General features: G+C 63.1%; 46 protein-coding genes, 1 tRNA gene and 1 pseudogene. 28 read left to right on the forward strand and 20 right to left on the reverse strand.

Annotated elements, in window-relative coordinates; all coding sequences use genetic code 11:
- Positions 1-32: 32 nt before the first annotated feature.
- The gene (locus ACFMPD_RS14545; RefSeq protein ID WP_380995828.1) at positions 33-3,143 is read right to left on the reverse strand and encodes an autotransporter family protein; all 3,111 of its coding nucleotides are present in this window, start codon (positions 3,141-3,143) and stop codon (positions 33-35) included.
- Between the two features lie 583 nt (positions 3,144-3,726).
- Here ACFMPD_RS14545 and ACFMPD_RS14550 point away from each other — a divergent pair.
- The 5 genes and pseudogenes from ACFMPD_RS14550 to ACFMPD_RS14570 all read left to right on the forward strand — a co-directional run bounded on the left by ACFMPD_RS14550 (position 3,727) and on the right by ACFMPD_RS14570 (position 9,729).
- Positions 3,727-4,281, forward strand: a complete 555-nt coding sequence (locus ACFMPD_RS14550) for an ImuA family protein (protein WP_380995831.1) — start codon at positions 3,727-3,729, stop codon at positions 4,279-4,281.
- Positions 4,223-5,701 carry a Y-family DNA polymerase gene (locus tag ACFMPD_RS14555; RefSeq protein WP_380995833.1) on the forward strand — a complete coding sequence of 493 codons (1,479 nt, stop codon included), beginning with the start codon at positions 4,223-4,225 and terminating at the stop codon, positions 5,699-5,701. The genes ACFMPD_RS14550 and ACFMPD_RS14555 overlap by 59 nt, the downstream gene beginning before the upstream one ends.
- The gene (locus tag ACFMPD_RS14560; protein ID WP_380995836.1) at positions 5,698-9,081 is read left to right on the forward strand and encodes an error-prone DNA polymerase; all 3,384 of its coding nucleotides are present in this window, start codon (positions 5,698-5,700) and stop codon (positions 9,079-9,081) included. The genes ACFMPD_RS14555 and ACFMPD_RS14560 overlap by 4 nt, the downstream gene beginning before the upstream one ends.
- A gap of 43 nt (positions 9,082-9,124) precedes the next feature.
- A pseudogene (locus tag ACFMPD_RS14565) lies at positions 9,125-9,486 on the forward strand (transposase); the annotation flags it as partial.
- Positions 9,487-9,582: 96 nt separating this feature from the next.
- On the forward strand, positions 9,583-9,729 hold the full coding sequence (locus ACFMPD_RS14570; protein WP_380995839.1) for a helix-turn-helix domain-containing protein: 147 nt from the start codon (positions 9,583-9,585) through the stop codon (positions 9,727-9,729).
- A gap of 494 nt (positions 9,730-10,223) precedes the next feature.
- Here the strand turns inward: ACFMPD_RS14570 and ACFMPD_RS14575 are convergent.
- Both ACFMPD_RS14575 and hemE read right to left on the reverse strand, forming a co-directional pair.
- Positions 10,224-10,300: transfer RNA gene (locus ACFMPD_RS14575), tRNA-Met, on the reverse strand.
- 142 nt (positions 10,301-10,442) lie between these two features.
- Entirely contained in the window at positions 10,443-11,477 is a 1,035-nt protein-coding gene (gene hemE, locus ACFMPD_RS14580; RefSeq protein ID WP_380995842.1) for a uroporphyrinogen decarboxylase, read from the reverse strand.
- A gap of 100 nt (positions 11,478-11,577) precedes the next feature.
- Between hemE and hemC the strand changes: the two genes are divergently transcribed.
- The 12 genes from hemC (at position 11,578) to ACFMPD_RS14640 (ending at position 23,870) form a co-directional block, all read left to right on the forward strand.
- On the forward strand, positions 11,578-12,522 hold the full coding sequence (hemC, locus tag ACFMPD_RS14585; protein WP_380995845.1) for a hydroxymethylbilane synthase: 945 nt from the start codon (positions 11,578-11,580) through the stop codon (positions 12,520-12,522).
- Positions 12,523-12,669: 147 nt separating this feature from the next.
- Positions 12,670-13,902, forward strand: coding sequence for a PQQ-dependent sugar dehydrogenase (locus ACFMPD_RS14590; protein WP_380995848.1), 1,233 nt, complete (start codon positions 12,670-12,672; stop codon positions 13,900-13,902).
- Positions 13,903-14,015: 113 nt separating this feature from the next.
- Entirely contained in the window at positions 14,016-14,366 is a 351-nt protein-coding gene (locus ACFMPD_RS14595) for a Lin0512 family protein (protein WP_380995851.1), read from the forward strand.
- Positions 14,359-14,721, forward strand: coding sequence for a Lin0512 family protein (locus ACFMPD_RS14600; RefSeq protein WP_380995853.1), 363 nt, complete (start codon positions 14,359-14,361; stop codon positions 14,719-14,721). The genes ACFMPD_RS14595 and ACFMPD_RS14600 overlap by 8 nt, the downstream gene beginning before the upstream one ends.
- A gap of 183 nt (positions 14,722-14,904) precedes the next feature.
- Complete coding sequence (locus tag ACFMPD_RS14605; RefSeq protein ID WP_380995856.1) at positions 14,905-17,088, forward strand: 4Fe-4S binding protein; 2,184 nt, start codon at positions 14,905-14,907, stop codon at positions 17,086-17,088.
- Positions 17,089-17,110: 22 nt separating this feature from the next.
- The gene (gene nosZ / locus ACFMPD_RS14610; protein WP_380995859.1) at positions 17,111-19,021 is read left to right on the forward strand and encodes a TAT-dependent nitrous-oxide reductase; all 1,911 of its coding nucleotides are present in this window, start codon (positions 17,111-17,113) and stop codon (positions 19,019-19,021) included.
- 3 nt (positions 19,022-19,024) lie between these two features.
- Positions 19,025-20,287: a nitrous oxide reductase family maturation protein NosD gene (locus ACFMPD_RS14615; RefSeq protein WP_380995862.1), complete on the forward strand. Its 1,263-nt coding sequence runs from the start codon at positions 19,025-19,027 to the stop codon at positions 20,285-20,287.
- The gene (locus tag ACFMPD_RS14620) at positions 20,280-21,185 is read left to right on the forward strand and encodes an ABC transporter ATP-binding protein (RefSeq protein WP_380995864.1); all 906 of its coding nucleotides are present in this window, start codon (positions 20,280-20,282) and stop codon (positions 21,183-21,185) included. Before ACFMPD_RS14615 ends, ACFMPD_RS14620 begins: the two co-directional genes overlap by 8 nt.
- Entirely contained in the window at positions 21,185-22,006 is an 822-nt protein-coding gene (locus tag ACFMPD_RS14625; protein ID WP_380995955.1) for an ABC transporter permease, read from the forward strand. The genes ACFMPD_RS14620 and ACFMPD_RS14625 overlap by 1 nt, the downstream gene beginning before the upstream one ends.
- On the forward strand, positions 22,003-22,524 hold the full coding sequence (locus ACFMPD_RS14630; protein WP_380995866.1) for a nitrous oxide reductase accessory protein NosL: 522 nt from the start codon (positions 22,003-22,005) through the stop codon (positions 22,522-22,524). The genes ACFMPD_RS14625 and ACFMPD_RS14630 overlap by 4 nt, the downstream gene beginning before the upstream one ends.
- Complete coding sequence (locus tag ACFMPD_RS14635; protein WP_380995869.1) at positions 22,521-23,465, forward strand: FAD:protein FMN transferase; 945 nt, start codon at positions 22,521-22,523, stop codon at positions 23,463-23,465. Before ACFMPD_RS14630 ends, ACFMPD_RS14635 begins: the two co-directional genes overlap by 4 nt.
- Positions 23,466-23,483: 18 nt before the next feature.
- A complete protein-coding gene (locus tag ACFMPD_RS14640; RefSeq protein WP_380995872.1) occupies positions 23,484-23,870 on the forward strand; it encodes a c-type cytochrome in 387 nt (128 codons plus the stop codon).
- A gap of 57 nt (positions 23,871-23,927) precedes the next feature.
- Here ACFMPD_RS14640 and ACFMPD_RS14645 read toward each other — a convergent pair whose 3' ends face one another.
- The 11 genes from ACFMPD_RS14645 to ACFMPD_RS14695 all read right to left on the reverse strand — a co-directional run bounded on the left by ACFMPD_RS14645 (position 23,928) and on the right by ACFMPD_RS14695 (position 33,569).
- Positions 23,928-24,167, reverse strand: coding sequence for a hypothetical protein (locus ACFMPD_RS14645; protein ID WP_380995874.1), 240 nt, complete (start codon positions 24,165-24,167; stop codon positions 23,928-23,930).
- On the reverse strand, positions 24,164-24,913 hold the full coding sequence (locus ACFMPD_RS14650; RefSeq protein WP_380995876.1) for a CbiX/SirB N-terminal domain-containing protein: 750 nt from the start codon (positions 24,911-24,913) through the stop codon (positions 24,164-24,166). Before ACFMPD_RS14650 ends, ACFMPD_RS14645 begins: the two co-directional genes overlap by 4 nt.
- Positions 24,870-26,417, reverse strand: coding sequence for a cytochrome D1 domain-containing protein (locus tag ACFMPD_RS14655; RefSeq protein ID WP_380995879.1), 1,548 nt, complete (start codon positions 26,415-26,417; stop codon positions 24,870-24,872). Before ACFMPD_RS14655 ends, ACFMPD_RS14650 begins: the two co-directional genes overlap by 44 nt.
- The gene (nirJ, locus tag ACFMPD_RS14660; protein WP_380995882.1) at positions 26,389-27,606 is read right to left on the reverse strand and encodes a heme d1 biosynthesis radical SAM protein NirJ; all 1,218 of its coding nucleotides are present in this window, start codon (positions 27,604-27,606) and stop codon (positions 26,389-26,391) included. The genes ACFMPD_RS14655 and nirJ overlap by 29 nt, the downstream gene beginning before the upstream one ends.
- 4 nt (positions 27,607-27,610) lie before the next feature.
- Positions 27,611-28,099, reverse strand: a complete 489-nt coding sequence (gene ahbB / locus ACFMPD_RS14665; RefSeq protein ID WP_380995885.1) for a siroheme decarboxylase subunit beta — start codon at positions 28,097-28,099, stop codon at positions 27,611-27,613.
- Positions 28,096-28,545, reverse strand: a complete 450-nt coding sequence (locus ACFMPD_RS14670) for an Lrp/AsnC family transcriptional regulator (RefSeq protein ID WP_380995888.1) — start codon at positions 28,543-28,545, stop codon at positions 28,096-28,098. The genes ahbB (ACFMPD_RS14665) and ACFMPD_RS14670 overlap by 4 nt, the downstream gene beginning before the upstream one ends.
- Complete coding sequence (gene ahbB / locus ACFMPD_RS14675; protein WP_380995891.1) at positions 28,542-29,534, reverse strand: siroheme decarboxylase subunit beta; 993 nt, start codon at positions 29,532-29,534, stop codon at positions 28,542-28,544. Before ahbB (ACFMPD_RS14675) ends, ACFMPD_RS14670 begins: the two co-directional genes overlap by 4 nt.
- 3 nt (positions 29,535-29,537) lie before the next feature.
- Complete coding sequence (locus tag ACFMPD_RS14680; RefSeq protein ID WP_380995894.1) at positions 29,538-30,680, reverse strand: cytochrome D1 domain-containing protein; 1,143 nt, start codon at positions 30,678-30,680, stop codon at positions 29,538-29,540.
- Entirely contained in the window at positions 30,677-30,988 is a 312-nt protein-coding gene (locus tag ACFMPD_RS14685; protein WP_380995897.1) for a c-type cytochrome, read from the reverse strand. Before ACFMPD_RS14685 ends, ACFMPD_RS14680 begins: the two co-directional genes overlap by 4 nt.
- Positions 30,981-31,766: a uroporphyrinogen-III C-methyltransferase gene (gene cobA, locus ACFMPD_RS14690; protein ID WP_380995900.1), complete on the reverse strand. Its 786-nt coding sequence runs from the start codon at positions 31,764-31,766 to the stop codon at positions 30,981-30,983. The genes ACFMPD_RS14685 and cobA overlap by 8 nt, the downstream gene beginning before the upstream one ends.
- 84 nt (positions 31,767-31,850) lie before the next feature.
- The gene (locus ACFMPD_RS14695) at positions 31,851-33,569 is read right to left on the reverse strand and encodes a cytochrome D1 domain-containing protein (protein ID WP_380995903.1); all 1,719 of its coding nucleotides are present in this window, start codon (positions 33,567-33,569) and stop codon (positions 31,851-31,853) included.
- A 145-nt stretch (positions 33,570-33,714) separates the two neighbouring features.
- On the opposite strand from ACFMPD_RS14695, the gene ACFMPD_RS14700 reads away from it, so the two are divergent.
- The 8 genes from ACFMPD_RS14700 to ACFMPD_RS14735 all read left to right on the forward strand — a co-directional run bounded on the left by ACFMPD_RS14700 (position 33,715) and on the right by ACFMPD_RS14735 (position 42,552).
- Positions 33,715-35,781 carry a 4Fe-4S binding protein gene (locus tag ACFMPD_RS14700; RefSeq protein ID WP_380995906.1) on the forward strand — a complete coding sequence of 689 codons (2,067 nt, stop codon included), beginning with the start codon at positions 33,715-33,717 and terminating at the stop codon, positions 35,779-35,781.
- Positions 35,778-36,980 (forward strand): NnrS family protein, encoded by a 1,203-nt coding sequence (locus ACFMPD_RS14705; RefSeq protein WP_380995909.1) that lies wholly within the window; start codon positions 35,778-35,780, stop codon positions 36,978-36,980. Before ACFMPD_RS14700 ends, ACFMPD_RS14705 begins: the two co-directional genes overlap by 4 nt.
- Before the next feature lie 163 nt (positions 36,981-37,143).
- Positions 37,144-37,596, forward strand: a complete 453-nt coding sequence (locus tag ACFMPD_RS14710) for a c-type cytochrome (protein ID WP_380995912.1) — start codon at positions 37,144-37,146, stop codon at positions 37,594-37,596.
- A gap of 15 nt (positions 37,597-37,611) precedes the next feature.
- Positions 37,612-38,976: a cbb3-type cytochrome c oxidase subunit I gene (locus ACFMPD_RS14715; RefSeq protein WP_380995915.1), complete on the forward strand. Its 1,365-nt coding sequence runs from the start codon at positions 37,612-37,614 to the stop codon at positions 38,974-38,976.
- A gap of 5 nt (positions 38,977-38,981) precedes the next feature.
- Entirely contained in the window at positions 38,982-39,791 is an 810-nt protein-coding gene (locus ACFMPD_RS14720) for a CbbQ/NirQ/NorQ/GpvN family protein (protein WP_380995918.1), read from the forward strand.
- 3 nt (positions 39,792-39,794) lie between these two features.
- On the forward strand, positions 39,795-41,726 hold the full coding sequence (locus ACFMPD_RS14725; protein WP_380995921.1) for a nitric oxide reductase activation protein NorD: 1,932 nt from the start codon (positions 39,795-39,797) through the stop codon (positions 41,724-41,726).
- On the forward strand, positions 41,723-42,286 hold the full coding sequence (locus ACFMPD_RS14730; RefSeq protein ID WP_380995924.1) for a cytochrome c oxidase subunit 3: 564 nt from the start codon (positions 41,723-41,725) through the stop codon (positions 42,284-42,286). Before ACFMPD_RS14725 ends, ACFMPD_RS14730 begins: the two co-directional genes overlap by 4 nt.
- Positions 42,283-42,552 (forward strand): nitric oxide reductase F protein, encoded by a 270-nt coding sequence (locus ACFMPD_RS14735; RefSeq protein WP_380995927.1) that lies wholly within the window; start codon positions 42,283-42,285, stop codon positions 42,550-42,552. The genes ACFMPD_RS14730 and ACFMPD_RS14735 overlap by 4 nt, the downstream gene beginning before the upstream one ends.
- On the opposite strand, the gene ACFMPD_RS14740 is transcribed toward ACFMPD_RS14735, so the two are convergent.
- Positions 42,542-43,102, reverse strand: coding sequence for a DUF4202 domain-containing protein (locus tag ACFMPD_RS14740; protein WP_380995929.1), 561 nt, complete (start codon positions 43,100-43,102; stop codon positions 42,542-42,544). The genes ACFMPD_RS14735 and ACFMPD_RS14740 overlap by 11 nt on opposite strands.
- A complete protein-coding gene (locus tag ACFMPD_RS14745) occupies positions 43,099-43,803 on the reverse strand; it encodes a Crp/Fnr family transcriptional regulator (protein ID WP_380995931.1) in 705 nt (234 codons plus the stop codon). Before ACFMPD_RS14745 ends, ACFMPD_RS14740 begins: the two co-directional genes overlap by 4 nt.
- Before the next feature lie 209 nt (positions 43,804-44,012).
- Here ACFMPD_RS14745 and hemA point away from each other — a divergent pair, with 209 nt between their 5' ends.
- Both hemA and ACFMPD_RS14755 read left to right on the forward strand, forming a co-directional pair.
- The gene (hemA, locus tag ACFMPD_RS14750; RefSeq protein ID WP_380995934.1) at positions 44,013-45,407 is read left to right on the forward strand and encodes a 5-aminolevulinate synthase; all 1,395 of its coding nucleotides are present in this window, start codon (positions 44,013-44,015) and stop codon (positions 45,405-45,407) included.
- A gap of 269 nt (positions 45,408-45,676) precedes the next feature.
- Positions 45,677-46,672, forward strand: a complete 996-nt coding sequence (locus tag ACFMPD_RS14755; RefSeq protein WP_380995937.1) for an AI-2E family transporter — start codon at positions 45,677-45,679, stop codon at positions 46,670-46,672.
- Between the two features lie 16 nt (positions 46,673-46,688).
- Here ACFMPD_RS14755 and ACFMPD_RS14760 read toward each other — a convergent pair whose 3' ends face one another.
- The 4 genes from ACFMPD_RS14760 to ACFMPD_RS14775 all read right to left on the reverse strand — a co-directional run bounded on the left by ACFMPD_RS14760 (position 46,689) and on the right by ACFMPD_RS14775 (position 50,381).
- The gene (locus ACFMPD_RS14760) at positions 46,689-48,242 is read right to left on the reverse strand and encodes a phospholipase D-like domain-containing protein (RefSeq protein ID WP_380995940.1); all 1,554 of its coding nucleotides are present in this window, start codon (positions 48,240-48,242) and stop codon (positions 46,689-46,691) included.
- A gap of 120 nt (positions 48,243-48,362) precedes the next feature.
- A complete protein-coding gene (locus tag ACFMPD_RS14765) occupies positions 48,363-49,388 on the reverse strand; it encodes a hypothetical protein (RefSeq protein WP_380995943.1) in 1,026 nt (341 codons plus the stop codon).
- Between the two features lie 11 nt (positions 49,389-49,399).
- Positions 49,400-49,870 carry a transcription elongation factor GreA gene (greA, locus tag ACFMPD_RS14770; protein WP_380995946.1) on the reverse strand — a complete coding sequence of 157 codons (471 nt, stop codon included), beginning with the start codon at positions 49,868-49,870 and terminating at the stop codon, positions 49,400-49,402.
- 130 nt (positions 49,871-50,000) lie between these two features.
- The gene (locus tag ACFMPD_RS14775; protein ID WP_380995949.1) at positions 50,001-50,381 is read right to left on the reverse strand and encodes a VOC family protein; all 381 of its coding nucleotides are present in this window, start codon (positions 50,379-50,381) and stop codon (positions 50,001-50,003) included.
- A gap of 79 nt (positions 50,382-50,460) precedes the next feature.
- On the opposite strand from ACFMPD_RS14775, the gene soxR reads away from it, so the two are divergent.
- Positions 50,461-50,913: a redox-sensitive transcriptional activator SoxR gene (gene soxR / locus ACFMPD_RS14780; RefSeq protein WP_380995952.1), complete on the forward strand. Its 453-nt coding sequence runs from the start codon at positions 50,461-50,463 to the stop codon at positions 50,911-50,913.
- Positions 50,914-51,085: the final 172 nt, after the last annotated feature.

Genomic DNA, 51,085 nt, shown 5'->3' on the forward strand with positions numbered 1-51,085 from the left:
CGCAGGTCAATGGTAAGGGGCGCGAAGCGGTTTCAGAAACGCCACGTGACCCGGACGCCGCCACCGATCTCGTCACCGTTGCTGTTTTTTTGGTAAACAACACCGGCAGATGCATCCACCGATGCGCCTATGACCGTGCCGAGACCCAATCCAACCGAAATCGCGCTTTCGCCGCGATGCGTTCCGACGAAAGACTGGGAAATTCCGGGCGAGGCGGCTAAAGCCGCGTCAATGTCATGTTTGCCGTCAGACGCGGCCAGAAAATCGTGCTCGTACCGCAGGAACCCGATTGGAACCAGACCGCCGGCAAAAGCAGGTCCGCTGACATGGACGCCTAGGCTGCCGATCAGGCTTTCGGCTGTTGCATCATCAAGCGCGAGGGCCGTTGAGCGGTCGCCACTTTCCGTAAATCCATCCTGTTCGTAATGCGCGTATCCCAGCCCGACCTCTGGCGCGACGTGCCATCCTCCGACAGAAGGCAACGCGGTGTATTCGGCACGGACGGCCATTTCAAAGGTACGGTGGTCAAAACTGGCTTCATGACGGTTGGCCACCGACCCGACGGCGGCATCCCGCGTTGCATCGGTTTTGCCCAATGCAAGGCCCACCATACCTGATAGAGCCCACTCGTTCGTTTCGCGCACGCCGTAGGCACCGATGCTGAACGCATCAGAAGACAAGTCCAGTGTATCGGTCGAGGTGGTGTGGTCTGTCATGGCATAGCTGCCGTATCCGGCATAAACGCCCACGCGGCTTCGCCCGTCGGCCCAGATGTCAGCCCCCAGAATGAACTGGTTCAGATCGTAGTTAAATCCGGCCAACCCTCCGTCTGCATCAACCTCGCCGCGTGTCAGCCCGGCATCGAACCACACATTGCGCCCCTCGGCAGTCACTCCGTTGATGCGCCCGTTGCCCGTGGCGCGGCCATTTGCATTCGACAGGACCATGTTGCGCCGCAGGTCACTCTGTTCCAGCGCGACCGTCAGGAAGGATGCATAGGCTTCTGGGTGAAGCGTTTCGACGCGCTGTAATCCATTATGTGTCAGCGGCATCCCGGAATTCACTGAAAGCTGGCTTAAGGCAGCGGTGTTCGTGGTGCCTTGCGCAGGGTCCAGCGTCGCCACATCGGTCGTCGTGACGACATGGTCGCCATTGGGTTCTGTCACAACAGTCGTGATGACTTGTGCGGCTCCGTTGCTATCAACCGGCACCGTCACACTGTCGGTGGAAACCACCTCCCCCCCGGGTTCGGTGACGATCGTGCCGATGATCTGCTCCTTCTGTTGCGTCACCGGATCGACCTGCACCGTTTGCGTTATCGTGGTGACATAGGCCGTCGTGGGTTCCACCACTGTCCAGGTGACTGGTTGGGTCGTGTCAGGGTCGGAAAGAACAGAAATATTGATTGCTTGGGTGTTGCCCATCACAGGCTCGACCACGACCGTGTTTGTGAATTGCGGCGTGTAATTAGGAGCAATCTTCGGATTGTTCGTCAAACCCACATCAACGAAGGAAATATCAACCTGTTCATCGGTTACTGGCTGATTGGCGATCACATAGGTCAGGTTGGCAGGCAGGTTCGAACCGGCTGCGCTTAGATCGGCAGCGGTTGGCGTCGATGGTGCAACATCGAATCCTTGCGGAGAAAACAGAATTCCATCGGACGTATTTGAACGCGCAACCGTGTAAATCCCGTTTCGACCACCGTTGATATAGTCGTTCGCGGTGGCGGTCGGATCGTTCGCCAGCGGAACGAAAAGCACGTTGCCGAACCCGGTGAATTCAGAATCAGCGGCGTTCCCGACATTGAAAATGAGACCGCCCTCGAAATTCTCGGTCCCGGGAATGCATGCGCCATCCGCGAGAACGCATTCGCCCTGCGGATCAATACCCACGCGCACATGCGTGTCACCCTCGAAAATCAGGCGTTGCGCGTTGATCTCGAGATCGCTGAGCGCGGCCGGTTGTGCAGTGCCGCTAATTCCTGTCCGGGTGGCTCCGGCGATGTCGATGGTGGCGTCCACAAAACGGGCGCGCTGGATCCCGTTGTGGGGTGAACTGAAAGCGCCGAGTCCCGAGACCGTGCGCAAGCTACTGTTTTCGACGGTGAGGACGCTCATACCGCGATAGGCGCTCTCGAAACTGTCCTGAAACGTAGCGCCGTTCCTCAAGACCAGGCCTCCCAGACCCGATGTTGTCCGTTCATTGACCCGCAGGTCGCGCAGGTCTAGCGTGCCGCTGTCAACAGTCATGAAACTTGCGCGAAGTCCCCCATTCGTTCCTGGAATACTGTCGCCGACAAAGCGCGTGGTGCCAGATCCAAACACCATATTCATGTCGGAAACCACGGGACCCGACCCACGGATGACGGATTGCCCGTCTTCGAACGTGATCAGGTTATCCCCCTCGAACGTGAGGGTGCTACCCAGAAATCCCGACGGCGCACCGCGTGTCACGACGCTCAAGGTCGCTCCATTGTCCAGCGTGATCGTGCTGTCGCGGAAAAGCGGGTTGGTCAGAGCAAGATCGGCTTTCGTCCCCCGCAGGACGACCGCGGCGTTGTCGATCACAGGTCTTGCAAGCCCGGACGATTGCGGTTGGCTCAGGTTGACGAATGACTCGTCGAGCAAAAGCTGCGCGCCTGTTCCAACGGATAACGTCCCGCCGACGCGCGCTTCTGCGACGGTGCCCTGAAAGTGAAGTGTGGCTCCAGGCTCCACTGCCATGCGCAGTTCGTCTGCGATGCCGCCCTGATCGCCCTGGGCCAAGACGTTCGACCCCATTTCGGCCACGATTTCCGGTGCTTCGGCCGGGCTTGTCAAAGAGAAATCCGTTGCGTCAACGATGGATAGGGATGCATTGCGCAGAACCAGCGCACCGCTACGTCCGGCCGTCGTGTTGCCAAGGGTCAGGCTTGTGATTTCGCCAATTTCCGTGGGATTGACAATGCCGCGGCGCACGGTCAGCTCCGTGTTTTCAAGGGTTAGCCGTCCGAAATCGAGACGCACCTTGAGCACGTCCGGCTGGCCCGGTCTTCCATCCGGTGCAGAGGTCATGGTCAGCGGCGTTCGGCTGCCATCTCCGCGCGTGGACCCAATATAGACGTTCTCGAAATTGGAATAGAGCGGGTTCGTGAAATCCACGTCATTTATGAAGCGGAGTTGTCCCTCAACGCCGGATATGACCCAGTCCGTATCGAAAACCAGCCCGCATTCGAGCCGATGAGCGGTGTCACGTAGTTGCTGGTCGGAGAGGGTTCGCCATTCAGCAAGGCCGCCGACGACAATGTTTCAGCACATCCAAATGACAGGCCCGGTTCGCTCACGGCGTCGCAATAGCCCTGTGCATAAGCCCAGCCCGGTGCCATTACGGTTGTCAGGACTAGAGCCGCGCTGATACGGAGCCTTGTATTTGCCTGCATGTTTTCCACTTGTACTTAACTATCGTTATGGTTGCATGAAGAATCCTGCTTGTCCACGGCGGAAGGTTGCGTTGCGGATCGACATGCACACGACACTGTTGAATGGCGCACCCGCATTGGTGGCATTGCCGGTCATAAATCCGACCGGGATTGACCCTATCCACATGAAGGTCTTTTCTAAGGTGGGACATCCTGTCAGCAATCGCGCTTGCAGCCCTCGTTATCTACTGGCTTTGAAACTAAATGAGTCCAGAGCTTAAGGTCCGGTATTGTCTGGCTCCGGTGTTTCTCACTACATTCTATCCATGCAACATGTTGAGGTTCCATTTTTCCCTCCTGCCACATCCCGCACTCATGAGGTGTGTGGGGCGGGCGCATATATGTTCGCCTTTGCGCTTGCTGCGCACTTGGCTGGCCCCGTGATGTGGGTCCGTGAGAACTGGGATACCCAACATATCAACCCAACTGGTTTTTCGGAATTCGTCTCTCCGTCCAGACTAATAATTTGCAACACCGAAAAGCAGGTCGAAACGCTTGCAGTGGCCGAAGATGCCTTGCGGTCGGGTGCGGTTTTTTTGGTTGTAATGCAATTGAATAAGCCCATCGGACTGACCGAGGGGCGGCGCTTGCAGCTTGCGGCGCGGGATGGGAAGTCGACTGGGCTTGCGATTCTCCCCGAAGGGCTGGGCAGCAATGCAGCCGAAACCCGCTGGCGTTGCGTTCCTGTGTTTGATCGCAATGACTCGACTCTGCAGAAGTGGGAGCTTATTAAGAACAAATCAGGAACATTGGGTGTCTGGCATGTTCGATGGGATCGGGCGTCGCGTCGTATCATTATGGTTTCCCCGGCTGGCAAGTGACCGGGTTTTGCGTCAGCGCCCGATAGAGGGGCCATTTGCCCTGACACTAAAGCAGCAAAATGCCAACCGGATTTATTGCCTGAATGCCGCGGCCACCCAACAAGGCCTGCGGCGGGGTATGCCTTATGCAGATGCGCGCGCCTTTTGTCCGGACCTACAAAGCCATGTGGCCGCGCCCGAACAGGACCAGCAGTTTCTTCATACCCTACGTCGTTGGGCCACGCGCTATTGTCCTTGGGTTGGGCTGGAGGACAAGGATGGGCTGGTTCTGGACATCACCGGATCGGCACATCTGTTTGGCGGCGAAGACGCCATGCTGGATGATATGCGAACTCGCCTTCTACGTGCTGGACTGGCTGTGCAAATTGGCTGCGCGGATACACGTGGGGCGGCCTGGGCCCTGGCACATTATGGTGAGGGGGTTGCCCCCAGCAGCGAAGCACTGGCAACCTTGGCTGCTCTGCCGGTCGCGGCCTTGCGGATCGAGGAGAGTGTATCAATCACGCTACAACGTCTGGGGTTGCGCAGCATTGGTGACGTGGCGGGGGCCGCGCGTGCGCCGCTGACCCGCCGGTTTGGCCCCGGTCTTTTGCTGCGTTTAGATCAGGCTTTGGGCACGCAGCCCGAAGAGATTTCCCCGTATGCTGATCCGCCGCATTTCGCGGTCCGAATGACCCTGCCAGAGCCGATCGGCCTGCTTTCGGATGTGCTGGCCGGGACCGAGCGGCTTCTTGTTCAGCTCTGTACAAAACTGAAAACACAGGGGGTGGGTGCGCGGAGCTTGTGCATGACACTGCGCCGGGTGGATCAGGGCCAGCAACAGGTCGAACTGCGTTTGGCACGCCCTCTGCGCGATCCCTTGCGCATCCTGCCACTCTTTGAACGAGGACTGAGCGAGGTTGATGCAGGGTTCGGCATTGATCAGCTACGGCTGGCGGCCATACAGGTAGAAGCCCTGCCGGTGCAGCAGATCAGTCATGTTTCAGGTGCTGAAAAGGGCAAGCTGGATGATCTGATCTCGCGTCTTGGCACGCGGATCGGGTTGGAGAACATCCAGCGGTTCCTACCCGCTGACAGCCATATCCCAGAACGCAGCTTCGTCGTTGCTTCTGCGGCTTATTCGGACCCGGCAGGTAGCTGGGTCAGCACACAGCTGCGTCCGATCACCCTGTTCCCCCCAGAGCCGATTGCCGGAACAGGCATGCGTCCCGCGACGCGGTTTCACTGGCGGCGTATGCCCCTTACCACGGGTCGCGCCACGGGCCCGGAACGGATTACGCCGGAATGGTGGCTGGATGACGAAAATTGGCGCTCGGGCCTCCGGGATTACTGGCGGGTGGAAACCACGCAGGGACGGCGTCTGTGGATGTTTTACACACCACAAAATCCGGGTTGGTTTGTACAGGGGGAATTCGCATGATCGAAGTGAACCGCCCCCATCTCCCTGCCGAGGCTTTCAGACGGGACATGTTGGACCGCCACATGCGGGCGCAGGATTACGCCGAGCTGTGCGTCACCACAAACTTCACCTTTTTGACCGGGGCATCGCACCCCGAAGAACTGGTGGTTCGTGCGGCCGAACTGGGCCTGTCTGCTATTGCCATCACGGATCTGAACTCTTTGGCGGGTGTGGTGCGTGCGTGGTCTGCGCTGAAAGAGCTAGGACGCGAGACACAGGGGGCGCTGCATATTCGCTCGCATCACAGGATGGATGCGTCATCTCGGCAAGACATGTGCCAAAGCGACCCGATTGAACGGCCAGACGTTGTGTCGCTTCCCAAGCTGATCGTCGGCTGCCGACTGGCGCTGCAAGACAGCCCGGTCGAATGGATTGCCCTGCCACGTGACAAAGCCGCTTATCAACGGCTGACGCGTCTGCTGACTTTGGGAAAACGCCGTACGGAAAAAGGCCAATGTGTTCTCTACACCAAGGACATGATTGCAGCCTGCAAGGGCATGATCCTGATAGCTTTGCCGCAAGGGGCTTTGTCTAAAAACATCGCAGACATTCGCACCATCGGGCGACATTTCCCGGGTCACGTTTTTCTGGGCGCAGCGCCCCAGTATGACGGCAGTGATCAGGCCTATCTGGCGGCCTGCGCGCAAGCGGCGGCGCGGGCGTCGACCCCGATGGTGGCTGTGGGTGACGTACTGATGCACCGCGCGGGCCGTCGTCAACTGGCCGATGTGCTGACCTGTATGCGCGAACATATCACCATTGATCAGATCGGCACCCGCGCGCTGCCCAATGGCGAACGTCGTCTGAAGGCGGGGGCAGATATGGCGCGGGTGTTTCGTGATCACCCTGCGGCCCTGCGCCGAACCTTGGAGATCGCCGATAAATGCAGTTTTGATCTGGGCGAGCTGTCCTATGAATATCCGCATGAAGAGACGGAGGGCGAAACCCCGCAGCAACGCTTGGAGCGGCTGGCAAAAGAAGGCTTGAAGCGTCGTTATCCCGACGGGCCTCCGGACCGGGCGCTTGAGCTGATGCACAAGGAACTGGCCGTGGTCCGCGAGCTGAACTTTCCCGCTTATTTCCTGACCGTGCATGACATTGTGCAATTCGCCAGATCACAGGGAATCCTCTGTCAGGGGCGCGGGTCTGCCGCCAATTCGATCCTGTGCTATCTGCTGGGTATCACCGATGTCAGCCCGGATATGATCGCAATGGTGTTCGAGCGATTTGTCTCAAAACACCGGGGCGAGCCGCCAGATATTGATGTCGATTTCGAGCATGAACGACGCGAAGAGGTGATCCAGTGGATTTATGAGAAATACGGCCGTCACCGCGCCGGACTCTGCGCAACGGTCATTCACTTTCGCACCCGCGCAGCCATCCGCGAGGTGGGCAAGGTCATGGGGCTTAGTCAGGACGTCACTGCCGGACTGTCCAGCCAGATATGGGGCATGAGCAATGGCGGCGTTGATCTGGACCGCATCCGCGAACTTGGCCTTGACGCAAATGACCGCCGCTTAATGCAGACCATCCGCCTGATCGGAGAAATCATCGGCTTCCCCCGCCACCTGTCCCAGCATGTGGGCGGGTTTGTCATCACACGTGGACGGCTGGATGAACTTGCCCCCATTGAAAACGCCGCGATGGAAGATCGCACCGTGATTTGCTGGGACAAAGACGACATCGACGCTCTGGGCATCCTTAAGGTGGATATATTGGGGCTGGGCATGCTTAGCTGTATTCGTAAGGCCTTTGCGCTGATGCAGGAACACGACAATATCAGTCACAGCATAGCCTCGATCCCTCAGGGCGATACGCCCACCTATGACATGCTTTGCCGGGCTGATGCGATTGGCGTCTTTCAGGTGGAAAGCCGGGCGCAGATGAATTTCCTGCCCCGGATGCGGCCCCGTAAATTTTATGATCTGGTGATCGAGGTCGCGATTGTCCGTCCCGGTCCCATTCAGGGCGACATGGTGCAGCCCTATATTCGGCGTCGGAACGGCCAGGAAAAGGCAGAACCCTTCGGCTCCGCGCTGGAACATGTCACGGCGCGCACGCTGGGTGTGCCATTGTTTCAGGAGCAAGCCCTGCAAATCGCAGTGGTTGGCGCGGGGTTCACCGCCGAAGAGGCCGATCATCTGCGCCGCTCACTGGCGTCGTTCCGGCGTATGGGAACGATTGGCACCTATCGCGACAAATTCATCGCGGGCATGCTGAAGAATGGCTATTCGCAGGAAGTGGCGGAACGTTGTTTCGGACAAATCGAAGGATTCGCCGATTACGGTTTCCCCGAAAGCCACGCCGCCGCTTTTGCCATGCTGTCCTATGTGTCTGCCTGGCTGAAATGTCATCATCCGGCAGTTTTTGCCTGTGCCTTGCTGAATTCCCAACCCATGGGATTTTATGCCCCTGCACAGATTGTGCGCGATGTCCGTGAACATGGAGTTGAAACCCGCCCGATCTGTGTAAATCACTCCGTTTGGGACAACACGCTGGAACGCCGCCCTGACGGCATCTTGGCACTGCGATTGGGCTTTCGCCAAATCAAAGGGCTGAAAGAGGAAGATGCAGGCTGGATCGTAGCAGCCCGAGGCAATGGCTATCCTGACCCAGAATCATTGTGGCTCCGGGCGGGCCTACGCCCGGATGTGTTGACACGACTGGCCGAGGCCGATGCGTTCTCGGATATGGGGCTCACGCGTCGAGACGCATTGTGGCAGGTCAAAGCCATCCAAAACCCCAAGCCTTTACCCCTGTTCAATGATCCGATTGACGGGGAAAACATCCATGAACCACAGTTCGCCCTGCCGGTCATGCAATTGGGCGAAGAGGTGGTGGAAGACTATGTCTCGACCCGCCTGTCCCTGCGTGCCCATCCGCTGGAATTGCTACGTCCATCACTTCCGGGGCTTACGACACATTCGTCTTTGTCTGAAATTCCGTTGGGCCGTTACAGCGTCTGCGGCCTTGTCATCACTCGGCAACGCCCCGGCACCGCATCCGGCGTGATCTTTCTAACTCTTGAGGATGAAACTGGCGTCAGTAACGTGGTGGTCTGGCCCAAAGTCTATGAACGTTTTCGGCGGAGTGTCATGGGTGGGCGACTCTTGCGCGTCACAGGCTATCTGCAACGCGAAGGCATCGTGGTACACCTGATCGCGCAGGATATTCAGGACATGTCGCATAAGCTTTTCGAACTGGGCCACCCAGAGCCAGAAGCTCTGACCACCGAAGGCCCCCGCGCCGATGATACTCCCAAGCAAGCGCGCTATCCCTCCCGTGCCATGCACCCCCGCGACCAAGCAAAGCGCCTCTTTCCAAGTCGCGATTTTCACTGAAGCTGTCATTCAAAAAAGAATGCAGCATTTTCCGCAATGGGCGCCGGATCACTCGACCTTTTCCATGAACCGGCATGGCCATTTCCGCGAAAGCGAACTGCTGCGTCATCTGTTCGAGGAGACGGTGGCGCGGTGCATCGAAGAAGGTCTGGCCAGCGCATGGCGATCGACGCCAGCTTGATCGAAGCCGATGCGAACAAGCAGCACGCGACGCCAAAGAAGGAGTGGGACGCATCGACCATTGATCCAGCCGACGCGCCGCGTGCCGTACGCGAGTATCTCGACACGTCGGATAAGGCGGTATTCGGTGCCGCGAGCGAGGTGCAGCCCAAGTTCACCTCCCATTCCGATCCTGCCAGCCAAGGGACAGCGGCCCGTATGTCCCCCGGCCTTTTCCTGCATTCCTGAATGTCGCCAGTGATTTCGGGTCTTCCGTCAGCCTCGTCGAATATGACGTATAGTCTTTGGTTGAAAGCGTGACCGCCATGCGCCATGCCGCGTATGTCAATTCAATCGCGCGTTTCCAGAAACATCCAAAGGATCAGGAGGGAAAAGGACCTTTCACAAGAAGAGGTCGCCCATCGCGCGGACATTCACCGGACCTATCTAAGCGGTGTTGAGACCGGGAAACGCAACCCGTCCATCTAGGTGGTCGAGCGCATCGCCAAGGCGCTCGGCGGGGACGTCTCGGAAATTTTCAAGCCGAACTAGGGCTATCCCTGACACGCTCCGGCCTTGCGTCTTATCGATCTTCATCAGCAACATAGGAGATCGACATGACCGACATCGTGACGCTCAGGCGTCACTGACCATAAGGACGAAAACGTTTGACGCGCCGAGCGTGCTACCCGGTGTCCGTATCTCGGTTCATGGTACAGAATACGGCCCACGACCAATGCCGTGTCACCGGCCAAAGGCTCTGACAGGATAACAACTCATATATTCAACTGGTTAATTTACATCTGGGGTTGGAGTTGAACCACCGGCACGAGGTCTTTCAAGCCTCGATGCCCTGCATGGTCGAAACAGGGCGCCGCACGCGCCCAACGTCGAATTGATGCCCGCGCGATACCCAACGGCCGGCAGCGCGACGAATCTCTTTGCACTCTACAGCGCAACGATATGACTTTATTTGGAAAATTTGGTAGCGGAGGAGGGACTTGAACCCCCGACACGCGGATTATGATTCCGCTGCTCTAACCAGCTGAGCTACTCCGCCACAGGCGAGACGTGAGTTAGGCCAGCGGGCAGGGGGCGTCAAGGGCACAATTGCAATTTTGCGGTTGGTATTGCGGGGCTGGCGCATGGTTCAGTGACAATCCGGCGCCGACAGCCGGTCCTTGTCCGCTCGCCGTGGCGCGTTATCCCTTTCGTACGGTGTCGATCATGCGTTGCACATTGTCCGGATCCGCGTCCGGCGTGATACCGTGCCCCAGGTTGAAGATATGCGGACCACCCGCAAAGGCGCGCAGGATGGCGCGGGTGTCGTCCACCAAGGCCTGTCCGCCGGTGACCATGTGCGACGAGGCCAGGTTGCCCTGCACGCAGCCATCGACCTGAACATTGGCCGCCGCCCAGACCGGATCGACGGAATTGTCCAGCGCCACGCAATCCACGCCGGTGGCCCGGGCAAAGCCGACATAGGCTTCGCCGGCCTCGCGGGGAAACCCGATGACCGGGATCGACGGGTGCCGCGCCTTGAGGGCGGCGGTGATCTGACGACAGGGGGCCACCGCGTATTTCTCGAAATCGTCGCCTTTGAGCGAACCGGCCCAGCTGTCGAAAATCTTGACCACTTCGGCCCCGGCCTCGATCTGCATCGACAGATAGTCGATGGTCGCCTCGGTGATCCGCGCCATCAGAGCGTCGAACACCGTGCGGTTCTGGTCTTTGAGGGCATGCGCGGGGCCCTGGTCGGGTGTGCCGCGCCCGGCAATCATGTAGGTGGCAACCGTCCAGGGGGCTCCGGCAAAGCCGATCAGGGTGGTGTCGGCCGGCAATGCGCCGGTCAGGATACGCAGGGTTTCATAGATCGGCGACAGGGTCTCGTGGATGTCCGCCGCCGGTTTCAGCGCGTCGAATTCTGCCTGCGTGGTGATGGTGGACAGGCGCGGACCTTCGCCGGTGACGAACCACAGATCCGCCCCCAGCGCCTGGGGCACCAGCAGAATGTCGGCAAACAGGATTGCCGCGTCGAACCCGTAGCGGCGGATCGGCTGCAGCGTGACCTCGGCGGCCAGATCGCTGTTGTAGCACAGCGACAGGAAATCGCCGGCCTGTTCGCGGGTTGCGCGATATTCCGGCAGGTAACGTCCCGCCTGCCGCATCATCCAGATCGGCGGGACGTCCAGCACCTCGCCCGCCAATGCGCGCAGCATCTTCTTGTTTTCCGCCATAACCGCCCCCGTTTCATGTCGCGCCCTGCGTCTTGCCTGCGTCGAAAATTGTCAACCCCGAGCGGTTGTAAGGGCAATATGACGCGACTAAAGAGGGGCCATGATGCATCGCCCCCCCACTCCCTCGAATCCCTTGAAGATCGGCACTCGTGGCTCGCCCCTGGCGCTGGCCCAGGCCAATGAAACCCTGAACCGGCTGGCCCGCGCCTTTGATCTGCCGTGCGAGGCGTTTCAGATCGTCGTGATCAAGACCACCGGGGATGTGGTGCAGGACCGGCCGCTGAAAGAGATCGGCGGCAAGGGGCTGTTCACGAAAGAGATCGAGGAAGACCTGCTGGCGGGCCGAATCGACATCGCCGTGCATTCGATGAAGGACATGCCGGTGGACCAGCCCGCGGGGTTGCTGCTGGATACCTATCTGCCGCGCGAGGATGTCCGGGACGCCTTTGTCTCGACGGACAAGTCGGCGCTGACTGAACTGGCCGAGGGGGCCGTCGTCGGCACGTCCAGTCTGCGCCGCAAGGCACAATTGCTGAACCGCCGCCCTGATTTGAACGTCGTCGAATTTCGCGGCAATGTTCAGACTCGGCTGAAAAAACTGTCCCAGGGGGTCGCGGAATGCACCTTTCTGGCGATGGCCGGCTTGAACCGGCTGGGCCGGTCCGACGTGCCGGCGACGCCGATCGCTGTGACCGACATGTTGCCGGCGGTGGCGCAGGGAGCCATCGGTATCGAGCGGCGCAGTTTCGACATCCGTACCGCCGAAATGCTGGAGGCGATTCATGATGGGGAAACCGGTCAGCGACTGGCGGCAGAGCGCGCTTTCCTGGCGGCCCTGGATGGGTCCTGCGAAACGCCGATTGCCGGTCTGGCGGTGCTGCAGGGCGGCAATTTGCACCTGCGTGGCGAAGTGCTGCGCCCGGACGGGTCCGAGGCCATAAACGATGCGCGCAGTTGCGTCATCGCCGACGGCCCGGATTTGGGCCGGGCCATGGCCGAGGATCTGCTGGCCCGCGCCGGCGCCGGCTTTTTCGACTGGCGCTGAACCGCTGGCACCTGCACGCCTGTTTCCGCGAGACATGCGGAAAATCTGCTGACCGAAAAAGGGTTTCGGACTATCCTGCCAACGTCTGGACAAGCGGGCGGCGGCGGGCGACGGCGCCCCGGGGCGCCCAGGGGACGCGGAACCGCCATGAAACCTGTTACCGTGCTGATGATTCTTTTGCTATTGGGCGCGCTCCGCCCGGCATGGGCGCAGAACGCGGCGGCGCCGATCCGGGTGCAGGCTGACGCATCCGCCAAGGTGGTGGCGCAGGACGGGCGCGCTGCCCGTGCGCTGCGCACCCTGTTGCGGCGCATCGTTTTGCCGCCGGGTTTCCGCATCGAGCTGTACGCGATGGTGCCGAATGCGCGGCAGATGGCGATTTCACCGGACGGCAAAGTGGTTTTTGTAGGCACCCGCCGGGGGCAGGTCTGGGCGGTTGCGGATCGTGACCGGGACGGTACGGCGGATGCGGTCACGCAATTTGCGCCGGCGATCCGATTCGACAAGCCCAATGGTGTGGCTGTGGCCGGGGACGGGACGCTGTTCGTGGCCGAGCGCAACCGGGTTCTGATGTTTCCTGATGCCGCCGCGTTCCGGCGGGGCACTGATTTTCTGGCGATACCGATCGTGCCGCAGGGCACCCTGATTCCACCGGTCGAGGAAAGCCGCAACCACAGCGCCCGGGTGATTGAAATCGGTCCCGGTGGGCGGCTCTATATCTCGCTGGGCCAGCCCTATAACGTGTCGCCGCCCGAAAAGCTGGCGCTGTATGAGCGCACCGGAATCGGCGGCATCATCCGCATGAACAGGGACGGCAGCGGGCGCGAGGTTCATACCCGCGGAGTCCGTAACTCGGTGGGCATGGATTTCCACCCCGAAACCGGCGAATTGTGGTTCACCGACAATCAGGTCGACCTGATGGGCGATGACATCCCGCCCGGCGAGATCAACCGGCAGACCGCGCCCGGCCAGCATTTCGGCTTTCCCTGGTATGGCGGCGGGTCGGTGCGCACCCATGAATATGCCGACCAGCCTTTGCCCAAGGGGATGGTGCTGCCGGCTTCGGAAACCGTGGCCCATGCCGCCGACCTGGGCATGAGTTTCTACACCGGTGACATGTTCCCGGCGCGCTATCGCAACGCCATCTTTTCCGCCCAGCACGGGTCGTGGAATCGCACGCAACCGATCGGGGCGCGGGTGATGGTCAGCTTTGTCGATATGTCGGGCCGGGCGACGACACGACCTTTCGCCGAAGGCTGGCTGAACGCAGATGGCGGTTATGACGGCCGTCCCGTCGATGTGCTGCAGATGCCCGATGGCGCGCTGCTGGTGTCCGACGATTTCGCCGGTGCGCTCTACCGGATCAGCTATGCGCCGTGACCGGTGACCCCGCGCCGCAGAACCACCGGCAGCGGCGATTGCCGCTTGCGCGTCGGGCGCGGGCTTGTCACAGATTTCGCCGGGGGCGTCCGGTCCCGGCAAGGAGAGACAGAATGCAACGTGTATTGACCGAGTTCGGAATGGGCACGTCGCTCAGGCGGGGCGACTATACCGAGGCGGCGCGCCGGGCCGTGATGGACGCGCTGTGGCACAATTCGATCAACATGGCCGAGCTGTTCGGCTTTCCCAAGCAGGCGATGCAGATCACCGTCGAGATCGGCGTGCAGCAGCCCGACCGCGTCGATACGGACGCGCTGTTGGCGGTGTTTCCCTATGGCCAGCCCCATGTGACGGTCCGCCCCGGCGGGCTGGACATTCCGCGACCCGAAGGCGACGGCAACCCGACGGTCATTGCCAATGCCGCGATATCGGTGGCCTTTGACATGGAGCGCGCCGATGGCTGAGCAACGCATGATCATCGAGATGGGCATGGGCAACGACCAATACGGCATGGATTATACCAAGGCCGCCGCCCGGGCGATCGAGGACGCGATCCGCCACTCTGCGCTGCCGATCTTTGCCACCCTGGATCTGGACACCGACGCGATGCGGGTTCAGGTGACTGTCGGCGTGCAGGAGCCTGACAAGGTGGATGTCGCGGCGCTGGTGGAAAAGCTGCCGCGCGGCCGTGCCGAGGTGCGCGCGGTTTCAGGCGGGCTGAACATCGACAATCCGGCCGGCAACACCATCGTCGTCGCCAGCGCCGCGGTCGAGGCCTTTCTGCCGCCGCAGACCGGTTGGGTGCTGGCGGAAAAATAGGGCGGTGCTGCCCGCCGGTTTCCGCACAGAGACCGGATGGTCGCGGGGATCATACAATCCTTGCGGAGCGCGAAGGAGTCGTTGCAACCTCTGGATTAAGGCGTTCCGCATTACTTTGGTCTCGTGGTCATGGCCTTGACTAAGATCAATTCCGTCACTCGCGGCTGAGCATAAGAAAGCAACATGACAGATTCGCTTTTTCCCCTTGTGTTGCGCCTGCTGCGCTATTGTCTGGTTCTCTTGCTGCTGATTTTGCCGCCCGGGATAGCCCGGGCCGACAGTCTGGCCAGTTTCCTGCCCGATCTCGACCCGGCCAGGATGGTCGAAGGCGCTGACGGGTTTGGCGCGATCCGCGAAGATGTGCCGGTGGCGCCGGTGCTCAAGGGCGGCGAAACCGTCGCCTGGGCCTTCCTGACTTCGGATTTCGTGGGCACCACGGGCTATTCGGGCAAACCGATCCACGTGGTCGCGGCGATCGATGCCGATGCGGTGCTGACCGGGGTTGAACTGGTCAAGCATTCCGAGCCGATCGTTCTGATCGGCATTCCCAATTCCAAGATCCTCAAGCTGACCGAAAGCTACAAGGGAATGGATCTCAAGGCCGAGGCGGCATCTGGCGGCGAATCCCACGACCTGGACATCATTTCCGGGGCCACGGTGACAATCATGGTGATCGACGACAGTCTGGTGCGCGCCGGCATCAAGGTGGCGCGCGCGCTCAATCTGGGCGGGCTGGCACCGGCCACCAACGATGCGCCCAAGCGCGAGATCGATTTCAAGTCCACCCAGATCCGCGACTGGTCAACCCTGTCAGGCGATGGATCGGTGCGCCGCCTGGCGCTGGACATAGGCCAGATCAACGCCGCGTTCGAAGCCACCGGCGACGCCCGCGCGATCAAGCGTCCGGAAAAGGGCGACCCGGACGATACCTTTATCGATATGCATGCGGCATTGGTCAGTGTGCCGTCGATCGGCCTCAGCCTGCTGGGGCCCGAGGAATACCGCAACATGATGGACTGGCTGGGCGAAGGCGAACATGCGCTGCTGCTGCTGGGGCGCGGCAAATATTCGTTCAAGGGTTCGGGCTATGTGCGGGGCGGACTGTTCGACCGGATCCAGCTGATTCAGGGCGACGACGCGGTGCGCTGGAACGACAAGCAGCACCGGCGCCTGCGGACGCTGGCGACACCGGATTCACCCAGTTTCACCGAACTGGACATTTACCGGATCCCCGCTGACAGCGGCTTTGAGCCGACCGAACCTTTTCGCGTCCAGCTGTTGACCCAGCGGGCCGTGGGCGCGGTGGAAAAGACCTTTCTGACCTTTGATCTGGCCTATGCGCTGCCGAATTCCTACATGCTGCCTGTGGCCGCTGCTGCGCCGACGGTGATCGAGGACGCCACCGCCGAGGCGGCCGCCAAAACGGCGCTGTGGCAGCGCATCTGGCGCGACCGGGTCGCCGAGATCGTCGGGCTGTCGGCGATGCTGCTGGTCTTGACCGGTGTCTTCTTCTTTCAGTTCCAGGCCACCGCCAATGCGCGGGTCTTTTACTGGTTCCGCATCGGCTTTCTGTCGCTGACGCTGGTTTTCATCGGCTGGTACGCCAATGCCCAGCTGAGCGTGGTCAACCTGATGGCGCTGGCCGGCAGCCTGCGCAGCGGTTTCACCTGGGACGCCTTTCTGATGGACCCGCTGGTGTTTATCCAGTGGTTTGCCATTGCCGCCGCGCTGCTGTTCTGGGGGCGGGGTGCCTATTGCGGCTGGCTGTGCCCGTTCGGGGCTCTGCAGGAACTGACCAACCAGGCCGCGCGGGCGTTGAAGATCCCGCAATGGGAACTGCCCTGGGGCCTGCATGAGCGGTTGTGGCCGATCAAGTACATGATCTTTCTCGGGTTGTTCGGCGTTTCGCTGGTGTCGATCCCCCAGGCCGAGCATCTTGCCGAGGTCGAACCGTTCAAGACCGCGATCATCCTGAAATTCGTGCGCGACTGGCCCTTTGTGGTGTTTGCGCTGCTGCTGCTGCTGGCCGGCCTTTTCGTCGAACGGTTCTATTGCCGCTACATGTGCCCGCTGGGCGCGGCGCTGGCGATCCCGGCGCGGGTGCGCATGTTCGACTGGCTGCGCCGTTACAAGGAATGCGGCAGCCCCTGTCAGACCTGTGCCAACGAATGCCCGGTTCAGGCGATCCACCCGACCGGCGAGATCAATCCGAACGAATGCGTGAACTGCCTGCACTGCCAGGTCCTGTACCAATCCCAGGCCAAATGCCCGGTTGTCATCCGCCAGATCAAACGGCGGGCCAAGGTGGGCAAGGTCACGGACGACATCCTGAAAAAGGGCCAGCCCGCAAAGCTGGTCAAAACCTGAATTCTGATAGGAGGAACACAACATGTCTAAGGAATTCAAGAAACTGGCGATGACCCGCCGGGGCATGCTGGGCGCTACAGCGACCGGTGCCGTGCTGGCCGGGTCCGGTGTCGGTGGCACCCTGATGAACAGCAAGGCCACGGCCGCGCAGGCCTCTGGCAAGATCAACCTCGAGCCCGGGGAACTGGACGAATACTATGGTTTCTGGTCTTCGGGTCAGACCGGCGAGCTGCGCATTCTGGGCTTTCCCTCCATGCGCGAGCTGATGCGCATACCGGTGTTCAACCGCTGTTCGGCCACCGGCTGGGGCCAGACCAATGAATCGCTCAAGGTCCTGACCGAAGGGTTGACCGAAGAAACAAAGGCGTTCCTGGCCACCCAGGGCAAGGTCACCTATGACAACGGCGACCTGCACCACCCGCACATGTCCTTTACCGACGGCACCTATGACGGGCGCTATCTGTTCATGAACGACAAGGCCAATACGCGCGTGGCGCGGGTGCGCTGCGACGTGATGAAATGCGACAAGATCATCGAGATCCCCAACGCCCACGACATCCACGGCATGCGGCCGCAGAAATATCCGCGCACCGGCTATGTCTTTGCCAATGGCGAACACGAGGCGCCTCTGGTCAATGACGGCAGCATCCTGGACGACCCCAGCCAGTACGTGAATATCTTTACCGCCATTGACGGCGACGAGATGAAGGTCGCCTGGCAGGTGATCGTCTCGGGCAACCTGGACAACCTGGATTGCGACTATCAGGGCAAATACGCCTTCTCGACCAGCTACAACTCGGAAATGGGCATGAACCTGGCCGAGATGACGGCAGGCGAGATGGACCACGTCGTGGTGTTCAACATCAAGGCCATCGAAGAGGCCGTGGCGGCGGGCAACTATCAGGAACTGAACGGCGTGCCGGTCGTGGACGGGCGCAAGACCGCGAACAGCCAGTTCACCCGTTATATCCCGATCCCGAACAGCCCGCACGGCTGTAACGCGGCGCCGGACATGAAGCACATCATGATCAACGGCAAACTGTCGCCGACCGTGTCGGTGATTGACGTCGAAAAGGTCGATGCGCTGTTTGACGGGGCCGACCCGCGTTCGTGCATCGTGGCAGAGCCGCAGCTGGGTCTGGGCCCGCTCCATACCGCGTTCGACGGCAAGGGCAACGCCTTTACCACGCTGTTCCTGGACAGCCAGGTCGTGAAATGGAACATCGACAAGGCGATCCGCGCCTATGCCGGCGAAGATGTCGACCCGATCGAGCAGAAGGTCGATGTGCATTATCAGCCGGGCCACAACTCGACCTCGATGGGTGAAACCAAAGAGGCAGACGGCAAGTGGCTGATCACGATGAACAAGTTCTCCAAGGACCGGTTCCTGAACACCGGCCCCCTGAAACCGGAGAACGAGCAGATCATCGACCTGTCCATGGAAGAACTGCGTGTCGTGCATGACGGGCCGACCTTTGCCGAACCGCATGACAGCATCATCGTGCGTGCCGACATCGTGAACCCGGTCAATGTCTGGGATCGCAATGACCCGATGTGGGAAGACGCCCGCAAACAGGCCGAGGCCGATGGCGTCGATCTGGACTGGGGCCACGACGAAATCATCCGCGATGGCGACAAGGTGCGGGTCTATCTGTCGTCTGTGGCGCCGGAATTCTCGATGGAGAAATTCACCGTCAAGCAGGGCGACGAGGTTACCATCTATGTCACCAACATGGATGATATCGACGACGTGACGCACGGGTTCTGCCTGGCCAATTACGGCGTCGCCATGGAAGTCGCACCGCAGGCCACCGCCTCGGTGACCTTCAAGGCGGAACGACCGGGCGTGCACTGGTTCTATTGCCAGTGGTTCTGCCATGCGCTGCACATGGAAATGCGCGGCCGGATGTTCGTCGAACCCCGGGCGGCCTGATCTATGCGGTGGCCCCTGATCCTTGCCTGCGCGCTGGTTGCGCTGCCCGTCTGGGCGGCGGACTGGGACGTGCCGCTGCGGGACGGGGCCATTGCCGAAACACTGAACCGGGCCGCGCCGGGCGACATCCTGCGCCTGCGGCCCGGCACCTATGCCGAGACCGTCGTTCTGGACAAAGCCGTGACGCTGGATGGCGGCGGTGCCGCGACGCTGGACGGCGGCGGGCAGGGCAGCGTGGTGACCGTGATCGCGCCGGACGTCGTGGTGCAGGGTCTGACTATCGTCGGTTCCGGCTCGAACCACCAGAACATCGATTCCGGCGTGCAGCTGCGCAAGGGGGCGACCGGCGCGGTGGTGCGCGATAATGTCCTGCTGGGCAATCTATATGGCGTCGATATCCACGGAGCTCGTGATGCGCTGGTGATCGGCAACCGGATCGAAGGCCGGCTGGATCGCCGGATGAACGACCGCGGCAACGGCATCTATGTCTGGAACGCGCCCGGCGCCGAGGTGCGCCGCAACGATCTGCGCTGGGGCCGCGACGGCATCTTTGTCAACTCATCCAAGCGCAACGTCTTTTCCGGCAACCGGTTCCGCGACTTGCGGTTCGCGGTGCATTACATGTATGCCAACCAATCCGAGGTCAGCGATAACGTTTCGATCGGCAACGATCTGGGCTTTGCAGTGATGTTCTCCAAAAAGGTCAAGGTCGTGGGCAACCTGTCGCAGAATGACCGCGAGCACGGCATCATGCTGAACTACACCAATCACAGCGAGATCACCGGCAATATCGTGATCGACGGGAAAAACCGCTGTGCCTTTCTGTACAATGCCAATTACAACCTGTTCAGCGACAACCATTTTCAGGGTTGCGAGATCGGCATTCATTTCACCGCCGGTTCGCAGGACAACCAGATCACCGGCAACGCCTTTGTCGGCAATCGTACGCAGGTCAAATATATCAGCACCAAATGGGCCGAATGGTCGCGTCAGGGGCGCGGCAATTACTGGAGCGATTTCGCCGCCTATGATGTCGGCGGCGACGGCATCGCCGACACGCCCTATCGGCCCAATGACGTGATGGACCATGTGCTCTGGACCCAGCCCGCGGCCAAGCTGCTGCTGGGGTCACCCGCGGTGCAGTTGGTGCGCTGGTCGCAGGCGGCGTTTCCGTCTCTGTTGCCGGGCGGTGTGTTGGACAGTTTCCCGCTGATGCAGCCGATGGCGCTCAAGCGGCCGGAATTTGGGGGCGTTGCCGATGGATAGCCCGGTTCTGAACATTGAAAAGGCCGGCAAATCCCGCGGTGCCCTTCGGGTACTCGACCAGGTCGATCTGCAAGTGGCGGCAGGTCAGCGCATCGCGCTGCTGGGCCATAACGGGGCCGGCAAATCGACGCTGATGAAGGCGGTTCTGGGACTGACGCCACTGAACCAGGGCGCGATCCGGGTGGACGGAGCCAAGCCCGGCAGCGGACATGCCCGCGCCGTGACCGCCTATCTGCCCGAGGCCGTGGCCTTTCACAAATCGCTGACCGGTCGCGAACAGCTGACCCTGTTCGCCCGACTGGCCGATTGCCCGACGTCACAGGTGGCGGGTTATCTTGACCGGGTCGGTCTGGCCGAGGCCGCAGACCGGCGCATCGGCACCTATTCCAAGGGCATGCGTCAGCGGCTGGGTCTGGCGCAGGTGCTGCTGGGGCGCCCCAAGCTGGCATTGCTGGACGAGCCGACCTCGGGGCTGGACCCGATCTCGCGGCACGAGCTTTACGCGATCATCGACGAGATGGCTGCACATGGCACCGCCGTGGTGATCGCCAGCCACACTCTGACCGAGGTCGAGGCCCGCACCGACCGCATCGCAATTCTGCGCGAGGGCCGGCTGGTGGCGGATGACACGCTGGACAACCTGACCCTGCGCGCCGGCCTGCCGACACGGCTGCGGGTGCGTGCACGCAGCGATGCCGCCGGGCGGATCGCGCAAGAGACCGGCGGCACGCGCGTCAACGGCATGTCGGTCGATCTGCTGTGCCCGCCAGAGCGCAAGATGGCCGAGCTGCGCCGTCTGTCGGCGATGGGCGAGGCGGTGACCGATATCGAGATGCATCCGCCCCGGCTGGAAGACCTTTATCGGCACTACTCCAAGGCCGAAGGAGAAGAGCAATGATCCGCCGTGTCCTGGCCATTGCCCGCATCGAGGCGACGATCACCCGGCGCAATCGCTGGCTGCTGATGGCCACCGTCATCATGGTGCTGTTCGCGGTCGCCCTGACCCTGGCCGGCAGCGCGCCGACCGGCACGCTGGGAGTGAACATGCTGACGGTTTCGGTCGCCTCGATGACCACCCTGTCGGTCTATCTGGCGCCGCTGCTGGCGCTGATGATGGCGTTTGACTCGATCGCCGGCGAGGCCGAACGCGGCGGGTTGGGCCTGTTGTTGTCCTATCCGGTCAGCCGGGCCGAAATTCTGCTGGGGAAGTTCCTGGCGCATCTGGCGGCCCTGGGCTTTGCCATGGTGGTCGGCTTTGGCACCGCCGGTGCGCTGGCGGCGGCCTATGGCGGCATCGACACAGCCAGTCTGGTGGCGCTGGCCCGGCTGATCGCGACCTCGATCCTGCTGGGGGCTGCGTTCCTGTCGCTGGGCTATATGCTGTCGGCACTGGCCGGCAGCGCCACCGGCGCCGCCGGACTCAGCGCCGGTCTGTGGCTGGTCTTTGTGGTGCTCTATGATCTGGGGTTGCTGGGGGCCGTGGTCTTTGATGCCGGCGGCTGGTTCACCCAGAACGCCTTTCCCTGGGTGATGGCGGCCAACCCGGCCGACGCGTTCCGTCTGTGGAATGTCGCCGCCAGCGACGGGGTGGCGATGGCAACCGGGCTGTCCGGTGCCGCCGCGGCCCTGCCGGGGTGGGTGGCGCCGGTCTCGCTGTTGACCTGGCCTCTGTTGGGCCTGCTGCTGGCGCGGCGGTTTTTCGAAAGGCTGGAGCCATGAGGTGGATTTATTCTGTGCCGGTGCTGCTGCTTGCGCTGGCGGCTTGCCGCGAAGAGCAGGTAGAGGCGCCGGAACCGGCCGCCATGACCGAAGAGGCGCTGAGCCATTTCTGCCAGATGAACGTCGCCGAACATGCCGGCCCAAAGGGGCAGATTCACCTCAAGGGTCTGCCGGCGCCGATCTTTTTCGCCCAGGTTCGCGATCTGGTCGCCTATCTGAAAAGCCCCGAACGCGACGCCGACATCACGGCGATCTATGTCAGCGACATGGGGGCGGCGCTGAACTGGCACGAGGTCGGCTCCGACAACTGGATCGCTGCCGAGTCCGCGCAATTCGTCATCGAGGCGGGCGTTGCCGGCGGCATGGGCGCCCCTGAAATCGTGCCCTTTGGCACCACCGAGGCCGCGCAGGACTTTGTCCGGCGTTACGGCGGCAGAATCGTCGCGCTTGATGCGATTCCCGACGCCGCGGCGCTGGCGCCGGTCGATCTTGATACCCCATTGGAGGACCCGGCATGACCGAGACCGTGACCCGCCGCCGCTTTCTGACGATTTCCGCGGCGGCCGGACTTTGCTCTGCAACCGCAACCGCCGCCGCCGCCGCCGCGCCTACGGCCCATTGGACAGGTCGGGCGCTGGGTGCACAGACCTCGATGCAACTGGCCGGCCTGACAGAGACCGAGGCCCGTTCGATCTTTCGCGCGGTCGAGCGCGAACTGGCGCGTCTGGAGCGGGTATTCAGCCTGTATCGGACCGACTCGCAACTGGTACAGCTGAACCGAACCGGCGTGCTGCGGGCACCTGCGCCCGAGATGCTGGAACTGCTCAGCCTGTGCGACCGGCTGTACCGGGCCACCGGCGGCGCGTTCGATCCCAGCCTGCAGCCCTTGTGGATGCTCTATGCTCGGGCCGCGACGCGCGGCAGCGCGCCGACACCGCAAGAGCGGCAGGAGGCCCGCGATCTGGTGGGCTGGCGCGACCTTCGGGTCGCGACGGACGAGGTGCGGTTTGCGCGCCCCGGCATGGCGTTGACCCTGAACGGGGTCGCGCAGGGCTATGTCACCGACCGGGTTGCCGCCTTGCTGACGCAACGGGGCTTGCGCGACGTTCTGATCGACATGGGCGAGATCGCCGCCCTGGGGCGGCGGGCGGACGGCGACGCCTGGACCGCCGGTGTTGCCTTGCCGGACGGGCAATTGGTCCAGCGGGTGGTTCTAAAGGACAGGGCCCTGGCAACCTCGGCGCCAGAGGGAACCCTGCTGGATGAGCAGCGCGGTGTCGGGCATATCCTGGACCCGCGCGGCCAGGGCCGGACGCCACGGCATCGGCTGGTTTCGGTGTCCTCCTCCAGCGCCGCCGTGGCCGATGGGCTGTCTACCGCCGGTTGCCTGCTGGATCTGCCGGATCTGGCACATGCCATTGGCACCTTTCCCGATACTACGCTAGAAACTGTGATATGAATCAAAGGAGATCCTAACATGATCAAACCCATTCTCAGCGCCGCCGCGCTTCTCGTGGCCCTGTCCGCCCCGGCTTTCGCCGAAGGTGACGCAGACAAAGGTGAAAAGGTCTTCAAGAAGTGCAAGGCCTGCCATGCTGTCGGTGAGGGTGCCAAGAACAAGGTCGGCCCGACCCTGAACGGGATCATTGGTGCGCCCGCCGGCGCGAATGCCGATTTCAAATATTCCGATGCGCTGATGGCCAAGGCGTCCGAAGGTCTGGTCTGGGACGATGAATCCATGGCGGCGTTTCTGACCAAGCCCAAGGAATTCATCGACGGCACCAAAATGTCCTTTGCCGGTCTGCGCAAGGAAGACGATATTGCGAACGTGATTGCCTATCTGGAAACGTTCCCGGCGGAATAATACCGCCGTGCGACCCGGTCGCTGGTCAGGCCCTGCCACATGTGTGGCGGGGCCTTATCATTTCCGGCCGTCGGCCTCGTCCATCAGCCCGCGCACCCAGCGCGTGACCAGCCAGTTGGCCGGAAATCCCAGCGGGATGCTCAGCAGCAGCGCCGTCACCGGCGACAACGCCGGCAGGCCGATCGCCTGTGCCATCAGACCCAGCATGAACAGATTGATCGCCACAGCACCTGTGGTGAACACGTAGAGCATCGCGTAGAGCCTGCCAAAGGACGGACCGTGATCACTGTCGGTCATGCCGCTACTCCTGATTGTGCCGCGGCCTGCAGCGCCGCGGCAATCAACGCCGGCACGCCGGCATGGGTGCCGATCGGTGGCAGCCGAAGACCGGGAAACTCGGCCAGATCCAGTGCTTCGGGAATATCCTCGACCACATGGCCGCCGCCGGCCGCGAAAAACGGCAGGCAGATCGCCAGGTCGCCGGTGTCAAACACCACATCGCCCAGGAACGGCGGTTCTTCGATATAACCGGTGCGGATCTCGGCAAAACCCGTGCGTTCGGCCAGGGCGGCCACGAAACGTTCGGTGTCACGTGCAGAGTTGCGGCTTTTGCCGGACCCGTGCGACGCCACGATCAGGCAGGTTTCCGCCATGGTCCAGCCGCGCTGCCGCAATTCCACGGCCAACCAGTCGCGGGCCAGATCGGGCAGGGCCGGGTCGGTGCCCAGCGGCGCCAGGATCGGGCCGCCCGTGTCGCCCAGCCGGTCCGGCAGGGTGGTGCGGGTGAACCAGCCATCGGTCATGAACAGCGGATAGATCAGCGGCTTTGGCCCGGCCCGTTCCACCGCCGCGGCCAGCGCACCGGGCGCGGCCAGCGTGGCACTGTCCAGCGTCCAGCCGGGCATCAGCGCTGCGACCTGCTCGGTCAGATCCGCCAGTGCCGCCTCGGGCGGGCCCGGCTCGGACGGCTGGCCGTGGCTGACGATGACGGCGCGGCGGTTAATGGCTTGTGCCCTCCGAAAAGGTGATCTTGTTCCAGACATTGTATTTTCCGGATGGTTTTCGCATCGGCAGGCGACGGACTTCTTTCAGCGTGGCGGCATCATAAACGATCACCGCGCCGTCATCCTCCCACACCGAGACCAGGGCGTGCCGCCCGTCGCGGGTGAATTCCACATGGGCGACGGTTGCGCCGGGTTCGGGGCGCATCGTCTTGACGATTTCCAGGCTCTGTTTGTCGATCACATGCATCACGTCCTTATTTGGTCCGAAAAACACATCCGACCAGAAATACGGTGAATTTTCGTGGCTGCGCAGAAAGAAACCGGGGCCTTCGGTGTCGATGGTCTGCAGAATCGACCAATCCTCGGTGTCGATGACGCTCAGCTTGCCTTCTTTCAGGTGCGGTGTGGCCATCACCCGGCGGCCATCCTTTTCCCAGCTGATCCCCGAGCCCAGATGCGGCATGCCGGGCAGCGGCAGTTCGGCGATTTCGCGGCCGACATTCAGGTTCACCACGACGCCGCGCGCGCCGTCCCGCGCGGCACCGATCAGGTTGCGGTAATCGTCGGTGAAAAAGAAATCGTCCAGCGGTTCGGCAATCTCGATGCGGCGGCGGGCGAACAGGCCCTGTGACGACGGGATCGCCTCGATCATGTCCTTTTCCTGGCTGTGCACGAACCCCTCATAGACCGGCTCGGCATTGGGGTCGGTGGCGACCTCCCAGATCTCGGGCTGGTCCTTGAGCGCCAGGATGAAACTGTCGCGTTGCGGCGCCTGATAGACCGCCGAAACGCGGCTGGGGATGCCGGATTTCGAGATCACCGGCATGACCCTTTCGACGCTCAGATCGGCCGTGGACAACAGGGTCAGGGTCATCGGCAGGTAGTTGGCGACCGCCAGGTGCTTGCCGTCCATGCTGATGGCGATGTTGCGGCTGTTCAGCCCGGCGCGGATGCGCCCGACCTGGTGCAGGGACCAGATGTCGTATTTCTGCACCCAGCCATCGCGCGACATGATAAAGACATAGCGCCCGTCGGGGCTGAACTTTGGCCCGCCATGTACCGCGAACGGGGTTTCAAACCGGTCCAGAACCTCAAACGTATCGCCATCCAGCACGCTGACATGGTGATCGCCGGTTTCGACCACCAGCGTGATGTTCATCGGATCGGCGTCAAAGACCGGGGCATCGGCGGCAACATAGTCCGGGTCGGGCGTCAGGGTCGCCGCGATCTGTTCCGGGCCCCAGTCAGGCACCGCGTCCAGCGGTGTTTTCAGATAGTCCGCCAGCGCCGCGATGCGGTCACCATCCAGCGTGTCGGCAAAGGCCGGCATCTGGGTGGCGGCGCGTCCGCCCGCGATCACCTTTTCCAGGTTCGGCCCGCGCATGCGTTTCAGCGTCTGCGGGATCAGCGCCGGGCCGGTGCCGCCCAGCCGGTCGGCGCCGTGACAGGTGGCGCAGTTCTCGACATAATCCCTTGCCGGGTCGGCGGTGGCCAGACTGGCCAGAAACAGCAGGCTAGAGGCTGAAATCATGCGCCGGATCATGGCGTTTCCCCCGGAATGGCGTGACGGTCAGGCGGTCGGCTTCGGCAACGCCGATTTCCTGGTTGCTGAGGTAGCAGGCCGGATCCTCGGCCCAGGGATCGCCGGTCAGCTGCAAGGCGCGGATGCGGGTATTGCCGCCGCAGACCGACTGGAACGTACAGGCGCCGCAGCGCCCTTTCAGCGGGCGCGGCCGCCGGCGCAACTGGGCCAGCATGGCGTCGCTGCCAGTCCAGAGTTCCGAGAACGGCGTCTGCTTGACGCTGCCGATCGTGTAGTCGGACCAGTAGGTGTCGGGATGCACCTTGCCCTGCGGGTCGATATTGGCCACGCCCAGCCCCGAGGAATTGCCGCCCCAGGCTTCGAGATGATCGCGTAGATGGTCGATCTTGTCCTGCTCGAACCGCTCGGCAGCCCAGTTCATCAGATAGACCGCGTCGGCATCGTTGTTGCCGGTGACGATATCCAGCGGCCGTCCGGCGCTGGCATCGCCCCAGGCCTTGTCGATCAACAGATCCATGGCGCGGCGGGTATGGTCATGCACCGCGTCCTCGCCCCGGTTCTTGTCGCCGCGCCCGGCATAGACCAGATGCGACAGATAGAACTTGTCCACGCCCTCGTCGTCGCACAGTTTCAGGAGGTCGGGCAGCTGGCTTTCATTGTCCCGGGTCAGGGTGAACCGCAGCCCCACCTTTATGCCCCGCGCCTTGCATTCGCGCACCCCGCGCAAGGCGTCGTTGAACGCGCCATCGACGCCGCGGAACCAGTCATTGGTCGCGCCGATCCCGTCGATCGAAATGCCGACATAGTGAAATCCGATCTCGGCCACGCGGTCGGCGGTCTCGCCATGGATCTTGGTGCCGTTGGTGGACAGCGCCAGCATCGGCACCAGCGGGCGGGCCCGCGCCGCCAGGTCGAAGAAATCGAACCGGTCCAGCGGCTCGCCGCCGGACAGGATCAGCGCCGGGATGCGGAACCGTCCCAGATCGTCCAGCGTTGCCACCGCCTGATCGTGGCTGAGTTCGCCGGGGAAATGCACATCGGCCGAGACCGTATAGCAATGGCGGCATTTCAGGTTGCAGCGCCGGGTCAGGTTCCAGATCACCACCGGTTTGACCCCGCCGCTGCCGCGGCGCATGCGCACGGGGGTCGGGCGCACCAGCTGGTGCATGTATTCGGACAGTCGGAACATCGGACTAACCTTTCTGGCTGCGCAACCGCAGCCCGGTCTTTTTCAGAATGCGGGTGGAATAGAGAATGTCATGGCCGCGGCAGGCATCGCCCAGCATCGCGGCGATATCGGTGCGCTGCGCCTCGACCTGTTCGCGGCTGCTGCCATGCAGCATCGCGAACAGGTTATAGGGCCAGTCGGGCAGGGCGCGCGGGCGTTCATAGCAATGGGTGACGCCATCGAGATTGCCGATCATTTGGCCCAGTTCGGCGATGCGGGCATCATCCACGTCCCAGACCGACATGCCGTTGGCGGTCATTCCCAGTTTGTAATGGTTGGGGGCGACGGCGATGCGGCGGATCACGCCGCTGTCCTGCATGGCCCGCAGGCGGGCGCACAGATCGTCTTCGGTCAGGTCCAGCTCGTCGGCGATCTGGGCATAGGGTTGCGGCACCAGCGGCAGCCCGGCCTGGGTCGCGGCGATGATGCGCCGGTCGGTTGCGTCGATGCTCATGCCGCCACCCGAAAGCCGACAAAGAATTCCTGCAGTTTCGGAAAGCACAGCACCCGCAGGCCGGTGTCACGTTCCAGCGCCTCGGCGACCTGGGCGATCTCGTCCTGGGTTTCGGTGGCCAGCACGAACCACATGTTCAGCCGGTGGGTACGTTCGTAATTATGCGCCACTTCGGGGCGCGCGTTGACCACCGCCAGCACGTCGTCGAACCGATCCGGGGGCACGGCCATGGCACACAGGCAGAACGCGCCCCCCATGGCCGCCGCGTCAAAGAACGGGCCGAACCGGGTGATGACGCGCGTCTCTTTCATTGCCGCCAGTCGTGCCAGCAGATCGGCCTCGGTCAGGCCCAGTTCCTCGGCGGCCTGCTGGTACGGGCGCGGCGCGATGGGAAACCCGTCCTGCAGATGGTTCAGGATACGTCGGTCGATTTCGTCCAGGCTCATGCGACTTCCTTTTGGGCAGGGGCGACCATGGCACCAGTCTGTTTGAAACAGTGCAGGGAAAACAAGGGGCGATGCGGCACATCCGCCAGTTCCGGCAGGGCGCAGGCGCGGGTCAGCACCGCCATTGCGTCGCTGCGGCTGCGGGCGTGAATCATCGAATACAACCGATAAGGCCAGGCACCGGGCACCGGCGTGCGCTCGTAGCACAGGGTGATCCCGGGTAAGGCGGCCAGGACCGGGCCGGCCCGGGTGATCTGCTCGGACGGCATGTCCCAGACCACCATCGCGTTGGACCGCCAGCCCAGAGCGCGGTGACGAACGATGATCCCCAGGCGGGCAACGATACCGGCCTGCGTCAGGGCGCGGACCCGGTCCAGAACCGTGGCTTCGCTCAGCCCCAGATCCTGGGCGATGGCCAGATAGGGGCGCGGCACGAGCTGCAGGCCCCGCATCAGATTGTTCAGGATATCGCGATCACCGGGCTGAAAGGCCGTCGGATCCGCCGCTTTTGCCGGTTTCCAGGCTGCGGTCTTGCCGCGCAGGGCAAAGCCCAGATCGACGTTGAAGGCGCGCACCAGCCGCAGGTCCAGGACCCGCAGCCCGGTCTGCGCCTCGATCCGGTCCAGGGTCGCATCCACATGGGCGCGGTCGGGGCCGGTGGCGACAAACCAAAGGTTCCAGTCATGCTCGCGCAGGTAATTGTGATTGACGCCGGGCTGGGCGCCGATGATTGCGGCGACCTCTTCGATGCGGTTTTCTGGGGCGGCCACCGCGGCCAGGGTGCTGGCCGAGATGGTATTGGGCGCGCAGGTGGCACCCACCCGGGTAATGCGGGCGTTGTCCATCTGCCGCCGCAGCCGGTCGATCACCTGATTCTGTGTCAGGCCCAGCGCATCGCCGAGTACGCGAAAAGGTTCGGACTGGATCGGAAAGTCGCGCTGCCAGTCATCCAGCAGGGCCTGATCCAGCGGGTCCAGTACACCTTCCATGTCTTACAACCCCATCTTGTGCGCGCGGGCGGTGAAAAAGATGCCAGACGGGCTGTCGGCCTCGATTTCCCGCAGTTTCTCGAAGGTCTGCGTGTCATAGACCATCACCTTGCCGGCGTCGCGCACCGACAGCCAGACCTCGTGACCCCGCGGGGTGAATTCCATGTGCAGCACCCCGGGACCCGGCGTGAACTGGTGGATGACATCTTTGCTCACCGTGTCGATCACCTGGATCGTATCGTTCAGCGGATGCGCGAAATTGACCCAGACGTGGCGCCCGTCGGGGCGCGCCATGGCAAAGACCGGCTGACCATGGGTGGCGGTGCGCCCGGTCTCGCTGAGGCTCTTGGCGTCGACCCACAAAACTTCGTGCTGACCGACGGCGGGCAGCACGAATTCGTCGCCGGCCTGCGCCCAGCCTTCGAGATGCGGCATCTTGTAGACCGGCAGCCCGGTGCGCCCGGCGGCATAGCCGGGCAGGATCGGCTGCGGCGTCGGATTGTCCTGCCACAGATCCAGCGCGGTCAGGTGATCGGCGCCGAAAAGCCCGGCGATATAGGTGCGCCCGTCGCCGGTAACCAGCGCGTCATAGGGGTTGTCGCCCATGCCAGCAATGCGGATGATCTCTGGCGCATCGCCGGACAGATCGGCGATCCAGGTCTCGCCGGAGTCCCACAGCGAAAACACGAAACGGGTGCCGGGAATGTCGACCAGACCGATGGTCTTGGCGCCGGTCGGGATGTCGGCCACCATCTCCAGCGTGTCGGCGTCAAAGACGCGCACGCCGCCCGGTTCATAGTTGGAAACCGCCACGTATCGGCCATCGTCCGAGATCGCACCACCGATCGAATTGCCGGCCTGCATCACCCGGTTGACCACCGACTGTTCCAGAATGTCGACCTTGGTCAGTCCGCCATCGCGGCCAAAGACATAGGCGAACCGCTGATCGGGGGCATAGACCAGCGAGGCATGGCTGAGATCGCCCAGACCGGTGATCCGGCCAATGGCGGCGCGGTCTGACTGATCCACCACCAGCAGCGAGCCGCTGGCGCGTTCCACGACCAGACCCAGATCGCCCGTCGATTGCGACCAGGCCGGGGCAGCCAGCGCCAGCCCGGCCAGAACCGCGAATACAGCCCGTTTCATTGTGTTCCTCCGCTCAGAAGATAGGTCACCATCCAGTCCACTTCGGCCTGGGTCAGCAGCGGTCGCCACGGGGGCATGGGCGTGCCGGGAATGCCGTCCAGGATCACCGCCGCCAGACCCGCCCGGTCGTAATGCGCCAGCGCCTCGGGGCGGATATCCGGCCCCAGCCCGCCTTTCAGGGTCAGGCCGTGACACGAACCGCAATCCTGCAGCACCAGCCGTTCCAGCGCGGTCCCGTCGATGGTGGCCGTCTCGCCGGCCAGCGCGGTGCCGCCGATGGCCAGAAACAGCGCGACCAGCCTATTCACCGGCGGCCACCGCCGGGCGTCGCGCTGCCGTGCCGGTTGCGCCGGTTCCGGCCTGATACAGCGATACGACGCGGCCGATGACGAACAGGACCGGGGCCGGCATCGGCTGCGCCCGGATGTCCACGCCGATCTGGTCCAGACGCGAGATCAGCCGGCTTTCCTGTGATGTCGTGGCGGCGCAGATGGCCATCACCGGCAAGCTGGCCGGCATGCCCTCGCGCATCAGGTTCAGGGCGATTTCCGAGATGTTGGCGGCGCCCATATAGACAACCAGTGTGGTGTCGGTATCGGCCAGGCTGGCCCAGTCCAGGTCCAGACGCTGGTCGGCGGCGCGGTGTCCGGTGACATAGCGCACACCGGTGGCCAGGCCGCGATGGGTCAGCGGAATGCCGGTGGCGGCGGCCATGCCCTGGGCCGCGGTGATGCCCGGGGCATACTCGACGGCAAGGCCGCGGTCGGCCAGATAGGCGGCCTCTTCGCTGCCGCGGCCAAAGATCAGCGGATCACCGCCCTTGAGCCGGGCCACGGTCAGCCCCTGTTCGGCCAGTTCGGCCAGAATTTCGTTGATCCGGTCCTGCGGGACCGTATGGCATTTTGGGGCCTTGCCGACCGGGATCATCCGGACACCGGCCGGAGCCAGATCCAGGATGTCCTGCGAGACCAGCCGGTCATGGACCACGGCGTCGGCGGATTGCAGCATGCGCAGGGCGCGCAGGGTCAGCAGCTCGGCATCGCCGGGACCGGCACCAATCAGATAAACCTTGCCTGTCGGGGTCATGTACCGGCTCCTGGGTGTGGCTGCATGGCGGACACGCAAAAAAAACGGGCCGGGGGCCAGCCAGTGGCCCCCGGCAGTCGCACCTTAATAGACGTCGGCGCGGGTGTTGTAGACGTTGAATTTGCCGGTCGGTGTGACCAGACGTTCGTCCTTGATCACATGTTTCAGCTCCAGCGTCTTGTCGTCAACCACGACGATGGCCGATTCCAGGTCAGCGGCATTCCAGACCGAGAACCAGATCTCGTTGCCTGCCTGGTTGAATTCGCCTTGCACGACGCGCGGCTGGCCTTCGGCAATACCGGCCCATTCGACGATCGGCAGCACGGTGAATTCCGGCTCTTCCTGTGCCAGATCACCGACCTTGAAGACCGCGACCGAGCCGGACACTTCGGCGTCGGGGTTCAGCGGCGCGTCGACATAGAGATGCTCGGATTCCGGGTGTGTCTTGACGAATAGCGACCCGCCACCCATGGCATAGAGCTGCTGCACCATCTTCCAGGCGTTGTCCGGGTTGCCCTCGGGATCGGTGCCGATCAGCGCGACCGTGTCGTCACCCAGGTGCGATGTCGCCCAGACCGGACCATAGGTCGGGTGGTTGATGTTGGCACCACGGCCCGGGTGCGGCGTTGCGCCCTCGGTATCGACCATCGCGGTCAGCGTGCCTTCCTTGGTGTCGATCACCGCCACCTTGTTCCGGGCGTTGGCCGCCGTCAGGAAATAACGCTTGGTACTGTCCAGACCACCGTCATGCAGGAACCGTTCGGCTTCGATCTCGGTGACCTTCAGGTTCTTGATGTCGGAATAGTCGACCAACAGGATCTTGCCGGTTTCCTTGACGTTCACGATGAACTCGGGGTTGAAGTGCGACGAGATGATAGCCGCGACCCGGGGTTCGGGGTGATAGGTCTGTTCGTCATAGATCATGCCACGGGTCGACTTGATCTTGAGCGGCTCCAGCGTGTCGCCATCCATGATCACGTATTGCGGCGGCCAATAGCTGCCGGCGATGGCATATTTGTCCTCATAGCCGTGCATCTTGCTGGTCTCGACCGAGCGCGCCTCGGCTCCGACCTTGATCTCGGCCACGGTGTCCGGTGATTCCATCCACAGGTCGATCATGTTCACCTTGGCGTCGCGGCCGATGACGAACAGATAACGGCCCGATGCGGAAATCCGGCTGATGTGAACGGCGTAACCGGTGTCGATCACGGCCTTGATCTCATAGCTGGCGCCATCGATCAGGGCAATCTGGCCGGCGTCGCGCAGGGTCACCGAGAACAGGTTGTCCAGATCCCAGTCGTTCATCTTTTCGGTCGGGCGGTCTTCGGGGGCGACGATCACTTTCCAGCTTTCGCGCATTTCCGGCATGCCATATTCAGGCGGCGCGGGCGGTTCCAGCAGCACGTAACGCGCCATCATGTCGACCTCGGCTTCGGTCAGATCGCCAGAGGTGCCCCAGTTGGGCATGCCGGCGGGCGAGCCATAGGTGATGAAATCGCGCAGGTAGTCAAAGCCCTTTTCGCGGGTGATATCGGGGGTCAGCGCCTTGCCGGTCGCGCCTTTGCGCAGCACGCCGTGGCAGCCGGCGCAACGTTCGAAATACAGGGTAGTCGCGGCCTGGAATTCCTCGTCGGTCATGACCGGATCGTCTGCCTTGCGGCCCGGGATCTCGACCTGGATCTGGCCCAGGGTCGTCATGCTGGGTTGATAGGCGGCTGACGCGTCGTCGCCGTGATCCTTTGGTTTTTCCTGGGCGGATACGCCGGTCACGGCTAGGCCCAGGGCGATTGCAGCGCTTGCCATAAACGATGCGCGCCGGATGGCTGTTGTGGATTTCATTTACGAATACTCCGTTCGCTGGTGAGGCAGCGCGAACGTGACCGGATTCAAACTACCTCGCCTTGACTTCAATCAAGGCGAGGTGTGGAACCTGACGCAACAAAGAGCCATGCTCCGGTCCGCCCTGAAATCCCTAGCAATCGGTATCTCGGTCCTGGTCGGGGCCAGTATCGGAGCGCCCGCCTGCGCCCAGTCGCTGCGGCCCGCGACCGAGGCCGGGATCGCGCCGATCGCACCGACCCCGGAAAGTGCCGCGAAACTGTTCGCTCTGCCGGCCAATCCGGTGCTGTTGCGCGACGAGGCGCAAGTGCCGGGCTGGTCGGTCACCGCCGATGACGGGCCGGTCGGATTCATTGCGTCAACCTGGGAAATAGCCGGTTCTGTTGGATATTCCGGGCGTCCGCTGGACGTATTGGTCGCCGTGGATACCGAAGGCCGGATCGCCGGCGCCCAGCTGACGCGCCACAGCGAGCCGATCCTGACGCTCGGCCTGTCGGACCGGGATATCGAGAATTTCGTGGGCGGATTTGCCGGTGTCGATCTGATGGATCCCGACGGTATCGGCGAAGGGCCTGACATGCCCGACATCATTTCGCGGGCGACCGTATCGACCGGCGTGATTCGCGATTCGATTCTGCGCACGGCGCGCACTTTGGCGATTGGGCGGGGGCTTTTGCCCGGCGGCGGCATTGATCGCATCGACTATCGGCCAGCCAGTTGGGCGACGCTGGTGGCCGAGGGGGCGCTGAGCCATGTTCTGGTGACGCTGGATCAGGCCCGCGCCCGCATGGACGGAGCCAAGCCGCCGATTCCCGCCGGCGAGGGCGCCTTTATCGAGATGTGGATGGCGTTGGCCGACCCTCCGACCATCGGGCGCAACATATTGGGCCAACAACAATATTCCCGTGCCGTCGGGGCGCTGGGTCCGGGCGATGTCGTGTTGCTCGTGGCGTCGCGGGGGCTGTATTCGCACCGCGGCACCGGCTGGCGCCGCGGCGGCGTCTTTGACCGGCTGACGCTGGTGCAGGGCGATCTGCGCCTGCCGCTGACCGACGCGGGTTATACGCGGATCGACAAATTGCCGATCGCCGATGCGCCTGCGTTGAAAGAGCGCAGTCTGTTCCGAATCAGTGATTCGCGCTTTGATGCGACCGCCCCGTTTGCGCTGGAACTGACCGCCGCCCGGCCCACGGCGCAGGGCGACACGGTGTCTTTTGTCACAACACTGCCCTATGCGCTGCCGGATGCCTATGTGATGGCGCCACCGCCCGAGGCCGCGCCGCTGTGGCAGCAGACCTGGCAGGACAAGAAATACGCGGTGATCAGCGTCGCCGCGATGCAGGTGGTCCTGACGCTGATCCTGCTGTTGCAGGAATCTCTGGTGCGCCGGCCGCGCCTGTGGCGCGGTGTGCGGCTGGGCTTTCTCAGCGTTACCCTCGTCTGGCTGGGCTGGGTGCTGAACGGGCAATTGTCGGTGGTGCAGGTGATTGCCTTTCTGCAGTCGCTGCTGACCGGGTTCCATTGGGAGACCTTCCTGATCGAACCGATCATATTTACCCTGTGGGGCGGTGTCGCGCTGGGGCTGCTGTTCTGGGGGCGGGGCGTGTTCTGCGGCTGGCTGTGCCCCTTCGGGGCCTTGCAGGAACTGACCAACGCGGTGGCGCAGAAGCTGAACGTGCCGCAGATCGCGGTGCCGCATGCGCTGCATGAACGGCTGTGGATCATCAAATATACCCTGTTCGTTGCGATCCTGGCCCTGTCTTTCTATTCAATGAAGGACGCGCTGATCCTGGCCGAGGCCGAACCGTTCAAGACGGCGATCTCAATGCGGATGATCCGCGCCTGGCCCTTTGTCCTGTTCGTGCTGGCGCTGCTGACGGCGGGGCTGTTCATCGAACGCTTTTACTGTCGCTATCTCTGCCCTCTGGGGGCGGCGCTGGCGATCCCGGCCAAGCTGAAGATCTTCGACTGGTTGCACCGGCGTCCGCAATGCGGGCGCGAATGCCGGCTGTGCGCCACCAAATGCACCGTCGGCGCCATTGACCCGCTGGGCCGCATCAATCCGAATGAATGCGTGTTGTGTCTGCGCTGCCAGGTGGTGATGAACGACGATGCCACCTGTCCGGTACTGAAACGCCGCGCCCGCCAGACGGCTCCGGCCAGGGCCGCGTCATGACCGGCGCGCTGGCACGGCTGTTCGGCGACGGGTTCCGGGTGTTTTTCCTGAACGCTGCGCTGTTTGCCGTCCTGGCGGTGCTGGTCTGGGAAATGTGGCTGGGCGTGCACGCGGCGGGCGGCATGATCTATGCCCTGCCGTTCGGGATGCCGCCGCATCTGTGGCACGCGCACGAGATGATCTTTGGCTATGGCACCGCCGCCATGGGCGGTTTTCTGATGACCGCCACGCCGGGCTGGACCGGGGCCCGTCACCGCCCGCAGCTGTTCATCGGGCTGGCGATCGGACTGTGGCTGGCCGGGCGTTTTGCGATCTGGTTTTCCGGTAGTCTGCCGATGGGCCTGGTGGCTGTGATCGACCTGGCCTTTCTGCCCTTGATGGCCGTGCGCCTCGTGCTGCAGGTCGTGCGCCGGCCCAAGCCGCAGGTTCTGGTTTTCCTGCTGTTTGTGACGCTGGTCTGGATCAGCAATCTTTTGGTGCATCTGCAGTGGACCGGATGGTCCACCGACACGCTGATGACGGGTCTGCATGCGGGACTGTTCTCGTTCTGCGCGATGATTTCCGTACTGGCCGGACGCGTGGTGCCGGGGTTCACCCGCAACGCGCTGAAACGCGCGGGCGTGCCCGAGGCAAACTGGCCCCGCAGCCCGGCGGGGCTGACACGGGCGGCCAATGGCCTGGGCCTGCTGCTGGTCGTGGGCCTGCTTGCGGGCCTGCCCGATGCGATGACCGGAGTGCTGGCGCTGGCGGCCGCCGTGGCCCAGCTGATCCGGCTGGCCCTGTGGCGCGGATATCTGATCTGGCGGCAGCCGATCCTGTGGTCGCTGCATCTGGCGGTTGTCATGCTGACCCTCGGTCTGGCGCTATTCGGTCTGTCCGGCCTTGGGGTCGGCAGCCAGGTCGCGGCGCTGCACGTTCTGGGCATTGGCGCTGTCGGCGGCATGACGCTGGCGATCATGAGCCGCGCCATCCTCAGCCATACCGGCCAGCCGATCCTGGCGCCCGGCGCGGTTGCCATCGGATATGGGCTGGTCGCGCTGGCTGCGGTTCTGCGCTGGGTCGCCTCGGAATTTCCGGCAGACCTGTATTTTCCGGCGATGCTGTCCGCCGGTGCCATCTGGATCCTGGCCTTTGTGCTGTTTCTGGCCGCGTTGGGGCCAGTTTTGTTTTTACCCCGCTTGAAACGCCCGACCGAATAGTAAAGGAGAAAGCCATGTCGCGGAGTGCCCCCGCACCCCCCTGACCCCCGCCCCTGGGCAAAAATCCGGCCGCATTCGCGTGCGGCTTGACTTTTGCCAAGGATAATCCGCGCGCCAAACATCATGGTGCGCCCATATTCAACGCAGCGCAAAGGAGAGCGCAATGCGCGAAGTCATGACCAAGAGCATGGCCCGGAACATCTTTTTCGGCGGGTCCCTGTTCTTTCTCATCATATTCGTGGGACTGACGGCACATTCACACCGTTATATCGTCACCACGTCGACTGATGCCGAGGGGCTGACCGAAAGCGTCGCCCTGGGAAAACACGTGTGGGAACGCCACGCCTGTATCAACTGCCATTCCATCATGGGGGAAGGGGCCTACTTTGCTCCGGAACTGATGAATGTGATGACCCGCTGGGGGGTGGAAGACGACCCCGAAGCGGCGTTCGAAACCCTGAAAAACTGGATGCAAGCGATGCCCACCGGCATCGAGGGACGGCGCCAGATGCCGGCTTTCGACCTGACGGACGAAGAGTATCGCGGCCTCAGCGACTTTTTGCTGTGGACCGATTCCATCGACGCGCAGGGCTGGCCGCCCAACGATGCGGGTTGAGAAAGGATAACGACGATGAAATATCAATCTCAGAAAATCGCATACGCCTATTTCGGCGTCGCGCTGGCCCTGTTTGCCGTCCAGATCCTGGGCGGGCTGCTGGCCGGACTGGTCTATGTCATGCCGAACGTGCTGTCCGAGCTGGTGCCGTTCAACATCATCCGCATGCTGCACACCAACAGCCTGATCGTCTGGCTGCTGTTGGGCTTTTTCGGGGCCGCCTATTTCCTGATCCCGGAAGAGGCCGAGCGTGAAATCCACTCGCCCGCGATTGCCTATCTGCAGCTGATCATCCTGGTGGTCGGCACGCTGGGCGTGGTGGTGACCTATCTGTTCAACCCGTTCGAGGGCAACTGGCTGCTGGGCAAAGAGGGGCGCGAGTTCCTGGAACAGCCCAAATGGGTCAAGTTTGGCATCGTGGTTGCGGCGCTGCTGTTCCTTTATAACGTCTCCATGACGGTGCTGAAGGGCAAGAAGACCGCCATCACCAACATCCTGTTGCTGGGGCTCTGGGGGCTGGCGCTGTGTTTCCTGTTTGCGTTCTACAACCCGGTAAACCTGGCGCTGGACAAGATGTACTGGTGGTATGTCGTGCACCTGTGGGTCGAAGGCGTCTGGGAACTGATCATGGCGTCGATCCTGGCCTATCTGATGCTGAAACTGACCGGGGTTGACCGCGAGGTCGTCGAGAAATGGCTGTATGTCATCGTCGCCGCCGCGCTGTTCTCGGGCATTCTGGGCACCGGCCACCACTATTACTGGATCGGCACGCCGGGCTACTGGCAGTGGATCGGCTCGATCTTCTCCAGCCTCGAAATCGTGCCCTTCTTTGCGATGATGGCCTTTGCCTTTGTCATGGTCTGGAAGGGGCGCCGGGATCATCCGAACAAGGCGGCGCTGCTGTGGTCGCTGGGCTGTGCCACGCTGGCCTTCTTTGGCGCCGGCATCTGGGGTTTCCTGCATACGCTGCACGGGGTGAACTATTACTCCCACGGCACGCAGATCACCGCCGCGCATGGTCACCTGGCCTTTTACGGCGCCTATGTCTGTCTGAACCTGGCCATCATTTCTTATGCGATGCCGCTGTTGACCCAGCGCGACCCGTATAACCAGGTGCTGAACATGGCGTCGTTCTGGCTGATGTCGGGTGGCATGGTGTTCATGACCTTTACCCTGACCTTTGCCGGTACCGTGCAGACCCACATGCAGCGGGTCGTGGGCGAGTATTACATGGATGTGCAGGACAGCATCGCCATCTTCTACTGGATGCGTCTGGGCGCCGGTGTGGTGGTTTTGCTGGGCGTCCTGTTGTTCCTCTACTCGATCTTCATGCCGCGCCGCGAAGTCATCTCGCATGATGCCACGGTTGCTGCGGAGTGAGCGGGATGGACGGAAACCTTACCAATACGGAGGGGGCGGTCGACGCCCCCTTCTACCTTGCGCAGGGCGACGAATGTGCCCTGTTCGAGGCGGCCAGCGCCAACAACCTGCCCATGCTGCTGAAAGGTCCGACGGGATGCGGCAAGACCCGGTTCGTGGCGCATATGGCGGCCCGTCTGGGCCGGCCATTGTATACCGTGGCCTGCCATGACGATCTGTCGGCGGCCGATCTGATCGGGCGCTATCTGCTCAAGGGCGGTGAAACGGTCTGGGTCGACGGACCTTTGACCCGCGCGGTGCGCGAGGGCGCGATCTGCTATCTCGACGAGGTGGTCGAGGCGCGCAAGGACGTGACCGTGGTGCTGCACCCGCTGACCGATGACCGGCGCATCCTGCCAATCGACCGCACCGGCGAGGAACTCGAGGCTGCGCCCGGCTTCATGCTGGTTGCCTCGTATAACCCGGGCTACCAGAACATTCTCAAGACCCTGAAACCGTCGACTCGTCAGCGGTTCCTGGCCGTTGAGTTCGATTTCCCCCAGCCCGAGATGGAGATCGAAGTCGTGGCCCGCGAGAGCGGGCTGGACGCGGACCGCGTCAAGCCGCTGGTGCGGCTGGCTGGCAAGCTGCGCGCGCTCAAGGGGCAGGATCTGGAAGAGGGCGTGTCGACCCGCCTGATCGTCTATGCCGCATCGCTGATCGCGCAGGGCATGCCCATCGACCGTGCGGTCGAGGCCGCAATGATCGAACCCCTGACCGATGACGCCGACGTCAAACGCGGGCTCCTAGATCTTGTCACGGCCATCTTTGGGTGAGGTATGGCCGTGGGCGGGATCGAAATCGAGCCATGGGAACCCGAAGAAACAGTCGGGAAACTGTGGCACGCCTTTGCCAGCCGTCTGGATGCGCCCATCATGCATCATGGAGCCGGCGTCGACCTCACTGAGGTCAGCGGACGGCTGGCTGTTTTCTTTCGCGGACTGGGCGGGGCCCATTCGGTCGAGCTGCGTCCGGTCAGTGCCGAGGTCAGCCGCCACCGGCTGAGCTTTCTGCGCCGTCTCGGGGCCGAGGCCGAAATCCTGCCAAGGGCCAGTTTCGACGGCGAGGTGCTGCGCCTGCCCGATACCCTGGCGGTGCTGCCCACGCGCGAGGCCAATGGCGCCTTGTACCTGTGGCTGACCGCCGTGGCCGCGCATGCGGTTGATCATGTGCCGGACAGCGACCCGCTGCGCGCCGATCTGCGCGCCATCGCCAATTCCCGGACAATGGTCAACGCCGCCCTGCGCAGCGCCCCCGGTCTGACCGATCTCTATCGCACCCTGTGCGACGCCACTCTGCATCAGCGCCGGGCGGCGCGCCTGCCGAAATACGAAGCCGCCATCGAATCGCTGGTGCGCCAGGCGCTGGGCGATCCGGCGCCTCTGAGCGATCTGGCGCGGCAATTGCGGGACGCGCCCATCGAAGACATCACTGCGCCGCGCAAGTATCAGCCGTTTCAGCCGGTGCCGCTGTGGCCCGACCTGCGCGAACTGACCTTCAGCGCCACCGACACGGTGGAATCCCGCGATACCGACGGCCCCCCCGAAGAAGGTGGCGAGGGCACCCACCGGGCCAAGCGCCGCCAGGCCGATCAGGCCGAGCGCAACGACAGCCTGATCCTGCACAAGTTCGAGGCGATCCTCAGCTGGGCCGAATTTCTGAACTTGAACCGCCGGGTCGATGACGACGACCCGGACAACGCCAAAAAGGCCGCCGATGATCAGGACGAGATCGGTTTGGGGCAGATCTCCAAGGCGCCGGCGACGCGGCTGAAACTGCATCTGGATCTGGCGCCCGAGGATGTCGACCGCGAACGCCTGTCCGGAACCCATACCTATCCGGAATGGGATGCCCGCGCCGGCACCTATCTGCCCGATCACGTCCGGGTTCTGCACAGTATCGCGGAAGCGGGTGATTGCGTCCCCTCCTTTCGCGAAGATCCGCGCGCGATGCGCCGCATCCGCCATGTCAAACGTCAGTTCGAGGCTTTGCGTCCCGGCCGCGTCTACGTGCCCGGTTGTCTGGATGGCGATGAGCTTGACATGGAGGCGGTGGTGCGCGCGCGGGTCGACATTCTGGCAAACGGGCAGGGGACGAACCGCATCTGGCGGCAATCCTTGCCCCAGGCCCGCGATCTGGCGGTGTCGATCCTGCTGGATGTCAGTCGCTCGACCGAAAGCGCCGTGTCGGGCCGCGCGGTGATCGACATCGAGCGCGAGGCACTGGCCGCGCTGTCCTGGGGGCTGGACGCCTGCGGCGACGATTTCGCGATCCACGCCTTTTCCTCGCTGAAACGCAACCGGGTCTATATCCAGCAATGCAAGGCCTTTGGCGAGCCGATGAATGCCGGGGTCGAGGATCGCATCGGGGCGCTGCGCCCGGGCTTTTATACCCGGCTTGGCGCGGCGATCCGGCATGCCTCGGTCGATCTGGCGCGCCAGAGCAAGAAGCGCCGGCTGCTGCTGGTGATCACCGACGGCAAGCCCAATGATCTGGACCATTACGAGGGCCGGCACGGCATCGAGGACACCGCGATGGCGGTGCGCGAGGCCCGCCGCGCCGGGCATTCGGTGTTCGGCGTCACCATCGACAAACAGGCCAAGACCTGGTTTCCGCGCCTGTTCGGGCGCGGCGGGTTCCACGTGATCCCGCATCCGGACAAGCTGACCGAGGCGCTGCCGCAGATCTATCGCGAACTGGTCGGCGCATGAGCGACACCACGGCACAGAACGGCTCGGCGCTGGATGAATTGCCCGGCGATCTGATGATGTGGGTTCTGATCATCAGCGAATTGCTGGTCTTCGGCGCCGGGCTGGCGGCCTTTCTGGCCGTGCGCGCCAGCGATCCGGACGGGTTCGCCCAGGCCCAGGACGCGCTGAACCGCACCGGCGCCGGTCTGAATACCGTGATCCTCGTCACCAGCGGCTTTTTTGCCGCACTGGCGGTGCCGTGGCGCGAGGCCGGGCGCCGGATGCAGGTGCGGCTGGCGTTGATCGCGGCGGCGCTGCTGGGGGTGCTGTTCCTGATCATCAAGGGCGCGGAATTCGCGCAGAAAGCGGCGTTGGGCATCGGCTGGGATACGCATGCCTTTTTCACCTTCTACTATCTGCTGACCGGGTTTCACGCGGCGCATGTGGTGGCCGGGGTGCTGATCCTGCTGCTGGTGGCCTGGCGGGACGATCCGCGCAACATCGAGGTCGGCGCTTCGTTCTGGCACATGGTCGATCTGGTCTGGGTGCTGCTTTTTCCCGTGATCTATCTGCTGCAATGACCCCGCGCGCGCTGATATCCGGCTGGCTGGCCCTGCTGGCGTTCAGCTTCGGCTCGACGGTGATTTCGCTGTGGACGATCCCGGCGCATTGGCAGGCGCTGGCGGGCGCGGCCATCCTGGTGCTGGCCTGGCTCAAGGCGCGGGTGATCCTGGGGCGTTATCTGGGGCTGGCCAATGCGCCATTCTGGGCCCGCGGTTTCGGCATATCGCTGGCGGTGTTCTGCTGCCTGCTGCTGGTGCTCTACCTGATCCCGCTCATGCTCTGAAGGCTGCTGCCAGGTTCTCGGGCAGCTCGAATTCCGTCAGCACCCGGTCGCGCCCCTCGGCGGACATCTTGCGCGCTGTCTTGACGACAATGCGCTGCAGCTTGTCCGGATCCTGTGTGCCCGAGAAGGGCGCGAAATACCATTTCAGAAAGACAAAGCAGATCACGTCCTCCAGCGCCTGCACTTCGGGATCGCGCTTGAGGCCCTCTTTGCGGATCATCTTGCCCGCGGCGTCGGCCTGTGCCTCGGAATAGCCGGCCGCGCGCATGATCTCGCCCACCCGCTGCGCGTGATGCTGCGCCAGATCGCGGCGCCAGGTCAGATAGCCTTCGCGGCCCTGCGGGTAATCGGCGCGTTTCAGCACCCAGCGTTCGATATGCTGACCGCGCGCGGCGATCTGCAGCGGCTCGGAGGCATCGGGAAAAAGCCGAGCCAATTCGTCGGTCATGCGTTGGCCGTACAGCTGCGCGGCGGGCGCACCTTCGCTCAGATCGGGGTCACCGGCATTGGCGGCGTCGATGGCGGACAGGGCGGCGGCAAGATCGGTCATAGTACTTTGTTCCAGGCTGCGGCGGGGTCCTCGCCGGTGAATTCGCGCAGGGTCTCGACCTTGTCGATCGCGGCGTGGTTCCGGGCGATGCGCACCCCATAAGGGCGCAGTTTGGAAAAGGCCCGCGACAGGCTTTCCGGTTTCATGCCCAGCCGCCCGGCGATCAGAACCTTGTCATAGGGCAGGGTGACGACGCAGCTGCCGGTTTCACGGCTGCACAGGTCCAGCAGGAATTCGGCCACCCTCTGGGCCCCGGTCTGCGCCTTGATCTGTTCGATCTGCGATACCAGAGATTGCAGATGCACAAAGGTCGAGGCCAGCACCGACATGCAGATTTCCGGGCGTTCCTGCATTTGCGCGATCAGCGTCGAGGCCTGGATCTGCAACAGGGTGCAATCGGTGACCGCCTCGCCGGACACCGGATAGTCGGCGTGGCGAAAGGCCGCCGCTTCGCCAAAACTGCTGCCCTGCGTGAACACGCTGACCACTGCCTCGTTGCCATTGGGCGAGATGCGGTACAATTTGACCCAGCCGTCCAGCACCACATAGATGATGCGTGCCGGTTCGCCCTGCAGAAAAATCGTCTCGCCCCGCCCCAGCTGGCGTGTCGTGCCGTTCCGCAACAGGGTTGTGCTGATTTCGGCCGGCAAGCTTTTCAAAAGGTGCGACTCGCGTGCCACCTCTAGGATCTGGTCAGACATCGTCGTGGCCTTGCTGGTGCGCGCAATGCGGCGGCATCGGCGCGCGGTTGCGCTTTGGACAGTTATAGCTGCACGGGCCTGATGTCGTCCAGCTTTGGACCGGATGCAACCGGCAAATCCGCGCAGGCCGTGCTGCGCTTGATCATAGTCAAGGAACCGTCTGCACCGACCGGGGTAGCGTCCGGGCAGATTGACCGGGGGTGTCGTTGATGACCTATGAAGCCTATTTCCACGAGCGTTTGAACCGATTGCGGGACGAGGGCAATTATCGTGTCTTTACCGACCTGGTGCGCCATCGCGGTGCCTTTCCCAAAGCCACGCGACATCAGGGCGAGCGGACCGGCGATGTGGTTGTCTGGTGCTCGAACGACTATCTGGGCATGGGCCAGCATCCCGCGGTTCTGGCGGCGATGCACACCGCACTGGACCAATGTGGCGCCGGGGCCGGCGGGACGCGCAACATATCGGGCACCACGCATCACCACGTGCTGCTCGAAGAGGAACTGGCCGATCTGCATGGCAAAGAATCCGCGCTGCTGTTCACGTCGGGCTATGTGTCGAACTGGGCCGCGTTGGGAACGCTGGCGTCGCAGATCCCCGGCTGTATCGTCTTTTCGGACAGTCTGAACCACGCCAGCATGATCGAGGGCATCCGCCATTCCCGTGCGCAAAAGGTGATCTGGGCGCATAACGACCTGACCGATCTCGAGGCCAAACTGGCCGCGGCCCCGGCCGACGCGCCCAAGCTGATCGCCTTTGAGTCCGTCTATTCAATGGATGGCGACATCGCCCCGATTGCCGGTATCTGCGATCTGGCGGACCGTTATGGCGCGATGACCTATCTGGACGAGGTCCATGCCGTCGGCCTCTATGGTCCGCGCGGGGCTGGCATTGCCGAGCGCGAAGGGCTGATGGACCGGCTGACGGNTGAGTCCGTCTATTCAATGGATGGCGACATCGCCCCGATTGCCGGTATCTGCGATCTGGCGGACCGTTATGGCGCGATGACCTATCTGGACGAGGTCCATGCCGTCGGCCTCTATGGTCCGCGCGGGGCTGGCATTGCCGAGCGCGAAGGGCTGATGGACCGGCTGACGGTGATCGAAGGCACCTTGGGCAAGGCCTTTGGCGTGGTCGGCGGCTATATCGCCGCCTCTGCGGCGCTGTGCGATTTCGTGCGCAGTTTTTCCAGCGGGTTCATCTTTACCACGGCGCTGCCGCCGGCCGTGGCGGCGGGGGCGGCAGCCTCGGTGCGGCACCTCAAGACCAGCAGCGCCGAGCGCGATCTGCAAAAGCATCGCGTGGCACAGTTGCGGTCGCGGCTGGATGCCATCGGCATTCCGCATATCGACAACCCCAGCCACATCATTCCGGTGATGGTCGGCGATCCGGTCAAGTGCAAATACATCTCGGATCTGCTGCTGGACCGGTTCGGCATCTATATCCAGCCGATCAACTATCCGACCGTGCCCAAGGGCACCGAGCGCCTGCGCATCACCCCGTCGCCGGTGCATTCCGAAGCGGACATGGATGCGCTGGTCGCGGCGCTGGGCGAATTGTGGAACCAGTGCCAGCTGGCGCGGATGCCTCTGGCCGCGCAATAGCGGCTGCGCGACGTCGGGTCACGGCACTGCGTTTACCAGCACGTGCCGCGCCCCTGATCACCGGCATCAGGCCAACCGGGGCGCTGTGCGGCATGGTCCGACTAAGACAGGCGCACAAGGCGATGCGCCGGCAGACGCAAGGTCCGCAGACCGTCAAACGCTGGTTTGGTTCTTCGGTCGGGTATTGGATATCAGGCACCATTTGCGAAACCGGACCGGCCACGCTACACCCCCGTTGACACGAGCAGCCAGCGGAAGGGGCGCGCAGCATGATGACGTCGCGGGTCGAACATCTGTTGATGGCAATTGCCACTGTTCTGGTATTCGTCGCCTTGAGACAGGCTCAGGAATTTCTGGCCCCGGTGATCGGTGCGCTGGTGGCCGGGATCGTGCTGTCACCGGTATCCGGCCTGTGGGACCGCTGGGGCCTGCGGGCATCTATGGCGGCCTTTGCCACGGTCCTGCTGGCCTTTATCGCCCTGGGCGCGCTGGGTCTGTTGCTGGAACCCTATGTCAGCGAAGCGATCGACAGCGCGCCGATCATCTGGTTCGAGATGCGCGGCGCGATCGAAAACCTGCGCAGCTTTCTGCTGGGGCTGGACGAGATCGCCGAAGACGTGGCCAAGGCGGTCAACCCGAATGGCGACGGCGCACCCGAGAAAGAGGCCACGGTGCCGATTCCGCGGGCGCAGGATGCCCTGTTCTATGCCCCGCAAGCCATGGCACAAGTTCTGGTTTTCACCGGCACGCTGTATTTCTTTCTGCTGACCCGCCGGCAGATATATGAATGGGCGGGGCGGCAGTTCGACGGGGTGCGCCAGAACGATTTCTTTCAGGCCGAGCGCGAGGTGGCGCGCTATTTCCTGACCATCACTGCGATCAATGCCAGTTTCGGCGTGCTGATCGCGTTGGTGATGCAAGGCTTTGGCATGCCGGCGCCCTTTGCCTGGGGTTTGTTGGCGTTTCTGCTGAATTTCGTCGTTTATGTTGGCCCGACCGCGCTGGCGGCAGCGCTGCTGCTGGCCGGGCTGGTGGCCTTTGATGGCGTGATGAGCATCGCACCGGCGGCGGTCTACATGATGATGAACGCGTTCGAAGGCCAGTTCGTGACGCCGGCGCTTGTCGGGCAAAGCATGGCGGTGAATCCGTTGCTGGTTTTCCTGTCGCTGGTGTTCTGGCTGTGGCTATGGGGGCCGCTGGGCGGCATCATCGCCATCCCGTTGCTGATCTGGGGCATCTCGCTTTCGGCAACCAGAACCCGCTAGGGCGGGTCAGATCGTGTCAGACCATTTCCTCGGGCACACCCGGCAGATTGCGGCCGAAACGCCAGGCCGGCCGTGTCACGTAGGGCAGGATAAAGCCGCTGCGACGGACAGGGGGCCGCGCGGCATTCTGCAATGCCCGTTGCCGCCAGGCCTGTACCGCAGTTGCCGGCGCGAAAAATGCGTCAGGCGCATCGGGTCCCAGCCAATGCGCGAAACAGCGCCGTTTCAGCCGGACGATCTGTGCCGGCCGGGTCAGCAGCACACCCGCCTCGGTGTCCCAATACAGGCTGCGCCCGTTCAGATTGGCCGATGACACGATGGCTGCCCGATCGTCGAAGATCGACACCTTGGAGTGCAGATAGACGATGGGCGCCCCGAAAAGCGATGTGCGATCGCCGGTGTCATAGGCACGTGGCTGGGCGGGCGCACCGACGAACAGGCGGGCGCCAAAAGCCCGCCGGATGATCCGCAGGCACCGTGCCTGAAGGTATTCGCCAAACCGGCTTTCGCTGCCCGGAGCATCGGCAAAAGCGACCTCTTCGGGTGCGGCGGGCAGAATCAGAATCAGGCCCAGACCGGGTTCGGCGCGGGCCTGCCGGGCGAGGTGCCGGGCGAGGTGCCGGTCACGGAAATACTGGGTTTCCAGATAGATCAGTCGGCGCGCATCGCCGGCCAGCCGGACATGCGCCGCGGCCAGTTCGGTCAGAAAGGGGCGCGGCGAGATGAACGGTGCCGCCCAGCGGCGGCGGCGCGAGATCGTGCGCAACAGCTGCGACAGGTCCGGCGGCGGGTGGCCATGGGCCGTGGCCTCGAACGTGTCCAGATGCAGGGCTGCCTGTTCGGCCACGGTTCCGCGTAGGATCAGCTGTACGTCATGCCAGGTCTGCGCCGCCTCCTGATCGTGGCGTTGCGTGTCGTATCGGCGCTCGTTCAGGTCCAGCCCGCCGATATAGACCGTATTGCGATCAAACACCGCCAGTTTCTGGTGATGCGTCGCCGGTGCCAGCTGGGGGATCGGCCAAAGGCGCGCTCTCAGCCGGCCGCGCCGCTCTTGCAGATACGGGCGCAGGCGCGGCGCCTCGCGCAGGAACTGGTGCCGTTGGTCGGGCGTCAGCCGATTCAGGTCTCTGGCCGTGGCGCGCAGTTCAAGCCAGGCGCGCGGCCACAGCAGACAGCGTGGCCCCAGCCCGACCCGGGCCGGATGCATCGCTGCCCGTACACGCAGATGCCCGGGGTGCCCGGACAGTTCACCGGCAGCGATCAATGCGCGGATCGACGCCCAGCTGTCACGGTGATCGTGCGGGACCGCCACCGGGTCGAAATCGGTCAGGACCAGCGTGACACGCAGGCCCCGGCGCAGGCCGTGTTGGATCAGATCGAGCCAGGTCTCCCCGATGCGCCGGGCCTCGGGGCTGCGCAGGCGTGTAGCCGGATCAAAGATGCGAAAGCCCATCGAGACCTCGCGTCGCGCGGCCAGGAACAGCCGCTCGAATTCGGGATAGGCCTCGTGTGCAGTCAGCAGGATCTGCAGATCGTCCGGGTCGGACTGTGATGGCGCTGGGGCGGTCATCAGACCGGACCAGGCCACAGTGCCGGTCGTGGGGCCTTGGTGCGTGCACAGGTTGTCTGGATCATCTTGCGCTCCGTTGCGGGTCGCCGGGCCATCATGAAGGTGCTCGGCCCTCTGGCGTCAGTCAAATGTGCCGGCAACGCGACCCAGCAGCATAAAGGCCCGCGTCGTACGGGTATCTCCCAAGGCCGAAATGTCGGCATCCGATGCGGATTTCTCGAATTCGGCAAAGGTGCGGTCAAACAGGCGCAGAAAATGATGCGCGGCATCGCGAAAGATCGGATCCTGCTTCATCCGTCCCGCCGCCAGCGCCAGCGACGTGCGATCGCGCACGCCCCCAAGTGCCGCGATCTCGCGGCCGCGGGCGCCATCGGCGAATTGGCGCCAGATTTCGGGCCGGGCCATGTCCGGGCGCAGATCGTCCATATAGATGCCGTCCTGGCTGAGCAAGGTCAGCACGTCCTGGCTGGCCTGGATCAATTGCGCGGCCTTGCGGTCCCGCAGCGCCCGGCGCAAGGCGGCAAACCCGGCCTCGTCCTCGGCGGTTTCCGGGAAATTCAGGGCCCGGATGAAATCGTCGGTCGCCAGCGGCGGCGACAGTTCCTCGGCCGTGGTTCCCAGAGCCAGCGACCCCTGATCCACCGCCGGTTCGGCGGGCACCGGTTTGGCCGCCGGCACGGGCGCGCGGTCGGGTTCGCGGCGCGAGGAAAACGTCGCCAGCGCGGTCTCGGTCTTGCGCGTGGCCGCGGCGATTTCGTCCAGTTTTTTCGCCACCGATGGCTCGGCCCCGATCACGCCGCGCTGGGCCTGTGCCACATAGGCCTGGCGGATGCCGTCGATGGCCGCTTGCAGACGGCGGCTTTCCTCGCGCATCACGCGGTTGGAACGCGCCGCGGTGGCCGCCACCCAGATCATCGCCACCGGCATGAAAATGGTCAGCATCTTCATGGCGAATCGCAACCCGTCGAAGCCGGCGCCGGCATCCTCGGGCGCCAGCATGAAAAACAGCAGCGTGCCGCCCAGCCAGATCACCGACAGAGCAATCGCCGCCAGTTCGATTCCGGTGATCGACCGGATCAGCGGCTTGTCATAGACCCCCAGAGAGGTCGGCCGAGATTTTTCGGGATCAGGCTGGGACCCGGGCATGGCACGCTCCGTCAGGAATAGTCGATGCTCACGACCTCATAGGACCGTTCGCCGCCGGGGGTGCGGACCTCGACACTGTCGCCTTCCTCCTTGCCGATCAGCGCGCGGGCAATCGGCGACTTGATGTTCAGCAGGCCGTTTTCGATATTGGCCTCGTATTCACCCACGATCTGCCAGGTTTTTTCCTCTTCGGTGTCCTCGTCCACCAGGGTCACGCGCGCGCCGAACTTGATCGCGCCGGACAGTTTCCTGGGGTCGATCACATCGGCCAGCGACAGCACGCCCTCGATCTCCTTGATGCGGCCCTCGATAAAGGACTGCTTTTCGCGTGCCGAATGGTATTCGGCATTTTCCGACAGGTCGCCATGCTCGCGCGCTTCGGCAATGGCCTTGATGATGGCGGGCCGCTCGATGGACTTGAGCTGTTTCAGCTCGGCCTCCAGAGCGGCATGGCCTGCCGGGGTCATCGGGACTTTTTCCATTACTCTATCCACACAAAATAGGACGCCCCGCCGTCAAAAACGCCGGGACGATCGTTCAGGTCGAACAATACCTGACCTAATCACGCGCAGGATTGCAAGAGGCTGGGTGCGATGTGCGGCAAAACCCGGCCTAGTCGTATTGCACGACCTCGTATTCGATGCCGTCCTGATCGTGAAAATAGAATCTGCGGCCGGGTTCGTAGTCGGCGTGATTGACCGGGGTGAATCCCGCGGCCGTGACCTTTTTTTCGGTCGCGTCGAGATCGTCGACCACCACGGCGATGTGATTCAATCCACCGACAGTGTGATAACTGTCCTTGGCGGGTTGTGCCGGCTCGCCGGGCGAATACAGCGCAAGATAGGCGCTGTCGCTGCCGACATGCACGCTGCGCCCGTTTTGTATCGCAGCCCCGGACCAGCGGATGTGCCAGCCAAACAGCCGGCACATCCAGGCTGCGGTTGCATCCGGATCGGCAACAGTGAAATTCGCATGTTCCAGTCTGGCGTTCATCGGGTTTCCTTTCGGGATTGATTTTCCCACGCTAATTTCTAAACCTCACTTGAGGTCAAGAGATATTACGAGGCGCGGCATGGTGACATCCCACGGGCTTTCCATCGGAGCCCTGGCCGAACGGACCGGGTTGGCGGTCTCGGCCATCCGGTACTACGAATCTCAGGGCCTGATCACGCCCTGGCGCAATGCCGGCGGGCAGCGCCGGTTCGCGCGGGCGGATATCCGACGGCTGAGTTTCGTCATGATCGCCCAGAAATTCGGGTTCTCGCTGTCCGAGATAAGTGACCTGTTGGCCCGGTTGCCGGGCCATCGCACCCCGACACCCGCCGACTGGCGCAGAATCAGCGCGCGCTTTCGCGACCGGCTGGACCGGCGGATCGAGACATTGCAGAAGCTGCGGGACAACCTGGATGGCTGCATCGGTTGCGGCTGCCTGTCGCTGCCCAGGTGCAAGCTGTACAACCCCGAGGATCGCGCCCGCCGCAAAGGCAGCGGTCCGCGCTATCTTATGGGGGATCGGCCCGAATGAGGTTCCGGAACGTGTTGTCATCGGCGATGCGGCGATATCGTTCTGACGTAGTGTTGCGATTGACGCAACGGCCTGCCAAAAGGTATCAGCCGCGAAACAAAATTGCGCGCCCGATGGCGCTGTTGATCCATTAGACAAGGAGAGCCCGGATGACCCAGATCGAACGCGAAGC

The sequence above is a fragment of the Sedimentitalea sediminis genome, from assembly GCF_042687825.1.
Taxonomy (GTDB): Bacteria; Pseudomonadota; Alphaproteobacteria; order Rhodobacterales; family Rhodobacteraceae; genus Sedimentitalea.

What these genes read in the sequence shown, in the direction of transcription:
- ACFMPD_RS14570 (WP_380995839.1), top strand. Translation starts at nt 9,583, where the DNA reads ATGTCAATTCAATCGCGCGTTTCCAGAAACATCCAAAGGATCAGGAGG.
- ACFMPD_RS14700 (WP_380995906.1), top strand. Translation starts at nt 33,715, where the DNA reads ATGCTCCGGTCCGCCCTGAAATCCCTAGCAATCGGTATCTCGGTCCTG.
- ACFMPD_RS14730 (WP_380995924.1), top strand. Translation starts at nt 41,723, where the DNA reads ATGAGCGACACCACGGCACAGAACGGCTCGGCGCTGGATGAATTGCCC.
- ahbB (WP_380995891.1), bottom strand. Translation starts at nt 29,534, where the DNA reads ATGGAAGGTGTACTGGACCCGCTGGATCAGGCCCTGCTGGATGACTGG.
- ACFMPD_RS14670 (WP_380995888.1), bottom strand. Translation starts at nt 28,545, where the DNA reads ATGAGCCTGGACGAAATCGACCGACGTATCCTGAACCATCTGCAGGAC.
- ACFMPD_RS14550 (WP_380995831.1), top strand. Translation starts at nt 3,727, where the DNA reads ATGCAACATGTTGAGGTTCCATTTTTCCCTCCTGCCACATCCCGCACT.
- ACFMPD_RS14560 (WP_380995836.1), top strand. Translation starts at nt 5,698, where the DNA reads ATGATCGAAGTGAACCGCCCCCATCTCCCTGCCGAGGCTTTCAGACGG.
- nosZ (WP_380995859.1), top strand. Translation starts at nt 17,111, where the DNA reads ATGTCTAAGGAATTCAAGAAACTGGCGATGACCCGCCGGGGCATGCTG.
- ACFMPD_RS14655 (WP_380995879.1), bottom strand. Translation starts at nt 26,417, where the DNA reads ATGATCCGGCGCATGATTTCAGCCTCTAGCCTGCTGTTTCTGGCCAGT.
- ACFMPD_RS14710 (WP_380995912.1), top strand. Translation starts at nt 37,144, where the DNA reads ATGCGCGAAGTCATGACCAAGAGCATGGCCCGGAACATCTTTTTCGGC.
- ACFMPD_RS14600 (WP_380995853.1), top strand. Translation starts at nt 14,359, where the DNA reads ATGGCTGAGCAACGCATGATCATCGAGATGGGCATGGGCAACGACCAA.
- hemC (WP_380995845.1), top strand. Translation starts at nt 11,578, where the DNA reads ATGATGCATCGCCCCCCCACTCCCTCGAATCCCTTGAAGATCGGCACT.
- ACFMPD_RS14775 (WP_380995949.1), bottom strand. Translation starts at nt 50,381, where the DNA reads ATGAACGCCAGACTGGAACATGCGAATTTCACTGTTGCCGATCCGGAT.
- soxR (WP_380995952.1), top strand. Translation starts at nt 50,461, where the DNA reads ATGGTGACATCCCACGGGCTTTCCATCGGAGCCCTGGCCGAACGGACC.
- ACFMPD_RS14760 (WP_380995940.1), bottom strand. Translation starts at nt 48,242, where the DNA reads ATGACCGCCCCAGCGCCATCACAGTCCGACCCGGACGATCTGCAGATC.
- ACFMPD_RS14735 (WP_380995927.1), top strand. Translation starts at nt 42,283, where the DNA reads ATGACCCCGCGCGCGCTGATATCCGGCTGGCTGGCCCTGCTGGCGTTC.
- hemE (WP_380995842.1), bottom strand. Translation starts at nt 11,477, where the DNA reads ATGGCGGAAAACAAGAAGATGCTGCGCGCATTGGCGGGCGAGGTGCTG.
- ACFMPD_RS14705 (WP_380995909.1), top strand. Translation starts at nt 35,778, where the DNA reads ATGACCGGCGCGCTGGCACGGCTGTTCGGCGACGGGTTCCGGGTGTTT.
- nirJ (WP_380995882.1), bottom strand. Translation starts at nt 27,606, where the DNA reads ATGTTCCGACTGTCCGAATACATGCACCAGCTGGTGCGCCCGACCCCC.
- ACFMPD_RS14645 (WP_380995874.1), bottom strand. Translation starts at nt 24,167, where the DNA reads ATGACCGACAGTGATCACGGTCCGTCCTTTGGCAGGCTCTACGCGATG.
- ACFMPD_RS14680 (WP_380995894.1), bottom strand. Translation starts at nt 30,680, where the DNA reads ATGAAACGGGCTGTATTCGCGGTTCTGGCCGGGCTGGCGCTGGCTGCC.
- ACFMPD_RS14590 (WP_380995848.1), top strand. Translation starts at nt 12,670, where the DNA reads ATGAAACCTGTTACCGTGCTGATGATTCTTTTGCTATTGGGCGCGCTC.
- ahbB (WP_380995885.1), bottom strand. Translation starts at nt 28,099, where the DNA reads ATGAGCATCGACGCAACCGACCGGCGCATCATCGCCGCGACCCAGGCC.
- ACFMPD_RS14650 (WP_380995876.1), bottom strand. Translation starts at nt 24,913, where the DNA reads ATGTCTGGAACAAGATCACCTTTTCGGAGGGCACAAGCCATTAACCGC.
- ACFMPD_RS14620 (WP_380995864.1), top strand. Translation starts at nt 20,280, where the DNA reads ATGGATAGCCCGGTTCTGAACATTGAAAAGGCCGGCAAATCCCGCGGT.
- greA (WP_380995946.1), bottom strand. Translation starts at nt 49,870, where the DNA reads ATGGAAAAAGTCCCGATGACCCCGGCAGGCCATGCCGCTCTGGAGGCC.
- ACFMPD_RS14640 (WP_380995872.1), top strand. Translation starts at nt 23,484, where the DNA reads ATGATCAAACCCATTCTCAGCGCCGCCGCGCTTCTCGTGGCCCTGTCC.
- ACFMPD_RS14715 (WP_380995915.1), top strand. Translation starts at nt 37,612, where the DNA reads ATGAAATATCAATCTCAGAAAATCGCATACGCCTATTTCGGCGTCGCG.
- ACFMPD_RS14555 (WP_380995833.1), top strand. Translation starts at nt 4,223, where the DNA reads ATGTTCGATGGGATCGGGCGTCGCGTCGTATCATTATGGTTTCCCCGG.
- ACFMPD_RS14745 (WP_380995931.1), bottom strand. Translation starts at nt 43,803, where the DNA reads ATGTCTGACCAGATCCTAGAGGTGGCACGCGAGTCGCACCTTTTGAAA.
- ACFMPD_RS14635 (WP_380995869.1), top strand. Translation starts at nt 22,521, where the DNA reads ATGACCGAGACCGTGACCCGCCGCCGCTTTCTGACGATTTCCGCGGCG.
- cobA (WP_380995900.1), bottom strand. Translation starts at nt 31,766, where the DNA reads ATGACCCCGACAGGCAAGGTTTATCTGATTGGTGCCGGTCCCGGCGAT.
- ACFMPD_RS14725 (WP_380995921.1), top strand. Translation starts at nt 39,795, where the DNA reads ATGGCCGTGGGCGGGATCGAAATCGAGCCATGGGAACCCGAAGAAACA.
- ACFMPD_RS14695 (WP_380995903.1), bottom strand. Translation starts at nt 33,569, where the DNA reads ATGGCAAGCGCTGCAATCGCCCTGGGCCTAGCCGTGACCGGCGTATCC.
- ACFMPD_RS14720 (WP_380995918.1), top strand. Translation starts at nt 38,982, where the DNA reads ATGGACGGAAACCTTACCAATACGGAGGGGGCGGTCGACGCCCCCTTC.
- ACFMPD_RS14740 (WP_380995929.1), bottom strand. Translation starts at nt 43,102, where the DNA reads ATGACCGATCTTGCCGCCGCCCTGTCCGCCATCGACGCCGCCAATGCC.
- ACFMPD_RS14755 (WP_380995937.1), top strand. Translation starts at nt 45,677, where the DNA reads ATGATGACGTCGCGGGTCGAACATCTGTTGATGGCAATTGCCACTGTT.
- ACFMPD_RS14615 (WP_380995862.1), top strand. Translation starts at nt 19,025, where the DNA reads ATGCGGTGGCCCCTGATCCTTGCCTGCGCGCTGGTTGCGCTGCCCGTC.
- ACFMPD_RS14765 (WP_380995943.1), bottom strand. Translation starts at nt 49,388, where the DNA reads ATGCCCGGGTCCCAGCCTGATCCCGAAAAATCTCGGCCGACCTCTCTG.
- ACFMPD_RS14595 (WP_380995851.1), top strand. Translation starts at nt 14,016, where the DNA reads ATGCAACGTGTATTGACCGAGTTCGGAATGGGCACGTCGCTCAGGCGG.
- ACFMPD_RS14605 (WP_380995856.1), top strand. Translation starts at nt 14,905, where the DNA reads ATGACAGATTCGCTTTTTCCCCTTGTGTTGCGCCTGCTGCGCTATTGT.
- ACFMPD_RS14630 (WP_380995866.1), top strand. Translation starts at nt 22,003, where the DNA reads ATGAGGTGGATTTATTCTGTGCCGGTGCTGCTGCTTGCGCTGGCGGCT.